The organism is Lacinutrix sp. MEBiC02404 (genome assembly GCF_053601575.1).
In genome coordinates this window covers 230,687-288,357 of the sequence record NZ_JBSHNV010000206.1, presented here as the reverse complement: position 1 = coordinate 288,357, position 57,671 = coordinate 230,687, and the positions used below count along the sequence as shown (strand labels likewise).

The 57,671-nt window shown below is 33.2% G+C and carries 47 protein-coding genes and 3 tRNA genes (2 of these 50 running past the window's edge); 34 read left to right on the top strand and 16 right to left on the bottom strand.

Going from position 1 to position 57,671, the window contains the following annotated elements; all coding sequences use genetic code 11:
- A protein-coding gene (gene hutH / locus ACVCXO_RS13545) for a histidine ammonia-lyase (RefSeq protein WP_452230122.1) crosses the window boundary here: on the top strand, positions 1–424 show its 3' portion. Its footprint begins 1,103 nt before the window's first position; the window shows 424 of its 1,527 coding nt (coding positions 1,104–1,527); the start codon falls outside the window, past its left edge; the stop codon is at positions 422–424.
- Between the two features lie 6 nt (positions 425–430).
- Here the strand turns inward: hutH and ACVCXO_RS13540 are convergent, their stop codons facing one another.
- On the bottom strand, positions 431–808 hold the full coding sequence (locus tag ACVCXO_RS13540) for a hypothetical protein (RefSeq protein ID WP_452230121.1): 378 nt from the start codon (positions 806–808) through the stop codon (positions 431–433).
- Between the two features lie 92 nt (positions 809–900).
- Entirely contained in the window at positions 901–3,447 is a 2,547-nt protein-coding gene (locus ACVCXO_RS13535) for an ATP-dependent Clp protease ATP-binding subunit (RefSeq protein WP_452230120.1), read from the bottom strand.
- A 262-nt stretch (positions 3,448–3,709) separates the two neighbouring features.
- Between ACVCXO_RS13535 and gyrA the strand changes: the two genes are divergently transcribed.
- Positions 3,710–6,265: a DNA gyrase subunit A gene (gene gyrA / locus ACVCXO_RS13530; RefSeq protein ID WP_452230119.1), complete on the top strand. Its 2,556-nt coding sequence runs from the start codon at positions 3,710–3,712 to the stop codon at positions 6,263–6,265.
- Positions 6,266–6,296: 31 nt separating this feature from the next.
- Positions 6,297–7,541: a tetratricopeptide repeat protein gene (locus ACVCXO_RS13525; RefSeq protein ID WP_452230118.1), complete on the top strand. Its 1,245-nt coding sequence runs from the start codon at positions 6,297–6,299 to the stop codon at positions 7,539–7,541.
- 83 nt (positions 7,542–7,624) lie between these two features.
- On the opposite strand, the gene ACVCXO_RS13520 is transcribed toward ACVCXO_RS13525, so the two are convergent.
- Together ACVCXO_RS13520 and ACVCXO_RS13515 are read right to left on the bottom strand one after the other, a co-directional pair.
- Positions 7,625–8,374: a C40 family peptidase gene (locus ACVCXO_RS13520; RefSeq protein WP_452230117.1), complete on the bottom strand. Its 750-nt coding sequence runs from the start codon at positions 8,372–8,374 to the stop codon at positions 7,625–7,627.
- 87 nt (positions 8,375–8,461) lie between these two features.
- Positions 8,462–9,640 carry an acetyl-CoA C-acyltransferase gene (locus ACVCXO_RS13515; RefSeq protein ID WP_452230116.1) on the bottom strand — a complete coding sequence of 393 codons (1,179 nt, stop codon included), beginning with the start codon at positions 9,638–9,640 and terminating at the stop codon, positions 8,462–8,464.
- A gap of 124 nt (positions 9,641–9,764) precedes the next feature.
- Between ACVCXO_RS13515 and ACVCXO_RS13510 the strand changes: the two genes are divergently transcribed.
- The 4 genes from ACVCXO_RS13510 to ACVCXO_RS13495 all read left to right on the top strand — a co-directional run bounded on the left by ACVCXO_RS13510 (position 9,765) and on the right by ACVCXO_RS13495 (position 12,213).
- Positions 9,765–11,813 carry an HD family phosphohydrolase gene (locus ACVCXO_RS13510; protein WP_452230115.1) on the top strand — a complete coding sequence of 683 codons (2,049 nt, stop codon included), beginning with the start codon at positions 9,765–9,767 and terminating at the stop codon, positions 11,811–11,813.
- 103 nt (positions 11,814–11,916) lie between these two features.
- Positions 11,917–12,005 (top strand) — tRNA-Ser (locus ACVCXO_RS13505).
- Between the two features lie 30 nt (positions 12,006–12,035).
- A tRNA-Pro gene (locus ACVCXO_RS13500) sits at positions 12,036–12,110 on the top strand.
- Between the two features lie 29 nt (positions 12,111–12,139).
- A tRNA-Arg gene (locus ACVCXO_RS13495) sits at positions 12,140–12,213 on the top strand.
- A gap of 335 nt (positions 12,214–12,548) precedes the next feature.
- Here ACVCXO_RS13495 and ACVCXO_RS13490 read toward each other — a convergent pair.
- Together ACVCXO_RS13490 and ACVCXO_RS13485 are read right to left on the bottom strand one after the other, a co-directional pair.
- Entirely contained in the window at positions 12,549–13,670 is a 1,122-nt protein-coding gene (locus ACVCXO_RS13490) for a GTP cyclohydrolase (RefSeq protein ID WP_452230114.1), read from the bottom strand.
- 15 nt (positions 13,671–13,685) lie between these two features.
- The gene (locus ACVCXO_RS13485; protein ID WP_452230113.1) at positions 13,686–14,690 is read right to left on the bottom strand and encodes a transporter; all 1,005 of its coding nucleotides are present in this window, start codon (positions 14,688–14,690) and stop codon (positions 13,686–13,688) included.
- A 106-nt stretch (positions 14,691–14,796) separates the two neighbouring features.
- On the opposite strand from ACVCXO_RS13485, the gene ACVCXO_RS13480 reads away from it, so the two are divergent.
- From ACVCXO_RS13480 to ACVCXO_RS13465, 4 genes are all read left to right on the top strand, one after another.
- Positions 14,797–15,072: a DUF4834 family protein gene (locus ACVCXO_RS13480; protein WP_452230112.1), complete on the top strand. Its 276-nt coding sequence runs from the start codon at positions 14,797–14,799 to the stop codon at positions 15,070–15,072.
- A 100-nt stretch (positions 15,073–15,172) separates the two neighbouring features.
- Positions 15,173–17,578 carry a YfhO family protein gene (locus ACVCXO_RS13475; protein ID WP_452230111.1) on the top strand — a complete coding sequence of 802 codons (2,406 nt, stop codon included), beginning with the start codon at positions 15,173–15,175 and terminating at the stop codon, positions 17,576–17,578.
- A gap of 76 nt (positions 17,579–17,654) precedes the next feature.
- Entirely contained in the window at positions 17,655–18,935 is a 1,281-nt protein-coding gene (locus ACVCXO_RS13470) for a glycosyltransferase (protein WP_452230110.1), read from the top strand.
- Positions 18,936–19,034: 99 nt separating this feature from the next.
- Positions 19,035–20,492 carry a lipopolysaccharide biosynthesis protein gene (locus ACVCXO_RS13465; RefSeq protein WP_452230109.1) on the top strand — a complete coding sequence of 486 codons (1,458 nt, stop codon included), beginning with the start codon at positions 19,035–19,037 and terminating at the stop codon, positions 20,490–20,492.
- Between the two features lie 233 nt (positions 20,493–20,725).
- On the opposite strand, the gene ACVCXO_RS13460 is transcribed toward ACVCXO_RS13465, so the two are convergent.
- Positions 20,726–21,868: a hypothetical protein gene (locus tag ACVCXO_RS13460; RefSeq protein WP_452230108.1), complete on the bottom strand. Its 1,143-nt coding sequence runs from the start codon at positions 21,866–21,868 to the stop codon at positions 20,726–20,728.
- A 236-nt stretch (positions 21,869–22,104) separates the two neighbouring features.
- On the opposite strand from ACVCXO_RS13460, the gene ACVCXO_RS13455 reads away from it, so the two are divergent.
- Entirely contained in the window at positions 22,105–23,574 is a 1,470-nt protein-coding gene (locus ACVCXO_RS13455; protein ID WP_452230107.1) for an alpha/beta hydrolase-fold protein, read from the top strand.
- A gap of 166 nt (positions 23,575–23,740) precedes the next feature.
- On the opposite strand, the gene ACVCXO_RS13450 is transcribed toward ACVCXO_RS13455, so the two are convergent.
- Together ACVCXO_RS13450 and ACVCXO_RS13445 are read right to left on the bottom strand one after the other, a co-directional pair.
- On the bottom strand, positions 23,741–24,121 hold the full coding sequence (locus ACVCXO_RS13450; protein WP_452230106.1) for a RidA family protein: 381 nt from the start codon (positions 24,119–24,121) through the stop codon (positions 23,741–23,743).
- 267 nt (positions 24,122–24,388) lie between these two features.
- Positions 24,389–27,070, bottom strand: a complete 2,682-nt coding sequence (locus ACVCXO_RS13445; RefSeq protein ID WP_452230105.1) for a putative LPS assembly protein LptD — start codon at positions 27,068–27,070, stop codon at positions 24,389–24,391.
- 172 nt (positions 27,071–27,242) lie between these two features.
- Here ACVCXO_RS13445 and ACVCXO_RS13440 point away from each other — a divergent pair, with 172 nt between their 5' ends.
- From ACVCXO_RS13440 to bshA, 13 genes are all read left to right on the top strand, one after another.
- Positions 27,243–28,364 (top strand): N-acetylmuramoyl-L-alanine amidase family protein, encoded by a 1,122-nt coding sequence (locus ACVCXO_RS13440; protein WP_452230104.1) that lies wholly within the window; start codon positions 27,243–27,245, stop codon positions 28,362–28,364.
- A gap of 55 nt (positions 28,365–28,419) precedes the next feature.
- Positions 28,420–29,367 (top strand): MlaD family protein, encoded by a 948-nt coding sequence (locus ACVCXO_RS13435; protein ID WP_452230103.1) that lies wholly within the window; start codon positions 28,420–28,422, stop codon positions 29,365–29,367.
- Positions 29,368–29,379: 12 nt separating this feature from the next.
- The gene (locus ACVCXO_RS13430) at positions 29,380–30,693 is read left to right on the top strand and encodes a 4Fe-4S dicluster domain-containing protein (protein WP_452230102.1); all 1,314 of its coding nucleotides are present in this window, start codon (positions 29,380–29,382) and stop codon (positions 30,691–30,693) included.
- A gap of 195 nt (positions 30,694–30,888) precedes the next feature.
- Positions 30,889–31,680, top strand: a complete 792-nt coding sequence (locus ACVCXO_RS13425; RefSeq protein ID WP_452230101.1) for a (Fe-S)-binding protein — start codon at positions 30,889–30,891, stop codon at positions 31,678–31,680.
- A gap of 16 nt (positions 31,681–31,696) precedes the next feature.
- On the top strand, positions 31,697–32,320 hold the full coding sequence (locus ACVCXO_RS13420; protein WP_452230100.1) for a hypothetical protein: 624 nt from the start codon (positions 31,697–31,699) through the stop codon (positions 32,318–32,320).
- Positions 32,321–32,803, top strand: a complete 483-nt coding sequence (locus ACVCXO_RS13415; protein WP_452230099.1) for an ABC transporter ATPase — start codon at positions 32,321–32,323, stop codon at positions 32,801–32,803.
- Between the two features lie 21 nt (positions 32,804–32,824).
- A complete protein-coding gene (serB, locus tag ACVCXO_RS13410) occupies positions 32,825–34,048 on the top strand; it encodes a phosphoserine phosphatase SerB (protein WP_452230098.1) in 1,224 nt (407 codons plus the stop codon).
- A gap of 92 nt (positions 34,049–34,140) precedes the next feature.
- Positions 34,141–34,572, top strand: a complete 432-nt coding sequence (locus ACVCXO_RS13405; protein ID WP_452230097.1) for a thioredoxin family protein — start codon at positions 34,141–34,143, stop codon at positions 34,570–34,572.
- Positions 34,569–35,558 carry an FAD:protein FMN transferase gene (locus ACVCXO_RS13400; protein ID WP_452230096.1) on the top strand — a complete coding sequence of 330 codons (990 nt, stop codon included), beginning with the start codon at positions 34,569–34,571 and terminating at the stop codon, positions 35,556–35,558. The genes ACVCXO_RS13405 and ACVCXO_RS13400 overlap by 4 nt, the downstream gene beginning before the upstream one ends.
- Positions 35,551–35,763, top strand: coding sequence for a DUF4266 domain-containing protein (locus ACVCXO_RS13395; protein WP_452230095.1), 213 nt, complete (start codon positions 35,551–35,553; stop codon positions 35,761–35,763). The genes ACVCXO_RS13400 and ACVCXO_RS13395 overlap by 8 nt, the downstream gene beginning before the upstream one ends.
- Before the next feature lie 84 nt (positions 35,764–35,847).
- Positions 35,848–37,221, top strand: a complete 1,374-nt coding sequence (locus ACVCXO_RS13390) for a DUF3570 domain-containing protein (protein WP_452230094.1) — start codon at positions 35,848–35,850, stop codon at positions 37,219–37,221.
- A 338-nt stretch (positions 37,222–37,559) separates the two neighbouring features.
- Entirely contained in the window at positions 37,560–40,517 is a 2,958-nt protein-coding gene (locus ACVCXO_RS13385) for a glycoside hydrolase family 3 N-terminal domain-containing protein (protein ID WP_452230093.1), read from the top strand.
- 253 nt (positions 40,518–40,770) lie between these two features.
- Complete coding sequence (bshA, locus tag ACVCXO_RS13380; RefSeq protein WP_452230092.1) at positions 40,771–41,910, top strand: N-acetyl-alpha-D-glucosaminyl L-malate synthase BshA; 1,140 nt, start codon at positions 40,771–40,773, stop codon at positions 41,908–41,910.
- A gap of 35 nt (positions 41,911–41,945) precedes the next feature.
- Here the strand turns inward: bshA and ACVCXO_RS13375 are convergent, their stop codons facing one another.
- Positions 41,946–42,521: a hypothetical protein gene (locus ACVCXO_RS13375; protein WP_452230091.1), complete on the bottom strand. Its 576-nt coding sequence runs from the start codon at positions 42,519–42,521 to the stop codon at positions 41,946–41,948.
- Between the two features lie 34 nt (positions 42,522–42,555).
- The gene (locus tag ACVCXO_RS13370) at positions 42,556–43,053 is read right to left on the bottom strand and encodes a hypothetical protein (RefSeq protein ID WP_452230090.1); all 498 of its coding nucleotides are present in this window, start codon (positions 43,051–43,053) and stop codon (positions 42,556–42,558) included.
- A gap of 114 nt (positions 43,054–43,167) precedes the next feature.
- On the opposite strand from ACVCXO_RS13370, the gene ACVCXO_RS13365 reads away from it, so the two are divergent.
- Complete coding sequence (locus tag ACVCXO_RS13365) at positions 43,168–46,095, top strand: FAD-binding and (Fe-S)-binding domain-containing protein (RefSeq protein WP_452230089.1); 2,928 nt, start codon at positions 43,168–43,170, stop codon at positions 46,093–46,095.
- On the opposite strand, the gene ACVCXO_RS13360 is transcribed toward ACVCXO_RS13365, so the two are convergent.
- Both ACVCXO_RS13360 and ACVCXO_RS13355 read right to left on the bottom strand, forming a co-directional pair.
- A complete protein-coding gene (locus ACVCXO_RS13360; RefSeq protein WP_452230088.1) occupies positions 46,087–46,935 on the bottom strand; it encodes a UDP-2,3-diacylglucosamine diphosphatase in 849 nt (282 codons plus the stop codon). The two genes, ACVCXO_RS13365 and ACVCXO_RS13360, sit on opposite strands and share 9 nt — an antisense overlap.
- A gap of 217 nt (positions 46,936–47,152) precedes the next feature.
- Positions 47,153–48,034, bottom strand: a complete 882-nt coding sequence (locus ACVCXO_RS13355) for a hypothetical protein (protein ID WP_452230087.1) — start codon at positions 48,032–48,034, stop codon at positions 47,153–47,155.
- Between the two features lie 169 nt (positions 48,035–48,203).
- Here ACVCXO_RS13355 and aroC point away from each other — a divergent pair, with 169 nt between their 5' ends.
- The 7 genes from aroC to ACVCXO_RS13320 all read left to right on the top strand — a co-directional run bounded on the left by aroC (position 48,204) and on the right by ACVCXO_RS13320 (position 53,816).
- Positions 48,204–49,262 (top strand): chorismate synthase, encoded by a 1,059-nt coding sequence (aroC, locus tag ACVCXO_RS13350; RefSeq protein ID WP_452230086.1) that lies wholly within the window; start codon positions 48,204–48,206, stop codon positions 49,260–49,262.
- Between the two features lie 49 nt (positions 49,263–49,311).
- Positions 49,312–49,881, top strand: coding sequence for a hypothetical protein (locus tag ACVCXO_RS13345; RefSeq protein ID WP_452230085.1), 570 nt, complete (start codon positions 49,312–49,314; stop codon positions 49,879–49,881).
- 37 nt (positions 49,882–49,918) lie between these two features.
- Positions 49,919–51,241 carry a dicarboxylate/amino acid:cation symporter gene (locus ACVCXO_RS13340; RefSeq protein ID WP_452230084.1) on the top strand — a complete coding sequence of 441 codons (1,323 nt, stop codon included), beginning with the start codon at positions 49,919–49,921 and terminating at the stop codon, positions 51,239–51,241.
- Positions 51,242–51,374: 133 nt separating this feature from the next.
- Entirely contained in the window at positions 51,375–51,644 is a 270-nt protein-coding gene (locus tag ACVCXO_RS13335) for a hypothetical protein (RefSeq protein WP_452230083.1), read from the top strand.
- A 6-nt stretch (positions 51,645–51,650) separates the two neighbouring features.
- Positions 51,651–52,814 carry a sulfurtransferase gene (locus ACVCXO_RS13330; RefSeq protein ID WP_452230082.1) on the top strand — a complete coding sequence of 388 codons (1,164 nt, stop codon included), beginning with the start codon at positions 51,651–51,653 and terminating at the stop codon, positions 52,812–52,814.
- A gap of 333 nt (positions 52,815–53,147) precedes the next feature.
- Complete coding sequence (locus ACVCXO_RS13325; RefSeq protein ID WP_452230081.1) at positions 53,148–53,414, top strand: hypothetical protein; 267 nt, start codon at positions 53,148–53,150, stop codon at positions 53,412–53,414.
- Positions 53,415–53,441: 27 nt separating this feature from the next.
- Entirely contained in the window at positions 53,442–53,816 is a 375-nt protein-coding gene (locus ACVCXO_RS13320; protein ID WP_452230080.1) for a hypothetical protein, read from the top strand.
- 4 nt (positions 53,817–53,820) lie between these two features.
- On the opposite strand, the gene ACVCXO_RS13315 is transcribed toward ACVCXO_RS13320, so the two are convergent.
- From ACVCXO_RS13315 to ACVCXO_RS13305, 3 genes are all read right to left on the bottom strand, one after another.
- Positions 53,821–54,237: a thiol-disulfide oxidoreductase DCC family protein gene (locus ACVCXO_RS13315; RefSeq protein WP_452230079.1), complete on the bottom strand. Its 417-nt coding sequence runs from the start codon at positions 54,235–54,237 to the stop codon at positions 53,821–53,823.
- Between the two features lie 118 nt (positions 54,238–54,355).
- On the bottom strand, positions 54,356–56,524 hold the full coding sequence (locus ACVCXO_RS13310) for an endonuclease MutS2 (protein ID WP_452230078.1): 2,169 nt from the start codon (positions 56,522–56,524) through the stop codon (positions 54,356–54,358).
- 119 nt (positions 56,525–56,643) lie between these two features.
- Positions 56,644–57,372 (bottom strand): hypothetical protein, encoded by a 729-nt coding sequence (locus tag ACVCXO_RS13305; RefSeq protein WP_452230077.1) that lies wholly within the window; start codon positions 57,370–57,372, stop codon positions 56,644–56,646.
- A 246-nt stretch (positions 57,373–57,618) separates the two neighbouring features.
- Between ACVCXO_RS13305 and ACVCXO_RS13300 the strand changes: the two genes are divergently transcribed.
- Positions 57,619–57,671: the 5' portion of a T9SS type A sorting domain-containing protein gene (locus ACVCXO_RS13300; protein ID WP_452230076.1), read on the top strand. It continues 1,060 nt past the right edge of the window; 53 of the gene's 1,113 nt are visible here — the first part of the coding sequence; the start codon lies at positions 57,619–57,621; its stop codon lies beyond the right edge, outside the window.

The window sequence follows — 57,671 nt, the reverse complement described above, 5'->3', positions numbered from 1 at the left end:
TTTTTTGGTAGACAATCCGGGCTTGAATTCTGGTTTTATGATTCCGCAATACACAGCAGCGAGTATTGTTAGTGCAAATAAACAATTAGCAACACCAGCAAGTGTAGATAGTATTGTTTCTAGTAACGGACAAGAAGATCACGTAAGTATGGGAGCAAATGCAGCAACGCAAGCTTATAGATTAATACGAAATGTAGAGCGTGTAATTGCTATAGAATTAATGAATGCTAGTCAGGCAATCGCGTTTAGAAATCCGTTAAAAACCTCTCCTTTTTTAGAATCCTTTTTAGAGCTATATAGAAAAGAGGTTTCCTTTGTTAAAAAGGATAGAGTTTTACATGATGATATTGAAGCATCTATTCAGTTTTTAAGTGATGTAGACGTAGAAATAGAGGAGTTATTTTTGAATAATTATGGCGTTTAATTTGGCTTACTTTTTTTTGCAAAGTTGATTTGCCCAAGAAATAGCTTCGTCTAGGTTTTTAAACATTTCGAAAGGTTTATCAAAAAAGAGTTTTTCAATTAACGCATTATTCATGTCTATTTCTTTTTCAGATACCACAGCAAAACCAATAAGGTTCTTTATTTTTTTGGTTTCAAAATAAACGGCAGGATTAACACCATACGAATTTTCACGATTTGTTATGTAAACAAATTCGTTGTCTTGATAAAAAGTTTCTACTAAATTTATTAGTATTTGATTCGATGCTACAGTAACCGTTTCTCCTTGGTTTATAACTACAATTAAGTAATTTTCGTTGATGCTAACAAAGCCAATACCTATGTCTATGTGTTTTGTTTCCGTCATTATTAGCTGGTTTTGATGTATCATGTTAAGATACAAAAAAAAAGAGGTTATCTAAAAAAATAGATAACCTCTTCTATCATAGAATATAAATATTAAGATTCCGCTGGTTTTTCAGCTTTCTCAATTTCAATTTTTAATTCATTAGATTCTTTATCTAAATCCATCATTATTTTATCTCCTTCTACTAATTGGGAAGTAATAATTTCTTCCGCTAAAGTATCTTCAACATACTTTTGAATAGCACGTTTTAATGGTCTAGCTCCATATTGTTTATCAAAACCTTTATCTGCAATATAATCTTTGGCTTCTTTACTTAATTTTAAAGTGTAACCAAGATCTTTAATTCGTAACAATAGTTTTTCTAATTCAATATCAATAATTTTATTAATGTCTTCTTTTTCTAAAGCATTAAAAACAACGACATCATCAATTCTATTTAAAAACTCTGGAGCAAATGCTTTTTTAAGTGCATTTTCAATAACGCTTCTAGCATTTTTATCCTCTTGCGATTTTTGAGAAGCAGTACCAAAACCAACGCCAGTACCAAAATCTTTTAATTTTCTAGAACCAATATTAGAAGTCATGATAATAATAGAATTTCTAAAATCTATTTTTCTACCAAGACTGTCTGTTAAATAACCATCATCTAAAACTTGAAGCATCATGTTAAATACATCTGGATGCGCTTTTTCAATTTCATCTAGTAAAATGACAGAGTACGGTTTGCGTCTTACTTTTTCTGTAAGTTGCCCACCTTCTTCGTAACCAACATATCCTGGAGGTGCACCTACAAGTCTAGAGATTGCAAATTTTTCCATGTATTCACTCATGTCAATTCTAATTAAAGAATCTTCAGAATCAAATAACTCTCTGGCTAAAACTTTAGCTAATTGTGTTTTACCAACACCTGTTTGTCCTAAAAATATAAAGGAGCCAATTGGCTTATTCGGATCTTTAAGTCCAGCACGATTACGTTGAATTGCTTTAACAACCTTGGCAACAGCTTCGTCTTGACCAATTACTTTTCCTTTTATAAGTTCTGGTAATTCAGCAAGCTTATTACTTTCTTTTTGCGCAATTCTGTTTACGGGGATTCCGGTCATCATGGAAACCACATCAGCAACATTATCTTCGGTAACAATTTCACGATGCAATTTGGTGTCTTCTTCCCATTTCTCTTGTGCGATTGCTAAGTCTTTTTCGATGCGTTTTTCATCATCACGTAGCTTTGCCGCCTCTTCGTATTTTTGCTTTTTAACTACAGAAGTTTTTGTTTTCTTCACTTCTTCTAGTTGTTTTTCAAGTTCTAGAATTTGTTTAGGCACTTCTATATTTGTGATGTGTACACGAGAACCAGCTTCATCTAAAGCATCAATAGCTTTGTCTGGTAAAAAGCGTTCTGTCATGTATCTACTAGTAAGCTTTACACAAGCTTCAATAGCTTCTGGTGTGTATTCTACATTGTGATGCTCTTCATATTTACTCTTAATATTATTAAGAATTTCTATGGTTTCAGCAACCGTTGTAGGCTCGACAATTACTTTTTGAAAACGACGTTCTAAAGCGCCATCTTTTTCAATGTATTGTCTATATTCATCTAAAGTAGTTGCGCCAACACATTGTATTTCTCCTCTTGCTAAAGCAGGTTTAAACATGTTAGAAGCATCTAAACTACCTGTTGCTCCACCAGCACCAACAATGGTGTGAATTTCGTCTATAAAAAGAATAATATCATCATTCTTTTCTAGTTCATTCATCACCGCTTTCATGCGCTCTTCAAACTGTCCTCTATATTTTGTTCCAGCAACTAGGCTAGCCAAATCTAGAGTTACAACACGTTTGTTAAAAAGGATACGAGATACTTTTTTGCTTACAATTCTATTTGCTAATCCTTCTGCAATTGCAGATTTACCAACTCCTGGTTCCCCAATTAAAAGCGGATTATTTTTCTTTCTTCTACTTAAAATTTGAGAAACTCTTTCTATTTCTTTCTCACGACCAACAACTGGGTCTAATTTTCCTTCTTCTGCCATAGCAGTTAAATCTCTTCCAAAATTATCTAAAACCGGAGTTTTTGATTTTTTGTTCGATTTTCCTCCTGTTGGAGCATTGAAAATATCTTTTGAAGACGCATCTTCAGAAGAAGTATCTTCATCTGGAAATTCTGCTTTTGGTTCTATATAATTATCATCGTTTGTAATCATAAATTTAAATTGTTCTTTAACATTATCGTAATCCACTTTGAGCTTATTTAAAAGCTTGGTAGTAGGATCGTTTTCATTTCTTAAAATACACAATAATAAATGTGCGGTATTAATCGACGTACTTTGAAAAAGTTTTGCTTCTAAAAAAGTAGTTTTTAAAGCACGTTCTGCTTGTCTAGTAAGATGTAGGTTTTTCTTTTCGTTAGAAGCCACTGCTACATTTGGGTTTGCAGGACTTAAAATTTCTACTTTACGCCTTAAATGATTTAAGTCAATATCTAACGCGTTTAATATGTTAATAGCTTTGCCGTTGCCATCTCTTAATAAACCAAGCATTAAGTGCTCTGTGCCAATAAAATCATGGCCTAAGCGTAGTGCTTCTTCTTTACTAAATGCAATTACATCTTTTACTCTTGGTGAAAAATTATCATCCATAAATTGTTCCTTTCTTCATTAAAAATACTAAAATCCTAATACTAAAATCAAAAACTATACCTTAAATAATAGGATATATGCTAATAGACGAAAAAAAGTTTATAAAATCAAAATAATTAACAGCATACTTATTAACTAATAAAGTATGTAAAATTGTTAATAAAAAGTCTCAAAAAAAACAATTGAAAGGCTTACTATGACTAATGAAAGTATTATATTAGCGTGTTTTGAAAATAACAGAATAATTTAATATTTTATATATATGGCAGAAGGAGAAAAACTCATTCCTATTAACATTGAAGATGAAATGAAATCGGCTTACATTGACTATTCAATGTCAGTCATTGTGTCACGTGCTTTACCAGACGTAAGAGATGGTTTAAAGCCAGTACATAGACGTGTACTTTATGGTATGCATGAACTAGGTGTTCGAGCAACTGGAGCGCACAAAAAATCTGCAAGAATAGTTGGTGAGGTTTTAGGTAAGTATCATCCGCATGGAGATACTTCTGTTTACGATGCAATGGTTCGTATGGCTCAAGAATGGAGTTTACGTTACATGTTAGTAGATGGTCAAGGTAACTTTGGTTCTGTGGATGGAGATAGTCCTGCAGCAATGCGTTATACAGAAGCGCGTATGCGTAAGATATCGGAGGACATGTTGGCAGATATTGACAAAGAAACAGTAGACCATAAATTAAATTTTGATGATACTTTAGAAGAACCAACCGTTTTACCAACACGTATTCCAGGACTTTTAGTGAATGGAGCTTCAGGTATTGCAGTAGGTATGGCAACGAATATGCCACCACACAACTTAACAGAAGTTGTAGATGGTATCATGGCTTATATTGACAATAAAGACATCGAAATTGATGAGTTAATGCAACACATTAAAGCACCAGATTTCCCTACAGGAGGAACCATTTATGGTTATGATGGTGTTAAAGAAGCTTTTCATACTGGTAGAGGACGTATTGTAATGCGTGCTAAAGCGAGAATTGAAGAGGTTCAAGGTAGAGAATGTGTTATTGTAACCGAAATTCCGTACCAAGTTAACAAAGCAGACATGATTAAAAAGACTGCGGATTTAGTTAACGATAAAAAACTAGAAGGTATCTCTACGATTAGAGATGAATCGGATAGAAACGGAATGCGAATTGTATACGTTTTAAAACGAGATGCAATACCAAATATTGTACTTAATAAATTATACAAGTATACTGCATTACAATCTTCGTTTAGTGTAAATAATATTGCACTAGTAAACGGAAGACCTCAAATGCTAAATTTAAAAGAGTTAATTCATTATTTTGTAGAGCATAGACATGATGTGGTTGTAAGAAGAACTACGTATGAGTTACGCAAAGCGGAAGAAAGAGCACATATTTTAGAAGGTTTAATTATTGCTTCCGATAATATTGATGAAGTTATTAAAATTATAAGAGCATCCTCTAATGGAGATGAAGCACGAACTAATTTAATAGCGCGTTTTGAACTTTCAGAAATACAAGCAAAGGCGATTGTAGAAATGCGCCTTCGTCAATTAACCGGACTAGAGCAAGATAAGCTTAGAGCGGAGTATGAAGAAATCATGAAAACGATTATCGACTTAAAAGATATCCTAGACAAAAAAGAACGTCGTATGGAAATCATTAAAGAAGAATTAGCCGTAGTTAAAGAAAAATATGGAGATGAGCGTCGTTCTGTAATTGAATATGCAGGAGGAGATTTAAGTATTGAAGATATGATTCCGGATGCAAAAGTAGTAATTACTATTTCGCATGCTGGTTATATTAAACGTACTTCCCTTAGTGAATACAAAACACAAAATAGAGGAGGCGTTGGACAAAAAGCTTCCACAACTAGAAATGAAGACTTCTTAGAACATTTATTTGTGGGTACAAATCACCAATACATGCTATTCTTTACACAAAAAGGAAAATGTTTCTGGATGCGTGTTTACGAAATACCAGAAGGAAGTAAAACCTCTAAAGGTAGAGCAATTCAGAACCTTATAAACATCGAGCAAGATGATAAGGTAATGGCATTTATTTGCACACAAGATTTAAAAGACGAAGAGTACATAAATAGTAATTATGTAATTATGGCGACTAAAAAAGGACAAGTTAAAAAGACTTCTTTAGAGCAATATTCTCGTCCGAGAACAAACGGTATTAATGCGATTACTATTAAGGAAGGGGATGAGTTGCTAGAAGCAAAGCTTACTACAGGTGAAAGCCAAGTGATGTTAGCGCTTAAATCTGGTAAAGCAATTCGTTTTGAAGAAGCGAAAACTCGTCCGATGGGAAGAAACGCTTCTGGTGTTCGTGGTATTCGATTACAAGATGAAAAAACAGATGAAGTTATTGGTATGATTGCGGTAGATGATATGGAAAGCAATATCCTTGTCGTTTCTGAAAATGGTTATGGTAAACGTTCTAGTTTAGAGGATTATAGAATTACCAATCGTGGAGGAAAAGGTGTAAAAACGATTTCTATTACAGAAAAAACAGGTAACTTAGTAGCAATCAAGAATGTAACAGATACAGATGATCTAATGATTATTAATAAATCGGGTATTGCTATTAGAATGGCGGTAAAAGATTTAAGAGTAATGGGTAGAGCTACGCAAGGAGTAAAACTTATTAATTTAAAAGGAAAAGACTCTATTGCAGCAGTAGCAAAAGTAATGCAAGATGAAGATGAAGTAGAATTAGATGAAGATGGAAATGTAATAATTCCGGAAGCTACCGAAACTATTGGTGATGATGAAGATGGCACAACTCTTGATATTAGTGAAGAAGAAGAAGAATAAACAATACCATTAATTAAAACAAACTTAAAAAATGAAAAAACAAGTAATTATAGCTTTAGCACTATCTGTTAGTGTATTTTCTTTTGGACAGAAAAAAGAGCTTAAAACTGCAGAGAAAGCAATCAAAAACAATGATTTTTCTGTAGCAAATTCTATTTTAGATCAAGCAGAATCAATGCTTGCTGATATGGATGACAAATCTAAAGATAAATTTTATTACCTTAAAGGTAAAGCACTTTATGCTAATGGAGCAGGAAGTGATGCAGATTTAGATTTGGCAATTGAAAATTTTGACAAGGTAAAGAATGCATATAAAGTAGAAATTGGAGATGTAAAACAAAATTTAATAAATACACTTTTAACAAATTCTAATAACCAATATCAGGCTGCTCAATATTTAGATGCAGTAAAAGGATTTGAAAAATTGTATAAACTGATTCCTTCAGATACTACGTATTTATATTATGCTGCTTCTAGTGCAATTACTGGTAAGGATTTCGATTCTGCAGCTAAAAATTATGAAACGTTACTAGAATTAGGGTATACAGGAATTGAAAAACAATATGTTGCAACTAATGTAGAAACAGGTGAAGTAGAGCCATTTCCTAAAGCACAAAGAGATTTATTTGTAAAAGCAGGATCTCACATTAAACCAATGGAAAAAATATCGGAATCTAAAAGAGGAGAAATAGTTAAGAATCTTGCTTTTATTTACTTAAATAATGGAGAGTCAGAAAAGGCGCTTTCAGCGGTTCAAGCAGCAAGAAAAATGGATCCTACAGATTCTAATTTAATCTTATCTGAAGCTAATTTACATTATAAAAATGGGGATAAAGAAACCTATAAAAAACTAATTGAAGAAGCTATTCAGTTAGATCCAGACAATACAGATTTAATATTTAACTTAGGAGTAGTTGCTTCTGATAATGGCGATTTTGTTAAAGCAAAAGAGTATTATACTAAAGTAATTAGTTTAGAACCTAACAATGTAAATGCACAAACTAATATGGCTGCATTAATATTAGGAGAAGAAAATGCTTTGATTGAAGAGATGAACGGTTTAGGTACTTCTAATAAAGATAATATCCGTTATGACGAATTAAAAGCAAAACGTACTGGGATTTATAATAGTGCTATACCTTATTTAGAAGCTGTTTTAAAAGTGCAACCAAAAAATATTGAAGTAGCTAAAACGCTATTAAATATTTACGGTGCTATTGGTGACACAACTAAAGAAAAAGGAATTAAAACTTTAATTAACTCTTTAGCAAACTAAATATTAGTTTCTTTAGAGTACTAAAAAATGCCACTTCATTGAAGTGGCATTTTTTTTATAATAATTTTAAATGGAAAAGAGTATTATATAATCTTTTTGATTACTCTTAGTTTGTGGGTATGCATCCGCTTGTCGGCATTATATATTCCAGAATGATCTAATCTGTCTATTCTTACTTTTCCATGCGCATGAATAATATAATTATCTTCCATGATAATACCAACATGAATAATCACTCCTTCGCTATTATCAAAAAAGGCTAAATCACCTGGTTCACTTTCTTCAATAAAACTTAAAGCTTCTCCTTGTGAAGCTTGTTGCGAAGCATCCCGTAATAATTTATAACCATTAAGCTTGTACACCATTTGTGTAAAACCAGAACAATCAATCCCTAAAGGTGTTTTTCCTCCCCAAAGATACGGCGCATTTAAAAATGAAAAAGCGGTACTTATTATATGTTCTTTTGGATTAATGCTACTAGTAGTTGTACCATCAAAGGTATGTTCTAAAAGTTGTAACCCGTTTAAGGAAGCTCCCAATGTAACAGGATATAGATGTTGGTCTTTATCTTGAACAAATTCAATTAAATCATTTACAAGAATTGGAGCCTCTTGATTTAGTGTATAATATTGGTCTTCCGTTATTTCAGCATATTGTTTATTATCAATCCAGCCTTCGTATTTATCAAAGGCTAACCGAATTTTGCTCCAAGATTTACGTTGCTCCAAAACTTTAAAATAATCGCCATACAAAACTTGCGAAACGAGTTCGGTTTTGTCGGATGGCTCAAATCTTAAAGGAACAATGCTTAAGTTACAAATTCCGTATTGCATTAATAAATTTGGTTGTTAGGTCTAAATTAAAAATTTATTCATTTTGAGTGAGCAACTGCGCACCGCAACTGAATACTGCTTACTATATTATTCGCGTTCAATTACAATAGCAGAAGCACCTCCACCACCATTACAAATAGATGCAGCACCAATTTTAGCGTTATTTTGTTCTAAAACGTTTAATAGTGTTATTATAATTCTAACGCCAGAACATCCTAAAGGGTGACCTAAAGAAACAGCGCCACCGTTTACATTTATATTGCTATCGTTTAAACCTAAAATTTTCATGTTTGCTAAACCAACAATGGAAAAAGCTTCGTTAAACTCAAAATAATCTACATCACTAATAGAGATACCAGCTTTGTCTAGTGCTTTTGGTAACGCTTTTGAAGGAGAGGTTGTAAACTTATTAGGTTCTTGTGCCGCATCGGCGTAACTTTTAATCGTTGCTAAAACTTTTAATCCTAATTCATTTGCTTTTTCTCTGCTCATTAAAACCATTGCACCAGCGCCATCATTTATAGTAGAAGCATTTGCTGCAGTTACAGTTCCGTCTTTAGTGAAAGCAGGACGTAAAGCTGGAATTTTATCCATTCTTACATTGGTAAATTCTTCATCTTTATTTACTATAACAGGTTCTCCTCGTCTTTGTGGTACTTCCACAGGAACAACTTCATTATCAAATTTCCCAGCTTCCCAAGCAGCAGCAGAACGAGTGTAAGACTGTATAGCATACGCGTCTTGATCCTCTCTAGAAAAACCATATTCTGTAGCACAAGCATCAGCACAAACTCCCATTGCATTCTGGTCGTAAGCATCTACTAATCCATCACGTTGCATACCATCTTCCATTTTAGCAGGACCAAATTTTGTAGCCGTTCTTGCATGAAAATAATGCGGAATTAAACTCATGTTCTCCATACCTCCAGCAACAACAATTTCAGCATCACCTAAAGCAATAGCTTGAGCAGCTTGCATCACTGTTTTCATACCAGAAGCACAAACTTTATTAATAGTAGTACAAGGTACAGTATTTGGAATACCAGCATAAATAGCCGCTTGTCTTGCTGGAGCTTGACCTGTTCCTGCTTGAACAACATTTCCCATTAAAACTTCATCTACCATTTCTGGCTTCAAATTAATCTTATCTAAAGCTCCTTTTATTGCAATTGCTCCTAATTTAGGTGCAGGAATTGTAGATAATGCGCCTAAAAAACTACCAATTGGTGTTCTTGCTGCAGATACTATTACTACTTCTTTACTCATAATTATGTGCTTTTAATTTTAATTGATGCGAAATTAATCAATTTTTGGCATAAATTAATACGATTAACATTTTATAACTATTTAAAAAGTATATTTTATTACATTTGAAAATAGTATTATCCCTATGAAAGACTTTATAAACAATTTATATAAAAATCACGCATTAATATACAAGGTGTTACTCTTTATAAGTGCCACGGTATTGATAGTGTATTTGTTTCCGAAACAAGGAAAGTTTAAATATAATTTTGAGCAAGGCAAACCTTGGCAATCTGAAAATCTATATGCTCCTTTTGATTTTGCAATTAAAAAGACTTCGGAAGAAATTAATCAAGAAAAACGGCTTATCGAAAAGCAAGCTAGTTTGTATTTTAATATAGATGATAAAGTAGAAGACCAAGTAAGAATACATTACAAGACAGGGTTTTATGAGATTTTCCCAGATTCTCTTTCTCAGGTAAAACTAAATGAATTATTTAAAACAGGTGAACTTGTTATAGATAGGTTATACAATAACGGTGTTTTAAATGAAAATTATGCATTTTCCGAAGACAAAAAAAGTGTACTTCTTAATGGGCAAACAACCATTAAGCAAACGCAGTTTTCCGATTTGGTACAGCAAAAGGATGTAACTTCGATAGTTAATAAAGTGTTATTAGATAGTAATCAAGATTTTTATAAAACACAATTTCTTGCTTTATTTTTTGATGTTGTAGAACCCAATCTGGCGTATAATAAATCGTTAACCGATGGTGCTTTATTGGAAGATTTAAATAGAATAGCATATACTAGAGGAAGTATTAAAAAAGAAACCTTAATTATTTCTAAAGGAGAAGTAGTGGAAGGAGAGAAGTACCAAACTTTAGAGTCTTTAAAAAATGAATATAAGTCGCAAGTATGGACGGCATCCAATTATAACTGGGTTATTTTTGCTTATACATTATTAGTCGCATTGGCATTATTGATGCTATTACTTTTTCTAAGAAAATATAGATTAGATGTTTTTAATAATAATACCAAAGTAACCTTTATTTTCTTCAATGTTATTTTAATGGTATTGCTAACCACGTTGGTAATTAGTTATAATTCAAAATATTTATATGTAGTACCAATTTGTATTTTGCCTTTGGTATTAAAAGCTTTTTTTGATGCTAGATTAGGTTTGTTTACGCATGTTATAACTGTTGTTTTATTGGGATTAATTGTTCCAAATAGTTATGAATATATGTTCTTGCAAATTATAGCAGGAATTGTAACCATTCTAACCGTTTCTGAGCTATATAAGAGAGCTAATTTATTTATTTCGGTCGGACAAATAACACTTATTTATATCATTGCTTATTTTGCTTTTTTTGTAATTCACGAAGGAAGTGTAGACGCGATACATTGGGAAACTTTTGGTTTATTTGTTTTATGTGGGTTAGCAACCTTATTTGTGCAACCACTTATATATGCGTATGAAAAATTATTCGGATTAGTTTCTGATGTATCTCTCTTAGAATTGTCGGATACGAATTCGAAACTATTAAAAGAATTATCTAACAAAGCACCAGGAACATTTCATCATTCTTTAAACGTCGCGAATTTAGCGGAAGCAGCAGCGAATGAAATAGGAGCAAACGCCATGTTAATTAGAGTAGGAGCATTGTATCACGATATTGGTAAAATGAAGAACCCAACGTTTTTTACCGAAAATCAATCTACCGGAATCAATCCGCATGACGAATTATCCTCTAATGAGAGTGCAAGCATTATAATTGATCATGTTTTAGATGGTATTGAAATTGCAAGAAAAAATAACCTTCCAGATCGTGTTATTGATTTTATTAGGACACATCACGGAACAAGTGTGGTTTATTACTTTTATAAAAAAGAGAAAGCTATAAATGAAGATTTAGACATACAGGAATTCATGTATCCTGGTCCTAAGCCATTTAGTAAAGAAACGGCCATATTAATGATGTGTGATAGTGTAGAGGCTGCTTCTAAGAGTTTGAAAGAGCCAACATCCACAAAAATTGATAAATTTGTAGAAAACATTATAAATAAGCAAATGGAAGGGGAACAATTCTTAAATGCGAATATAACTTTTAAAGAAATTCAATCGATAAAAAAAGTGCTAAAACACAAGCTTGCAAACATTTATCACTTGCGGATAGAATATCCCGAATAATTTTTTAAAAAAAGTAAAAAAAATGCTTGTAATGTTTAAGATGATATCTTACATTTGCATCCGCGTTGAAATACAAACGCAATAGTTCTTAAATAAAATTACCGGAGAGGTGCCTGAGTGGCCGAAAGGAACGGTTTGCTAAATCGTCGTAGGTGGCAACACTTACCCAGGGTTCGAATCCCTGTCTCTCCGCAATATTTTTTTTATATTTTGATAATCATTCGGGGTGTAGCGTAGCCCGGTTATCGCGCCACGTTTGGGACGTGGAGGCCGCAGGTTCGAATCCTGCCACCCCGACACTGTTTTCGTAGAAACATAAAATCTACGGGCTCTTAGCTCAGCTGGATAGAGCACCTCCCTTCTAAGGAGGCGGTCTCAGGTTCGAATCCTGAAGGGCTCACTTAAAGCTTCACAGAAATGTGAGGCTTTTTTGTTTTATAAGGTTTTGTAATACTTCACAAAGGTTTTCTCTTAAAACTAAAACTTCAGAAGAATCGAGTATGTAATGGATTTATGCTTTTTAAGGCACACTTTTCGGTACACTATTTTTACTTCAGGCGTACGGTTTTTTGAATCTAAATAATCCAATTAATTTTTAATCTGAAATCATCTATTAAAAATCTTCCATACATGGCAATAAAAAAAGCTTTACATTTCTGCAAAGCTTTTACTGTAGTTTTTAAATAGGAGAGTAGCAAAGAATCAAATTGCTTCGCTACTATATTATTATCCGTTTTATTCAATCTCCTTCCTATACGTTTTTCTACGTTTTATAATTTCGGGATCAAAGTGTTTCCAGATTTGTTGAATAGCAATATTATCTGCTAATTCTGGAGTTCTAATACAGTTTTCAATACCTTTATCTTTAAGGGTATCGTAGCACTCATTAAATATGATAGCGGTGATCCCTTTGTTTTGGTATTCTGGAGCAATTCCTATTAAATAGAAAATAATATCCTTGCTCTCTTTTTTAGCTTTTAACATTTTTAAAAAACCGAAAGGGAAAAGTTTCCCTTCAATTTCTTGCAATACTTTAGCAAATGAAGGCATAAGAATAGCAAAAGCAATCATTTTATCGTCTTTATCAAAAACAAATTTTATGTATTCTGGATTTATAAAGCTGATAAACTTCTTTTTAAAATATGCTTTTTGAATGTCGGTAATCTCCACAAAAGAAGCTAACGAGGAATAAGAAGTGTTAAATAAATCAAACATTTCATCTGCATAAGGCATGACATCTTTAGTTTGCGTAAAGTTTCGAACACTTACTTGATAACGCTTTTTAATTAAGGTATTCGCTTTTGTAAAAGAATTGGGGTCAATGTTGCTAAAAGGGAATCTACTTTCTATCCATTCTTTTTCCGGACGATAATTAAGATTTTCTAAATGATTTACGTAGTACGGATGATTGTACCAAGTAATCATAGTACCAATTACATCAAAGCCTTCGGTTAAAACACCAACTTTATCTAAATTAGAAAATCCTACAGGACCTTCCACATATTCCAAATTATGTGCTTTACCTATTTCAGTCACTTTATCCAAAAGCGCTTTTGATACTTCAAAATCATCTATATAATCGAACCAGCCAAAACGCATTTTCTTTTCGCCTTGGTTTTTAACTTCTAACCAATTAATAATAGCAGCAACACGACCTACAATTTCTTCGCCTTTATAGGCTAGAAAAAAATACGCGTCTGCATCGTTAAAAACAGGGTTTTCGTTTTTGTCGAACGTTTTTATTTCTTGCGAAATTATTGGTGGAACCCAATATTTAGAATCTTTATAAAGCTGGAATGGAAATTTAACAAATGCTTTAAACTCTTTCTTTGTATGTACTTGTTTTATGGTAATCATAAAATCAATAGTGCTTTATTCTTCATCAAAATTCTGTTCTTGCTTTTGTCTGTTGTTCTTTTTAGATTTTCTAGACTTTTTATCTTCTTTACTTTTTTTCTTCTTTTTTGCCTTAGAGCCATCACCAAGTTCTCCGCCATTATCAATCTCTTTATCTTGATGAAAATCTAATCGGTAAGAAGCACCAATAGTTACTCCGAAAACAGACGGTGTATCTTTAGTATTTAGCGTTAAAGCGGTATCTAACTGAAAGTTTCTGCTCCAAAGATAAGCACCACCAAAACGGATTAAGTTATCGGCGTAAAAATCACTACTTATTCCTTGTGCTTCTCCAAATACCACCCATTCGGAGTTGATAGACTTGGTAAGTGTTAATATATATGAAAAATCAGATTGGTCTGTTCCAATTCTATCTTTTACAAAGTTCATTACATATACCCAACCGCCGGCAAAGTTATTTTGTGTGGCAATCATTACTTTCGGACTAAAACCTTCCACGCCATAGGCAGTGAACGGATTGTCTTTAGCATCATAATTCGCGCCAGCATAAACTGCTACAGCAGGAATTAAAGATTTCCATTTAAATTTATGGTTTGCATTCCAGCTATAGATGTTCGGTTTTTCTTCTCCTGCTTTTTTGTAAGGATCATAAACCAAATATTTTGCTCCTATAGTTAATGTTTTAAAATTGCTAAATTTGTCTTCATTAGCAACCGTATTTGTAAAAGTTCTTTTTGTGGACTGGTAGGTTCCTTCAATATTAAGTTCTAATTGTTCCCAAAGAAGGCCATATCTCGCAGTGAAATCTACTCCTAAACTTTTATCGTCACGGTTTAAACGCGAATGATTTTCGTTTAACATATATGGACCAGCTTCAAATTGTATCACATTTGTGCCTACAGAAAAGGCGCTTTTAGATACTCCAGGTCTATTAGAGTTTATTACTTCCGTGTATTGCGAGTAACTGGTTAACGAAACAGAAAAAGCGAAAATTGCTAAGTAGAATTTTAAGAACTTCATGTTTGTGAATTTGTTTGAGTTCAAATATATATATTTTATACTTTTTTTAAGAATTTATACCATAAATTAAGACATAAGAATTGTATTTTTGTTAAAAAAGGATTTTATGTTGCAATTAGCGTCTGTTACTGGAGTTGTAAAAGTTATCTTAATCATACTTTTAATTTATTATGGTGTGAAGATTTTATCTAGATTATTTGCTCCTATATTATTAAAGTTTATCACTAAAAAAGCGGAACAGCGGTTTGGCGAACAGTTTGGTGGTTTTAGAAATCCACAACAAGCTAAAAATGAAGGCGAGATTACTATCGATAAAATGCCGGATAATAAATCTTCCAATAAAAATGTTGGCGAGTATGTAGATTACGAAGAAGTAGAATAAACTTTAATCTATACTTTCTAAAAATAATTAGCTTCCCTAAAATTGGTTAAGTTTAAAAAATTATGATTATTTTTCAGACTTATTGTTATATATACATTTCATGCAATTTTCTATAAAAAAAGTACTTCCTCATTTTCTTGTTTTTATTGGTTTTATACTACTTTCACTTGCTTATTTTAGTCCTGTTTTAAAAGGTAAACAGATTTATCAAAGTGATATTAAGCAGTATATTGGTATGTCTAAACAACAAACCGATTTTAAAACAAATACAGGGGAAGAAACCTATTGGACCAATAGTGCTTTTGGTGGTATGCCAACCTATCAACTCGGTGCAAAATATCCGCATAACTACATAAAAAAGCTAGATTTAGCTTTACGTTTCTTACCGAGGCCAGCAGATTATCTATTTCTATATTTTATAGGTTTTTACATACTTTTACTCGTTTTAAAAGTAGATTATAAACTTGCAGCACTTGGTGCATTAGCCTTTGGTTTTTCTACATATCTCATTATAATTTTAGGCGTTGGTCATAATAGTAAAGCGCATGCTATTGGGTATATGCCATTAGTTTTAAGCGGAATTATTCTCACATTTAGACGAAAATATATCCTCGGTTTTTTACTAACAACGGTTGCAATGGCGTTACAGTTAGTTGCTAATCACCCGCAAATGACCTACTATTTAATGCTATTGGTCATTGTTTTAGGAATTGCCTATTTAGTCGATGCTTATAACAAAAAACTGGTACCTCATTATTTTAAATCTGTTGGATTATTAGTGCTTGCTGTAATGCTAGCTTTAGGATTAAATGCCACAAGTATAATGGCTACCAAAGAGTATGCGAATCAAAGTACACGAAGTAAAAGTGAATTAACTATTAATGCGGATGGTTCACCAAAAGAAGCTAGTTCCGGACTTACCAAAGAATATATAACGGAATACAGTTACGGATTTCTAGAATCTTTTAATCTGTATATTTCACGAATAGTAGGAGGAGGAAACCACGAAGATGTTGGCAAAGATTCTGCATCGTATGACTTTTTTATAGGGCAAGGTGTTTCTCCTTTACAAGCTAAAGAATATGTAAAACAAACACCAACATATTGGGGAAGTCAGCCAATAGTAGAAGCACCAGCATATGTAGGTGCAGTTGTAATATTCTTATTTGTTTTTGCGCTTTTCTTAGTAAAAGGAAGATTAAAATGGTGGCTTGTAGGAGGAACAATACTGTCTTTATTGCTTTCCTACGGAAAAAATCTAGGTTTCCTTACAAACTTCTTTATAGATTATATACCATTATATGACAAGTTTAGAGCGGTAAGTTCTATTCAAGTGATTTTAGAATTATGTATTCCTATTTTGGCAATATTTGGTTTATCGCGTTTGTTTAATAGTTTTGAAAAAGACGAAGAAAAACTGAAAGCCTTAAAATATACCGTCGGTATTACTGCAGGAATTGCTGTTTTATTCCTTGTATCTAAATCTGCTTTTAATTTTGCAGGTGCAAATGATGGCTATTACAAACAAAATTATGGTCAGATGTTTATGGATGCTTTGCGGGATGACAGAAAAATGTTATTTACGCAAGACATATTAAGAACGTTAGTGCTAGTATTGCTTTCGGCGGGAACTATATTTATGTTCTTAAAGAAAAAACTTTCCGAAACACTTGTAATTGTTGCTTTCGCAGTTTTAATTCTTTTCGATTTGGTTTCTGTAGATAGACGTTACGTGAATAACGATAATTTTGTTTCCGCTTTGCAAGTAAAAAAACCATATCAAGCGAATAAAGCAGATGTAGAGATACTTAAAGATACTACGCATTTTAGAGTTTTCGATATAACAGACGGTACAGCAAGAGCTTCGTATTTTCATAATTCTTTAGGTGGTTATCATGCTGCAAAGCTGAAACGTTATAATGAGCTTTTCGACTTTCATATTGCTAGAAATAATATGAACGTTTTAAATATGCTGAACACCAAGTATATTATTGCCGAAGAGGAAGGTGAAATATTTCCATTTACCAATACAGATGCTAATGGAAATGCATGGTTTGTGGAAGAATTAGAAGAAATGCAAACTGCAAACCAAGAAATTAAAGCTTTAGATAGTTTGAATACCAGTAGAAAAGCGGTGTATCTTAAAACGGAAGCTATTAAAGCAAACAAAGGTTTTAAAGTAGATTCTTTAGCCAATATTACTTTAAAGGAATACAAACCAAACTATATTAAATACCAGTCTAATAATACAAATCCTGGTTTTGCTGTGTTTTCTGAAGTTTATTATGGTAAAGGATGGAATGCCTATATTAATGGAAACTTAGAAGATCACTACCAAGTAGATTATGTATTGCGTGGCATGGAAGTTCCTGCGGGAAAAAACACCATTGAATTTAAATTTGAACCGCAAGTAATACAAACGGGAAGTAGCATAGCATTTGCGAGTTCTATTCTTTTTGGATTGATACTTCTGGGTGGATTGTTTTTTAAGTTTAAGAAGGAGTAAATATCATTCCTGCAAAAGCAGGAATCTAAAGCATAGTTTCAATTTTTAAGATTCCTGCCTTCGCTGGAATAACAAAATGAATAAAAAAAAGGTACTTATTATTAGTTATTATTGGCCACCAGCTGGAGGTCCAGGAGTACAACGTTGGCTAAAATTTATAAAATATTTACCAGATTTTAATGTAGAACCTATTGTTTATATTCCAGCAAATCCAAGTTATCCATTAGTAGATGAAAGTTTAATTAGTGAGGTTTCCAAAGACCTTATCATTATTAAACAACCTATAAGCGAACCTTATAAACTAGCTGGATTTCTTTCTAAAAAGAATACCAAATCTATTAGTAAAGGTCTAATTCCAGAAGTGAAAAAACAAACTTTAATGGAACGTTTGTTATTACTTATTAGAGGGAACTTCTTTATTCCAGATGCAAGAAAAAATTGGGTTAAACCTTCGGTAAGATATCTCTCTACGTACATAAGAGATTTTAAAATAGATACGGTAATAACTACTGGTCCGCCACATAGTATGCATCTTATAGGTAAGCAACTTAAAGAAAGACTAGGAGTGAAGTGGATTGCAGATTTTAGAGATCCTTGGACAACCATTGGCTACCACAAAGAATTAAAGCTAACTAAAATAGCGAAGCAAAAACACATTGCTTTAGAGCAAAAGGTTTTACAAACTGCAGATCAAATTATAGTTACCAGTAAAGTTACAAAACAAGAGTTTCGAGAAAAAACAGAGCAACCAATTACAGTAATTACCAATGGTTATGATGTAGAGAAAACCGAAGTGATTTCTTTAGATAAAAAGTTTACTTTAGCACATATTGGTTCTTTACTGGCCAAAAGAAATCCAGAAATTTTATGGAAAGTACTGCAAGAGTTAACACGTGAAAACGGAGATTTCGGAAAACATTTTCAGTTAAAACTTGTTGGAGCGGTTAGCGAAAATGTTCTGAAAAGCATTAAGCTTAATAATTTAAGTTCCTATTTATGTGAGGTAGGTTATGTTTCTCATAATAAAGCAATTAAATTACAAAAGAAATCTCAGTTATTGTTGTTAATTGAAATCGATTCTGAAGAAACAAAATGCATTATTCCTGGGAAATTATTTGAGTATATGGTTTCTAATAGACCTATAGTTGCAATAGGTCCAAAGGGGTCAGATGTCGAAAAAATTATTATTGAAACCAACACAGGAAACTATTTTGATTATTCGGATTATGAAAACTTAAAAAGTGTAATTTTAGCACACTTTAATGCATTTCAAGAAAATACATTACAATCGCATGCAATAGGATTGCAAAAATATAGTAGGAGAGAACTAACCAGTAAATTGGCCACGCTGATTTAGTTTAAAAATTCTGGATAGTTAATAGATTTTATTATGTTTGTTTAATTCCAAGGCGACCTTTTAGAATTTGTTATTTAGTATTTTATTTATTAAAAATTTATGGGAATAGTTGCTTCACAATCTATTAAAAACACCATCATTACCTATTTAGGTTTTGGTGTTGGAGCAATTAATACCTTATTTTTATATACCGCATTTTTATCTGCAGACTATTTTGGTTTAGTGGTTTTTGTGCTTTCGACAGCAAATTTAATGATGCCAATCCTTATTTTTGGAGTAAACAACACATTAATAAAATTTTACTCATCGTACAAAACAAGAAGGCTTCAGAATAACTTTTTAACCTTCATGTTATTTTTACCTCTATTGGTTATTATTCCTGCAGGTATTTTAGGTTCTCTTTTTTACGAAACGATTGCTAGTTGGTTAGCAAAAGAAAATCAGATTATTAAAGACTATACGTGGTTAATGTTTGTATTAGCCGTAGCCTTTGCTTATTTCGAAATCTTTTTCTCGTGGAGTAAAATTCACTTTAAATCTGTGTTTGGTAATTTTATGCGAGAAGCATTCCATAGGTTAGGTACCATGGCTTTGTTGTTCGCGGTATACTTTAAACAGCTAACTGTAGATGAGTTTATTTACGCAGCAACCATCGTATATATTATACGTATGCTTATCATGATGGTTTATGCTTTTAGTATTCGCTTTCCTAAGTTAAGTTTTACTAAATCTTTTGATTATGTAACCGTTATAAAATACAGTTTCCTCATTATTATAGCAGGTTCTGTTTCTATGGTTTTACTCGATTTAGATAAGTTTATGATTGGCGAATTAATAGAAATAGAAAACATTGCATATTATAGTGTTGCTATTTTTATTGCCACTGTAATTGCGGTTCCTGCTAGAGCAATGCAACAAATTATAAACCCTTTAACCGCATCGTATTTAAACAATAAAAACCATTGGGATTTAGAGCAACTCTATAAAAAGAGTTCTATAAATTTATTTATAATTGGTGGTTTTATTTTTGTGCTAATTATAGTAAATATCAACCAGTTATATGCGCTTTTAAAACCAGAATACGGTCAAGGTTTATTTATTGTTTTTGTGATTTCTATGGTGAAATTAATAGATAACCTTTTAGGAAATAATAGTGCGATTATTTTTAATTCCGATTATTACAGAGTCATTTTAACCTTCGGTTTTTGTATTGTAGTACTTGCTGTAGGTTTAAATTATGTACTTATACCTAAGTATGGAATAGATGGAGCCGCTATTGCAAGTCTAATGGCTTTTACTATTTACGATGGTTTAAAACTTTGGTATGTTAGTTTAAAATTCAAAATCCACCCATTTACTAAAAAAACGGGATACACATTAGTGCTTATTATTGCACTTTGTTTAGGTTTTTATTTCTGGGAGTTCCCTTTTCATCCTATTATAAATATAGTAGTAAAAAGTACAATAGTAGCTTTGTTGTACGCATTTGTAATGCTTAAATTTTCTTTATCTGAAGACATTACAGCACTCGTAAAAAAACTATTAAAAATTAAATAATTTTTCCCGTTTTAGTTTATAGATTTTGAAGTTAGCACGTCATTATCTATTTCTCTATTTTTATTTTCCAGCATCGAATGATTCCTTTAAAATATTAAAACTTTAAGTGCAACCGAAAAATTCCGGTTACAAACAACTTGATAGTCCTTAAAAGGTATCCCATAAAGAAAAACCCTATCCCATTGCTTTGGGGCAAACGGTGATAGGGTTTTCAACTAACCAAATTCAATATTTTATCTTCCTCTTCTAGTGCTTGATGTAGCCCTTTTAGATGTTGAAGTTCTTGTGTTGCTGGCAACTTTTCTATTGGATCTAGAAGAAGTACTAGTTACCTTTCTGTTATATCTTGGAGCATTTGTAGATGCAGTAGATCTTTTTCTAGGTGTACTTGTTACTCTAGGAGTAGATTTTGTTCTAGGCTTTGTAGAGACCGTAGATCTAGGTCTAGGCGTATTAGTCGTTGTCGTTGTTCTAGGTCTAGTAGTATTAGAAGATGTTGTAGCTCTCTTACTACCAGTGCTTCTAGGTTTTGTTGTGTTTGTTTTTACTCTCGGACTAGAATTATTCGATCTAGGCGTATTGGTTGTAACTCTAGGTCTTGATGTTGTGCTTCTAGGTGATGAAGTAGTTACGCCACTTCTAGGTCTGGTGGTATTTGCACGCACTTTATTTCTAGGTCTATCGTTTCCTCTAGTAGCCAAATCACTTCTTCTGTTAATCGTGTTTCCACGTCTGCTAGCAACTGCAGATCTACGTCTGTAGTTATCTGTAAAAGGTCTAGTGTATTGGTATCTTATTGGTCTGTAATTTTGTCTGTAAGGTCTGTTGAATACAACACAATGGTTGAATTGTGGAATTCTAAAATATGCATGCCAAGGTCTATACACATAAAAACGGTTGTACACATTTATAAAACCAGAGTGATGTGAAAAACGATTATGTCTATTATAATGTATGTATAAACCACCAACTTGTGTAACATAACCAAAGTTGTTATAGTTTACAAATACGTTACCAATTTGATTTACACGACCATAGTAATCGTAAAAAACAGGAACGTGTTCTATTTGTACTATTGCTCCAAACTCATCATATTGCACATAAGCGTTGTAATCATAACCAGAGTTAAAGCTAATGCTTGTATTACCATGATTTACGTTAATATTTACGTTTGGTCCATAATTACGCATGTAAAAATCGAACTGTCCATCAGGAAAGATGGAAAATTCTACACCTTGCTCTTCAAATATGAAAGAATTGCCGTAACCTCTCGAAGCTGTATTGGTGTTAATATCATCTCGTGTGGTGGTTGGGTTTGCGTTTGCAGTAAATCCTGAAAAAAGGAGTGCTGTAAAAATTGCTAATATCTGTTTCATAATTGTAAGTTTTAATGTTGAACTTATCAAGTGAATTACAAGCATCGTGCCAAAAAAGGTTACACCTCTTTAAGGTGTTGATTTACAGTTGTTTTCCGATTTTTTATTTTTTTTTAAATGGATTATTAAATTTGATTATGAAAGATTAAACGGTTAGCTTTGTTTAGCTATCCATCTTAAATAAATAAATAAATAGGAATAATTAGAGTTCCTACTCCTTGAAAAAAACTACACTTATGAAAAAATTATGCGTTTTTAATTTACTGTTTTTAATTATTGGACTCCATTTGAATGCGCAAGTATTTGAAGTTAGTTTCGCTTCAGAGGAAATAAAAGGAGATTTTTCTGGTAATGTACTATTATATCTTTCCAAAGAAAAAAAAGCACCAAAGAATATTTTTGTCGGATTGGAATTAACGCCTGTCTACAGAGTGCATGCAAAGAATTTAAAAGCAAAGGAAACCGTAACTTTTAATGACGACGCTATTTCGTATCCTGTAGAATTATCCAATATAGAAAGAGGTACCTATTATATTCAAGCCGTTTTCGACTTAAATCTTGGCGATGCTAATATTGGCACAAGTACAGGCAATATCTATTCCGAACCCATTCGCATAGATTTAGATAAGAACTTTAAAACGGTTTTTAAAATAGAAGCGAATCAAGTGGTAGCACCTACATTATTTAATGAAACACCTCTTTTAAAAGAATTGCGCGTAAAATCTAAGTTGCTAAGTGATTTTCATAAGAAGGATATGTTTGTAAGTGCAGCCGTAAGTCTGCCAGAAGGCTATTATGAAAATCCGGAAGCTACATATCCCGTTGTATATACCATTTCCGGATTTGGTGGTAATTATAAATATTATAGTGGTAAAGGAAAATCACATATAGGCAATCTAGGAGAACAACCTACAATTGTGGTTTATTTAGATGGAAGTTGCTCTGAAGGTCATTCTACATACGCCAATAGTGATGTGAATGGTCCTTGGGGAGATGCCTTTGTACAAGAGTTAATTCCTGCGGTAAACCAGAAGTACCAAACCAATACCGCTAATTTATTACATGGACATAGTAGTGGTGGTTGGACCAGTTTATGGTTGCAAATTAACTATCCAAAGGTTTTTGCAGGTACATGGTCTAGTGCGCCAGATCAGGTAGATTTTAGAAATTATCAGAATAAAAACATCTATGAAACCGATAATATGTTTTATGACGCAGCAGGTAATTTATTAGCAGATGTTACTATAGCAGGAAGATTTCCAGTGATTAGTGCGAAAGATTTTTACAGAACCGAAAACGTGATTTATAGAGGTTCGCAATTGCGTTCTTTTGATGCGGTTTTTGGAGGTTATGATGCGGAAGGAAATAGAATTCGATTGATCAATAATAGTTCTGATGGAACTATTAATAAAAAAGCACTACCCCTTTGGAAAAGATATGACTTGTCGCTTTTACTTCAAGAAAACTGGAAGGATTTAAAAAAAGACCTTAGCGGAAAAATTAGGATTTCGGTGGGTACAAGTGATAACTTTCATTTACATCATGCCGTAAAACTGTTGGAAGAAGAAATGAAGAAAATAGATGCTAAAATAGAATTCACTTATTATCCAGGAGATCATTTTACGCTTTTCACGGAGGACTACAAGAAAGATGGTGTTGCGTTTTTAGAGGCTTGTTATGCAAATTGGTTAGTTGAAAATAAATAAGCACTTTTGATTTAGTAGAATAAGACAACACATTAAAAAGCTTACGGTGGAATAAAATATGTAGTAGGCAGAGATTTATAAATCTTTAACAAAAAAAGCACTTACAAATTTGTAAGTGCTTTTTTTGTTAAAACATATTGATTTAGTATTAAGTAAATTTATAAATCTACAAAACAGCAATACAACTAATCTCTACATTCACAAACTTAGGCAGATTAGCAACTTCTACAGTTTCTCTAGCAGGAGCAGAGTCGTTGTCAAAATACTGACCATACACTTCGTTTATTTGTGCAAAGTTGTGCATATCACTAATAAAGATGGAGGTTTTAATAACGTTCTCAAAAGTCATGTTTGCAGCAGCAAGAACCGCTTTCATGTTTTCCATAACTTGTTTGGTTTCCGTTTTAATATCGTCCATTACCAATTCTCCAGTTTCTGGATGTAATGCAATTTGTCCAGAAGTATATAAGGTGTTTCCAGAAAGAACTGCTTGGTTGTATGGTCCAATAGGAGCAGGAGCGTTTGGTGTAGTAATTATTTTTTTCATATTTAGTACCTGGGAAAGCTGGTATCTCTTTTAATTAAACTTTTATTTATATGGATTCTGAATCCTGTTCAGAATGACAATTGTTTTATAGATTCTTCAACAAGCTCAGAATGATAGTACTAAAGTATTACATTTTACGCAATACAAGTCAAGTATTAGGTTCTTAATCCAGTTCAGAATGACAAATATTTTATAGATCATATGACAAGTTCAGAATGATAAACGAAAATATTCTTCTTCAACTAACAACTAACAACTAACAACTAATTACAACTGATCGTCCGAGTCTTTACGTTTTTCGTATTTGATATCTTTTAATATACTAGATTTAATACCAATAAAGAAATTCCAAGAACTTCGTGTGCTAAAAGGAACCCAAGAAAGATTCATTCGCCAGCTTAATAAATCACGTTCAAATCGCAATTGCGTATAGGTGAAACCTTGATTTTGTAAATCATAACCAGAAGACGCACCAACAGTCCAACGTGGTGCAAACTCAATATCTCCAGAAAACATTAAAGAATGCGATGATATTTCGTTTTGCCTGGCAGCATTAGAGTAATTAACAGCGTAGGCAAGACGCAAGCTCCATGGGATTTTATAATTATAAAACTCGCTTGGTTCTTTATCTTCTTGTTTGTTATTGTTTAATTGTTGATTTGCAAAATCTTCAGTAACACCAAAAAGATCATCTGCTCGTCCACCACTTTTTAACGTTTCTTCTCGACTACTAGTTCTGCTTTCATCTTCTTTGCCATTAAAGGACGAACTATTTAGTGTATAGTTCATGGTCAGATTTGCGCTTGTTAGTCTAAATAAACTTCCTCCGTTATTTATGTTATAGGTATCTACTTTAGCATTATTGTTATCTAAAGCATAAGGATCTAGAACAGCACCAAAATTTATAGACATTTTATCGTTAAGAATCTGTGTACCTCCACTAACTCGCATTGGGCTCCATTGTAACGAGTCTCCTGCAAAATTATAAGAAGTAGAAAAGTTTAAGTTATTCAGTAAAATGATTTTTCTAGCTTCGGTTGCTGTGCTATCTTTATCTCTTACTTTGGCTTCAAAATTATTGGAAAGACTTAAACCCATGGAACTCGAGAAATTTTGATTTGGCGCGCCATAGAGGCTTTCTTCAAAACGAGAAAATTCTACTTCTTCAGCAACATCACCGTCGGCATTTACCACTTCGTATGAATCCCAATATCTATCAAAAGAAGGATTTATATTATAACTTACGGAAGGTCGCATCACATGCCTTATCGCTTTTATTTTTTTATCTTCCCCTTCTTTTTCAAAATTAAACATACCATAAATCGTGGTTCCTAAACTGGTACTAAAATTATAGGTTCTAAAGGAATCAAAACCACTCTTCTCTGTCGTTATTTCTTCTTCTAAATCTGTGTCATAATACTTATTGACGGTTTTAAAAGTCCAATTTTCTTCGTAGTTAGTACTAGCACTTAAACTAAAGTATTTAAAAAGTTTAAAGTTGGTAGATAAAGGAATACTATGTTGAACACCACTTATTGCTTCATCCCACATTTCCTTTTTAAAGAAAAGCGAATCTGTTGTGGTAATTCTGTTTTCTGCACTTAAATTATATTGAAAGTTTATATTTTCAATAATGCCATTTTTGCTTCCTGTTTTGCTTGCAAATGGATAAATTCTACTAACACTTGTTTGTATTGTAGGAAGCGTCATGCTTATGCTTTCTGTATTCGTGTTTTGCGAGTGTGTTGCTGTCGCACTAAAATTTACTTGTGGTTCTCCTTGAAATGTTTTCGAATACGAAATAGAAGAAGATAAAGTGTTATTTAAAAAGTTAGCAACGTTTACTTGGTTGATCGAGTTTTGGTAATATTGACTACTTCCTAAGTTTACAGAGGCGGAGAAACGGGAGTTCGGACTAGCTTTAGTGTCTTGATTGTGTGACCATTGTAAATTGTAAATAGTGGTTTTTGCGTAATCATCAAAGCCACGTTCACTAGTAATTAGGTTTTCGTACCTAAAACCAAGACTACCATTAAATTTATAACGGACTTTATATTTGCTTTGTAAACGCATTCCGTAACTACCATTAGTATAGTAATCACCAAGAACTGCTAAATCTACATAATCACTAAGCGCAAAATAATAACCTCCATTTTGTAAAAAGTAACCTCGAGAGTTTTGTTCCCCAAAACTAGGAAATATAACACCGGAAGTTTGTTTTTTGGTTAACGGAAAATAGGCAAAAGGCAATCCAATAGGAGTAGGTACACCGTAAATAAACATATTCGTTAGGCCGGTTGCTACTTTTTCGTCTGGTACTACTTTTGCTTTACGCAGTAAAAAGTAATATTCTGGATCTTCTCTGTTTTCTGAAGTCGTATATTTTGCGTTTTGTACAAAATAAACGGAATCGTTTTCCTTTTTAGAAATTTCACTGTCAAAAAATCCACCAGCTTGCTCCGTTCTAGAATTAAATATTAATGCTTTTTCCGTTTCTATATTAAAACGGATAGAATCTGGTTCTACTACTTGTGTGCCTTGCTTAAAAACAGGATGCTGTGAGTAAACACCTGCCGAATCTTTAACTCTTCCTGCGTATACTTCGTTTTTACTGTAATCGATAACGATAACACCTGCTTTAATTTCCATGTCTCCATAGATAATTTCTGCTTCATTATATAAGTATAGCTTTTGTTCCTTTTTATTAAAAGAAGTGTAATCTTTAGCTTTGTAGGTTACAATATCGGTAAGAAACTCCGCTTTAGGTTTTACAGAGTCTTTTTTAGTAGAGTCTTGGCCCTTTTCGGTGAGTTCTAGTGTACCATCTTTTGCGTTTGGTTGTAAAACTTGGTTTACATGAACAGCAATGGTATCGCTCTTTTTTACGGGTTCAATCTCTCCTCCAGATTTTGGTCTGTCTTGAGCGAAGCCACACATGTTAATAAGCATGGTAAAACTTAGAGTAAAAAGTATATGAAATTTATTTGTACGCAACGCTTTTAATGTATTTTTGTAAAAGTATGGCTCGGTTTTTGAATTGCCAAAATTACATATATTTTTTATGATTAATTTAATATTAAGCAATTTAAAATAATTCAAGCCTTAAATAGTTATTATCTGTATGCAAACGAATAGATTATTACATTTCTTATCTTTTATAATAGTATTAACAACATTTGTTAATGCAACCGCTGCTTTTGCACAACAAACAGAACCGTTTGTTGTCGTATTAGATGCTGGTCACGGTGGGCATGATCCCGGAAGACCAACAAAAAATGGCTATACAGAAAAAGAGATTGCCTTAAAAGTTGTTCTGCAAGTTGGTAAAAATTTAGCAAACAATAAAAATATAAAAGTTATTTATACTAGAAAGACAGATGTTTTTGTAACACTGCGTGGTAGAGCAAAAATTGCGAATGATGCAGATGCAGATTTATTTGTGTCTATACATTGTAATGCGCACCATACGCAAGCTTCTGGTACAGAAACGTATGTTTTAGGTGTTGGTAATACAGCACGTAACTTTAATGTTGCTAAAGCAGAAAACGAAGTGATCTTTTTAGAGGATAACTACGAAAAACATTACGAAGGTTTTGATCCTAATGCGCCAGAATCCATGATAGGATTAACACTAATGCAAGAAGAATATGTAGACCAAAGTATCATGCTTGCAGATTTGGTAGAGAAAAGTTTTCAAAACAAATTAAAAAGAAAAAGTAGAGGTGTAAAGCAAATTAGCCTTTGGGTTTTGCATAATACCTATATGCCAAGTGTGCTTATTGAAACAGGGTTTATCACTAACACAAGCGAAGGAAAATATTTAAACTCTGCAAAAGGACAACAAGAAATTTCTAAATCTATTAGTGATGCTGTCTTAGATTACAAAGCTACTTTAGATCAAAATATAGGAGCATTTGTTTTTGCGCCTCAAGAAGATTTTCCTAGCGTAACTAATAAGGAGCATGAACAAATCTATGAAAATGTGGTTTTTAGAGTACAAATCGCAGCTAGCTCCAGAAAATTAGCACTAAAAGCATATAATTTTAAAGGTTTATCTGATCTCTCTAGAGAAAAAGAAGGGAATCTTTATAAATATTTTCATGGCTATACATCAGACTATAACAAAGCTAAGCAATTGCAAGTCAGTGCAAAAAACAAAGGATATACGTCCTGCTATATAGTAGCTTTTAAAGACGGAAAAAAAATAGCTCTCGACCAAGCCTTAAAAACAAGTGCTAATTAGAGTCGTTCTTTGTAAATTTATTTCTAATTTTGTTTCATAACCAATCCAATAAACGTTGAAGTTATCTAGAGAAGTTAAAACTGCCATACTTGTTATATCCGGAGTAGTATTCCTTATAATAGGTATTAATTATTTGAAAGGAATAAACATCTTTCAACCTAAAAATGAATTCTACACAGAGTTTGATTACAATGCACTTACAGCATCATCTCCTGTTACTATTAAAGGAAATAATGTAGGAAAGATTAATAGCATTAAATACGACTTTGAATCTGGTAAAACAAGAGTCGCTTTTACCATAGATAAAGGATTGAAATTTTCTAAAGAAAGCAAAATGCGTCTTTATGAATTAGGATTAATGGGAGGAAATGCAATGGCTATCATTCCTGTTGAAGGAGGAACTCCTGCAAAAAGTGGTGATTTCTTAGCTTCAGAAGTAGAAGAAGGCCTAGTGAAAAGCTTAACTTCTAATTTTTCTGGCTTAAGCTCTGGTTTAGATGGGACGTTGCAATCTGCAGATTCCCTTTTGATTAGCTTAAATAAAATAGTAGAAGACGATTCCGATAAAGGATTGAAAAGTGCTATTGGCGAATTAAACGAAACTATAAAATCATTCAAGAATTTATCCTATTCTTTCAACTCTTTAATCGCCAAAAACGATGCGAGTTTAACAGCAGTACTTTCTAACTTTAAAAAAGTAAGTGAAGATTTAGCACTGCTTTCTACCGACTTAAAAGATGTAGAATTATCGAAAACCGTGAAAACTTTAGATCAAACATTACTAAATGTAAATGGCCTTTTAGCAGGTTTAGATAAAGGAGAAGGTACGCTTGGTAAATTGTTAACCGATGATGAGTTGTATACTAATCTAGAGGTGGCATCACAACAACTACAAGAATTATTACAAGACTTTAAATTAAATCCAAGTAGATATATTAAAGTGTCCGTTTTCGGGAAAAACAATAAAGAAGGATACATTAAACCGGAAAGCGAAAGACAATAAACCGACCTATACATGAATTACTTACCAAATATTATTTTTGCCATTGCACTTATTGTAGGCTTTGGTTACTTTGCTAGAAATGTAAAAAAACTTGTTCGTAATATAAAATTAGGGCAAGATGTAGATGTTAGTGATAAAAGATCATTACGCTGGAAAAACATGATAAACATCGCTTTAGGACAAAGCAAAATGGTGAAACGTCCGGTTTCCGGATTTATGCATGTGGTGGTTTATGTAGGTTTTGTTATTATAAATATTGAAGTTTTAGAAATTATAATCGATGGCCTTTTTGGTACGCATCGTATTTTTTCTAGCGTTTTACCAGAAGCTGTATATGGTTTCTTAATTGGTACTTTCGAGGTTTTAGCTGTTTTAGTATTTATAGCTGTCGTTATTTTCTGGATACGAAGAAATGTAATAAAAATAGCGCGTTTCTGGAAAGATGAAATGAAAGGTTGGCCAAAAAGTGACGGGAATATCATTCTGTATTTCGAAATGGTACTAATGACCTTATTTTTAGTAATGAATGCTACCGATCTTCATTTTCAAGAAATGAATTCTGGAAATATAATTAGCCAATATATAACGCCGTTATTCTCCGGAATGTCAGAAGGTTCTATCCATGTAATAGAAAGAGCGGCTTGGTGGTTGCACATTGTTGGGATCTTAATATTCTTAAATTACCTATACTTTTCGAAACATTTACATATTCTTTTAGCATTTCCAAATACCTTTTACGGACGCGTAAATAATAAAGGAGAGCTAAACAACTTAGCATCGGTTACTGCAGAAGTAAAAATGATGATGGATCCAGATGCAGATCCATTTGCAGCAGCGCCAGAAGGAGCAGAAGACGAAGTGCCAGCAAAATTCGGTGCTAGTGATGTGCAAGATTTATCTTGGGTACAATTACTAAACGCATACACATGTACAGAATGCGGAAGATGTACCAGCGAATGTCCTGCAAACCTTACCGGCAAAAAGCTTTCTCCTAGAAAAATTATGATGGATACCAGAGATCGTCTAGAAGAAGTTGGTAAAAATATAGACGCAAACAATGGGGAATTTAAAGACGATGGTAAGCAATTGCTTGGTGACTATATTACCAACGAAGAAATTTGGGCATGTACTAGCTGTAATGCTTGTGTAGAAGCTTGTCCCGTGAGTATCGATCCATTATCGATCATTATAGAAATGCGTCGTTATTTGGTAATGGAAAAAAGTGACGCACCAACAGAGTTGAACAATATGATGACCAATATTGAGAACAACGGAGCGCCTTGGCCATACAACCAACAAGATAGATTAAACTGGAAAAACGAGTAATATAATTTGGGCGTTACCACAAGGGTCGCGCTTTCGGCAGTCGCTTTTTTTGAGAAAAACAAAAAAGAGCTTCAACAAATGCCTCAATCCCTAACGCAGTTTCTCATAGAGAAGACGGTCTCGTAAAGAGCAAAGGTATAAGTATAAAAAAATATAGAAAAAGTTTCACATGCTAAAGGCTAAAAACCTAAAATTATGAGCGAACAACTTAACGTGCCAACGATGGCAGAACTTATGGCAGAAGGCAAAACACCTGATATTTTATTCTGGGTTGGTTCTGCAGGAAGTTATGATGATAGAGCAAAGAAAATTACCAAAGCATTTGTTAAAATATTAAACAAAGCAGGCGTGAATTTCGCCGTTTTAGGAGTCGAAGAAAGTGCAACAGGTGATTTAGCGAAAAGAGCAGGAAACGAATTTTTGTTTCAAATGCAAGCCATGATGAATATCGAATTGCTAAATGAATACCAAGTAAAACGAATAGTAACTTGTGATCCACATTCTTTTAACTGTTTAAAAAACGAATATCCTGGTTTAGGTGGCGTTTATGAAGTGGTGCATCACACACAATTTATAAAGCAATTAATAGATTCTAATAAATTAGATATTAAAGAAAGTGATTATAAAGGAAAGCAAATAACCTTTCATGATCCTTGTTACCTAGGTCGCGCAAACTCAGAATATGATGCGCCAAGAGATGTTTTAAGTACACTAAACGCCAATTTAGTGGAAATGAAACGTAGCAAAGCAACCGCTTTATGTTGTGGTGCAGGTGGCGCACAAATGTTTAAAGAACCAGAAAAAGGAGATAAAGATATTAATGAGCTTCGTACAGAAGATGCATTAAAAACCAATCCAGATATTATTGCAACTGCTTGTCCGTATTGTATGACTATGATGTCCGACGGTGTTAAGGTTAAAGAAAAAGAAGCGCAAATAAAAGTGATGGATATTGCAGAGTTAATTGCAGATTCTCAAGGGTTATAATTCTTAAAAAAAATCTATGTTAAGAAAAACTATTTTATTCCTTTCTCTTTTTTGTGCCTTGCAATTTGCAAATGCACAAACAGAAGAAAAAGATGCATTACTAAATCAAATCTCCTTAGAAACTTGTGAATGTGTAGAAGACAAAGGCTTAGACTACACTTCTAATAATACCACTAAACTAGAATTAGAATTTGGTTTGTGTATCATGGAAAGCTATGGAAGACATAAAAAAAAGGCAGAAAAACTTTTAAATGTTTCCTTAAATGATGAAGCTTCACTAGAGCAATTTGGGGAAGATATTGCTTTTAAAATGATAGATAATTGTCCAGATGTTATTATGGCGCTTGCAGGTAATTATGCAGCAGAAGAGTTTGAAGAAGTTAAAGATGATTTAACTTTAGAAGGAGAATTCGTAAGTATAGAATCTCTACAATTCAATATGGTAGAGATTAAAGGGGATAATAATAGAACGCAAAAACTAATATGGTTGCAATACTTTGAAGGGGAAGAACTTCTAAATAATACCAAGAAATTAAAAGGAAAAAATCTAGAAGTTATTTATCTTCAAAAAGAACTTTATGATCCTAAGATTAATGAATACCGCAATTTTAAAGTAATCAAAAAAATATCCATTTTATAAATGTTAGTAGACTTTAATACATTACCAGATGAATCTCGCGTTTGGATTTACCAAGCGAATCGCTCTTTTTCAGAAAATGAAATAGAAGAGATTTCTAATAAACTAAATATTTTTGTTGAAAATTGGGCTGCGCATGGTGCGGACTTACAGGCTGGTTATGATGTTGTTTATAAGCGATTTATCGTGATTGGTTTAAATCAAAACATGAATAATGCAACAGGTTGTTCTATAGATGCTTCTGTTAATTTTATTCAGCAATTAGAAAAAGATTACAACGTAGATTTAATGGACAAAATGAATGTTTCTTATAAGCAAGGAGAATTCATTGCATACAAAACATTGATCGATTTCAAAAAAATGGCTAAGGACAAAGCAGTGTCTAAAAACACTATTGTTTTTAATAATTTAGTAAATACAGTAGCCGAATTTAAAGAAAACTGGGAAGTCCCTGCGAGCGAAAGTTGGCATAGTAGATTTTTATAATGTTAAAAGTAGAAAGGAACAATGGCTAATGAAATTTTTTTATTAAACATCTCTGGAACAGATAAACCAGGTTTAACGTCAAGTTTAACAGGTGTTTTAGCAGATTACGGCGCTAAAATTTTAGATATCGGTCAAGCAAATATTCATGACACACTTTCTTTAGGATTTCTATTTGAAATTGGGACTAAAAAAAAATCAGCAGCAGTTTTAAAAGATTTACTTTTTAAAGCATACGAACTTGGTGTAAAAGCGAAATTTACACCTATATCTCTCGACGATTACGAGAAATGGGTTTCTCTTCAAGGTAAAGATCGCTACATTGTGACCGTTTTAGGAGAAAAACTAGTAGCAGAACAGATTTCTGAAGTTACTAAAGTCATTTCCGAACAAAACTTAAATATTGATGCCATTAAAAGACTTACTGGTCGTACTTCTCTAGTGAAAACAGAAGAGTATCCTAGAGCATCTATCCAATTGTCTATTCGTGGAAGAATAGAAAACAAAGCGGAATTGACCGCTAAATTCATGCAAATCTCTCATGACCTGGATGTAGATATTGCTTTTCAAGAAGACAATATTTATAGACGTAACAGACGTCTAGTTTGTTTTGATATGGATTCGACGCTTATTCAAACCGAAGTTATTGATGAGCTTGCAGATTTAGCAGGAGTAGGAGAACAGGTGAGAGCGATTACAGAATCTGCAATGCAAGGCGAAATAGACTTCAACGAAAGCTTTATAAAACGCATGAAGCTTTTAAAAGGGTTAAAAGAAGAAGTGTTACAAGAGGTTGCAGTGAACTTACCAATAACTAAAGGAGCCAAAAGACTTATTGATACTTTAAAAAAATACGGATTTAAAACAGCCATTCTTTCTGGTGGTTTTACTTATTTTGGACATTACCTGCAAAAAGAACTGGGGATAGATTACGTATATGCCAACCAATTAGAAATTAAAGATGGTGCTTTAACAGGTGGTTATCTTGGTGAAATTGTAGATGGAAACAAGAAAGCAGAATACCTTAAGGAGATTGCAATAAAAGAAGGTATTGATATTAGCCAAACTATTGCAGTTGGTGATGGAGCAAACGATTTACCAATGCTAAATTTAGCAGGATTAGGTATTGCTTTTCATGCCAAACCAACAGTTAAAGACAATGCACAAAGTTCTATATCCAGTATTGGTTTAGATGGTGTTTTATATCTTTTAGGGTATCACGATAGACATATTGATTTAATAGAGTAAAGAGTAAGGGATCTTCTTTTTTTCGACTGTGTAACCATTGTTACAAAATATATTCAAGGCATTTCCGTTATTTACATATTAAAATCTACTAAATGAAAAAGATAATCGTTTTAGCGTTTTTGCTTTTCCTTTCTGGAAATAGTTTTGCGCAAGAATGGATAACAAATTTTGAAGAATCGAAAACGTTAGCTGCTCAGAACAATCAAAAAATAGTTTTAGTTTTTCAAGGTTCCGATTGGTGTGGACCTTGCATAAAATTAGATAAAGAAGTTTGGAGCACAGAAGCATTTCAAACATTAGCAAAAAATAAGTTTGTCATGTTGCAAGCAGATTTTCCTAAACGAAAAGGAAATAGGTTATCTCCAGAACTACAAGAACACAATAATAAGTTAGCAGAAAAGTATAATCCAAATGGCTACTTTCCTTTTGTAGTCGTTTTAAATGCGGAAGGAAAAACTTTGGGAACTGCAGGTTACGAAAAATCTACTCCAGAAAAATACTTTAACAAACTAAATAACTTTTGAAAAATATCCTTTTAATAGTTGCTTGTTTAGTCGTTTATAATGCTTTTTCGCAAGAAGTTTATAGTAAAACAATCAAGCTTATGGGAAGTCGTTTTGATATTTCCGTTGTAGCAAATTCTAAGGAAGAAGGAGAAGCGTTTATAAATATTGCGGTAGAAGAAATTACAAGAATAGAACAACTAATTTCCTCTTGGGATGAGAATTCACAAACGTCATTAATAAATAATCAAGCAGGAATAAAGCCTATAAAAGTAGCTTCCGAATTGTTTCAATTAATAGAACGTGCTTTAAAAATCTCCAAATTAACGAATGGTGCTTTTGATATTAGTTATGCATCTATGGATAAAATTTGGAAGTTTGACGGTTCTATGACAGCTATGCCTTCCGAAGATATAATAAAGCAATCGGTGGATAAAGTGGGATATCAAAATATCCTCTTAAACCACCAAGAGCAAACCGTTTTTTTAAAGCGTAAAGGAATGAAAATTGGCTTTGGTGCAATTGGTAAAGGGTATGCAGCCGATAAAGCAAAGGTTATATTGCAAAGCAAAGGAGTTAAAGCTGGAATAATTAATGCATCTGGTGATTTGAATGCTTGGGGAAAACAGCCTAATAAAAAAGATTGGATGGTTGCTATTGTGAATCCGTTAAATAAGGATAAAGTATTTTCGTGGTTACCAGTTAATAATCAGGCAGTAGTAACTTCTGGGAATTATGAAAAATATGTCCGCCTTAATGGGGAATTATACTCGCATATCATAGATCCTAGAACGGGTTACCCGAGTAAAGGAATTTTAAGTGTTTCTATTTTTACTAAATCTGCAGAATTAGCAGATGCTTTAGCAACTTCGGTTTTTGTAATGGGAGTAGAAGTAGGTCTAGATTTTATAAACCAACTAAAAGGCGTAGAATGTATTATTGTAGATGGTAATAATCAAATTATTACTTCCAATAATATAGCGTTAAAACAAGATAAAGATGATTAAAAAGAGCATATTATTTTTGGGGATAATAGCAACATGTAGTTCATGTGTTGCTGTTAAAGAGTACGAAAAAGTGTATATAAACGATCCGGATATGAATTTATCCCAGAAGAAAGTAGATCGTTTTGAAACCAATTTTCAAGTATATCGTGAAGCTGCTTCTGGCGCAAATGGTGGAAAATCTGGTGGTGGTTGTGGTTGTAATTAAGTGAAACAAGTTTTTGTTTTATAAAAACGTGTAAGTGGAACTTATCCCATTGTAAAATGGGATCTCATTATTTTAAAAATAGTTATGAAAAAAATAATATTAATAGTAATCCTTTTTTCTTTTGGAAGTCTTATTGCACAAGACGCCACAACGGTATATAAAAAGCGAGTTTTAGAAACTACAGAAGTAGATTTTCTTGCTAGTTATTATTCCCAAGATGGAGATAATGCTTCGGTTACAGGAGGAATTGGTACCGAAGAGTTGACCGATTTTACACCAACCATAATTATTAGTTTGCCATTAAGTGCAGATGAAGTTTTAACCATCGACGCAGGAATTTCTACATATAGTTCTGCTTCTTCCAGTAATTTAGATCCATTTGATGGGGCTAGCGAAGGAAGTCCGTGGGTTGCTTCTTCAGGCGCTTCACAGCAAGATACTTGGGCAAATATTAACGTTGGCTATTCGCATAGTTCTGAGGATAGAAATAATATTTGGAGTGCAAATGTTTCCTTTGCTAATGAATTTGATTACACTTCTATTGGTTTTGGTGGTGGATTTGCAAAACTCTTTAACGAGAAAAATACAGAAGTAGGAGTAAAAGCTAACGTATATTTAGATACATGGAAGCCTGTGTATCCCATTGAATTGGATATTTATAAACAAACAAATGGCAATTTAAATCAAGGTATTTTTCAAGGAGTAGATATATTAGATCAAAATGGGGATGTAAGTTCTGCTTGGAGTCCAGTAGCTGGTTTTGATTACATAAAGGATAAGTCTAGAAATTCGTATTCCTTGTCTTTTAGCTTTTCACAAATTTTAAGTAAAAAAGCGCAAATATCGTTGTTTTTCGATGTAGTGAAACAAGATGGCTGGTTAGGAAACCCAATGCAACGTGTGTATTTTGGGGATGTAGATAATTATTATGTTGGTAATGCAGCAAGTATTGATAATTATACTTCTTCTAGTAATAGAGATGTGTTTCAGTTAGCTGATGCTATAGAAAAATTACCAAATAGTAGATTTAAAATTCCGCTAGGAATGCGTTTAAATTATTACATAAATGAAACAATTTCCTTAAGGACCTATTATCGCTATTACTTTGATGATTGGGGAATTAACTCACATACCGCCAATGTAGAATTGCCAATAAAGATTACTTCTAAATTTACAGTATATCCTTCGTATCGTTTTTATAATCAAACTGCTGCAGATTATTTTGCTCCTTTTGAAGAAAACCTATCTACGAGTGCGTTTTATACTTCCGATTACGATTTGTCAAAATTTTCTGCCAATCAATATGGTTTCGGAGTTTCATATACCGATATTTTTACCAAATTTAATATCTGGAAATTCGGATTAAAGAATGTCGACTTTAAATACAATAGCTATAAGCGAAATACAGGATTGTCTGCAAATATTTTTGCAATTGGTTTTAAGTTTGTTTTAAATTAATCTATAGGTTTCTTAGAAAAGCATTCCTAAAAGCTGCTTAACTTGTTGTTTTTAACTATGGAAGTATTATTTTAACCAACACTTTATTTCCTGAAATAATTTTAAAAGAATGGATATAAATGAATGTATGTTAATGTGGATCTGTTTTTAAATGAGTAACAACCTAGTCTATATGCTTGGTTCTAAAAGCAAAGCGATCTGGTGTCTTTTGTTGCACTATAATGATTATTTATAAAGCGGTTAATAATTCTTCTAAAATCTATCATAAAGTCTGTAAAACTTCGTTTTAAAAATGTTATTTTGGCATAGTTTTTATGCTATATTTATTAAACAATTTTATGCGTCGCCACTATACCTTACTTTCCATATTATTTTTCACCATTTTTAGCCATGCACAAGAGAATAATCCGCTGTTGAAAGGAGATGGTATCTCCCAAAACAAATGGGTTGACAGCTTATATAATAGCATGACACTTAAAGAGAAAATCGGACAACTTTTTATGGTTCAGGTTTTTTCTAATCAAGAGGATGCGAACAAATCCAAAGTCGTTTCCCTTATAAAAAATCAAAAAATTGGAGGTATTATTTACTCCAATGGCGGTCCAGTTAGGCAAGCAAAACTAAATAATGAATTGCAAGCGGCTTCTAAAGTGCCATTATTAGTTGGTATGGATGCCGAATGGGGTTTGAGTATGCGTTTAGATTCTACCTATGCTTTTCCTTGGAATATGACCCTTGGTGCTATTAAAGACAATAGATTAGTAGAGCAAGCAGGAAGACAAATAGGAGAGCATTGCAAACGTTTAGGGGTTCATTTTAATTTTGCTCCTGTTGTAGATATTAATACCAATCCTAAAAATCCAATTATTGGAAATCGTTCTTTTGGGGAAGACAGAGATAATGTAACCGAAAAAGCGTTGGCTTTTATGAAAGGGATGCAAAGTGCTGGCGTTTTAGCAAATGCAAAACATTTTCCAGGTCATGGTGATACCGAAAGCGATTCCCATAAAACTTTACCATCTGTGCTTTTTGATGAGAAAAGAATAGATTCTGTAGAATTATATCCGTACCGTAAATTAATTACAGAAGGATTATCTAGTGTAATGGTTGCACATTTAAATGTACCTAGTTTAGAAGCACGAGAAGATTTTCCTTCGTCTTTATCTAAACATATAGTTACAGATATTTTAAAAGAACGTTTAGGTTTTAAAGGGTTGATATTTACCGATGCTTTAACCATGAAAGGTGCTGCTGATTATATTGAAAAATCTTTAGACGGAAACAGTACAAAGGTATTAGAAACAGGAGGCGAAATAGATTTAATGTCCTTTTTAGCAGGAAATGATGTCATGCTAATGTCTGAAGATCCCGAAAAAGGAGTAGCTAAATTTATGGATGCTTTTTATAAAGGACAAATTACGGAAGAACGCTTAGCGCATTCCGTTAAAAAAATATTGCAAGCAAAGTATAAAGTAGGCTTAAATGATTATTCGCCAATAGGAACGATGCATTTAGTTGCGGACTTGAATAGAATTAAAGACGATGCGTTATATGAGGAGCTTTTAGAAAATGCAATAACAGTTGCCGAAAATAAAGCGGGTGTTTTACCATTGCAACAACTAGAAACGAAGAGTATTGCGTATGTGAAATTTGGGGATGACGATGGTTCGGTGTTTTTAAAAGAGCTTCAAAAATATACCCAAGTGCATGAAGTGAAAGCAGATAACTTAGAGGAGCTTTTAGGGAAATTAAAATCCTATAATACCGTTATAATTGGTTTGCATAGATCTAATGATAATCCTTGGAAAAGCTACAAATTTACTAAAGAAGAGCTTACCTGGTTGTCTGAAATCTCTAGAAATAATACCGTAATACTAGACATTTTTGTAAAACCGTATGCCCTTTTAGATGTAGATCCAATTAACAATATTAAAAGTGTTGTGGTTAGTTATCAAAATAGTGATATAGCACAGCAAAAGTCGGCACAAATTATATTTGGAGCATTACCAGCAAAAGGAACTTTGCCTGTTTCAGCGGGTGTAGATTTTAGCGTTGGGCAAGGAGATTTGTATAATGAAATTAGCCGTTTGTCATACACGATTCCAGAACGTGTTGGTATGAGTTCATATCGATTAAAAAAAATAGATTCTATTGCAAACTATGCTGTAAATGGCGGAATGACTCCAGGGATTCAGTTGGTGATTGCTAGGAAAGGAAAAGTGATTTATAATAAAAACTTCGGAAAGCATACCTATGATAAAGATGCGGAAGAAGTGAAATTTAATGACATTTATGACGTTGCTTCCTTGACAAAAATTCTTGCAACCTTACCGTTGTTAATGGAAATGGAAGAACAAGGAATCGTTTCCTTAGAAAGTAAACTGTCTGAAATGCTTCCAGAATATAAGACTTCTAATAAAAAGAATGTGACAATTAAAAGGATGCTTTCGCATTATGCCAGATTAAAACCTTGGATTCCTTTTTATTATGCAACCTTAGACTCGGTAACAAAGCATCCAGATCCTAAATATTATAGAAAGCATTTCGACCCAGAATTTAGTGTGAAAGTTGCGGACGAATTGTACATGCGTAAGGACTATCAAGACTCCATTCAAAAAATAATTAAAGACACAGATCTACTAACTAGACAGCGTTATCGCTATAGTGATTTACCATATTACATTTTAAAGAAATTTATTGAGAAACATTACGACAAACCTTTAGATGAATTGGCTAGAGATCACTTTTATGAGTCGTTAGGTGCAAATCATACCATGTATAATCCGAATAATAAAGTGAGTAATAAGAATATTGTTCCTACGGAGGAAGACGATTATTATAGATTTCAGAAAATTCAAGGATACGTGCATGATATGGGAGCGGCAATGCAAGGCGGTGTTGGCGGGCATGCGGGTGTTTTTAGTAATGCCAATGATGTCGCTAAAATCATGCAAATGTATTTGCAAAAAGGATATTATGGCGGAAAACGTTACTTAAAACCAGAAACGATAGATAAATTTAATACTTGTTATTATTGTGATGATAATAACCGAAGAGGAATAGGTTTCGATAAACCGCAATTAGGAGATGCGGGTCCTACATGTGGTTGTATTTCTATGACGAGCTTTGGGCATTCTGGATTTACAGGAACCTATGCTTGGGCAGATCCAGAAGAAGAAATTGTATATGTATTTTTAGCGAATAGAACCTATCCGCAAGCAGGGAAGAATCTATTGTTAAGAGAGGATATTAGAACCAATATTCAAGCAGCTATTTACGAAGCTATTATAGATTAAGTGAAAGTTCTTCGTGTTGAAAAGTTATAAGTACTTATATTTATAGGTGTTTATAGTTGCAAAGTTAAAACGTATCGTAAGATTTTTAGTTTTAAATAAAAAGTTTAAAACTATTCATAAAAGTTAATTACGCATTGCTCTCCTCTTTTTTTTTAGAGGAGAATGAATTTTGATTTTTCCCAAGGAAGATTAAAAGAAAGAGGAGTTCAATAAAAGTTTAATTAAAAAGATACCTGCTTTTGCAGGCGTAATAATGAAAATAGGAATTGTTTGTTATCCAACATTTGGAGGAAGCGGAGTAGTAGCCACAGAATTAGGTATACAACTATCTAAACGTGGTCATGAAATCCATTTTATAACCTATAACCAACCAGTTCGATTAGAATTGCTTGGTAACAATGTGCATTACCATGAAGTAAATGTACCCGAATATCCTTTGTTTCATTACCAACCTTATGAGTTAGCATTATCTAGTAAATTAGTAGATATGGTGAAGCTTCATAAAATTGAAGTATTGCACGTGCATTATGCGATTCCGCATGCCTATGCTGCATATATGGCGCAAAAAATGTTACGAGAAGAAAATATTTATGTGCCAATAGTTACTACGCTTCATGGTACCGATATTACCTTGGTTGGTTCACATCCTTTTTATAAACCAGCAGTAACTTTTAGTATCAATAAATCGGATGCAGTAACCGCGGTTTCTCAAAGTTTAAAAGATGACACTTTGCGTTTATTTGATATTAATAATGAAATTGATGTAGTTACCAATTTTATAGATATTAGTAAGTATAATCATGGTTTTACAGATTGTCAACGAGGCATGATGGCGAACGAAGATGAAAAAATAATTACGCATATTAGTAATTTTCGTCCGGTAAAAAGGATTGAAGATATCGTGAATATCTTTTATAATATCCAAAAGGAAATTCCTGCAAAACTAATGATGGTTGGCGAAGGTCCTGAGAAAGAAAAAGGAGAGCTACTTTGTGAAAAATTAGGTATTTCGGATAAGGTTGTGTTTTTCGGACAAAGTAATGAGATCGATAAAATTCTTTGTTTTAGTGATTTATTCCTATTGCCAAGTGAAACCGAAAGTTTTGGTCTAGCAGCTTTAGAAGCAATGGCTTCCGGAGTTCCTGTGATTTCTAGTAATACAGGAGGAATACCAGAAGTAAATAAACAAGGAGTTACTGGCTTTTTAAGTGATGTTGGCGATATAGAAGAAATGGCTAAAAATGCAATCTATGTTTTAAGCGATGAAAATCGTTTAAATACCTTTAAACAAAATGCAAAAATAGAAGCCGCAAAGTTTGATATCCATAATATCGTGCCGCAATACGAAGCTATTTATGAAAGAACTTTAAGTCGATGTCTTATTAAAGATTAAATATCTTTTTATAAAAAAAAAATCTTAACAGTACTTTAATTTCTACTTTTAAATTCTCTTGTAGGTCTTTTTGCGTCCATACTAGAATCATTTATATATGCTTTATATGCTTCTGCATATTCCGGATCACTTCCGTAATATAAATCTACGAGCTGGTCATTTGTTATAAAGTATAAGGCAGTAGCTATGATTCCTATAAATAGAAACCTAATATAATTCAGTTTTAGAAATATATTTCTGTTTTTTACAAAGTATAAAACCAGAATAATAACAACTAAAAAAGCAAACAGTTTTAAGCCGATTTCCAATCCTATATGGCCATAAGGCCAAAACATTAATTTGAATAAACAATAAATAGTAAGTATTGAAAAAACGAAACCTGTAGCAATAGCTCCATTAATTCTTAATTTAGAAATGCCTGTATAAGGTTCTGGTTTTAAAATATTTATTAACCTTATGTTATTAAAAAGTGCAAAACCAAAGCCCAAATAAAGTAAAGATAAAAAAACAGTGCCAAGCGCAATTATTTCTGAATTATAGGGCCAATGCATTAATTTAAAAATAAAGACCAATAGTATGAAGCCTGCCAGAAGCATTTCTGTTTTCTTCATATTTTAATGGGTCTATATTGGTGGTTTTTTAGAACTAAAATGTATAACGCGCACTAACACCTACATCTAAATCTAGATCGTTATTATTATAAGCGCCATCTCCAAAACCTAGTTCTGGTCTAAGATCTAAAGATAGAAGCAAAGGAAAATCAAATGTATATTCTACGCCAATATCTCCAGATGCAAAAACATAAGCATCTTTATAGTCATTATCTCTATATCTGTAACCATCAAAAGTATAAGACGAAAAACCTGCTCCTGCGCCAAAATACCAATTAAAATCTCCTTGAATCGGTTTTACCCATTGAAATAATCCTACTGCTTTAACGCCGTGATAATCCTTTCCGTTACTCCATCCAAAATCTACTTCTAAACGGTTGTTATCTAAAATAGCACGTTGGTAAGAGATGCTTGCACCTAAACCGTTTGCGTCTCCTAAACGTAAACCAATAGCATTTTCTGCGATTTCCTGGGCTGTTGTGGTTATCGCAAATCCAAATAAAGCAATTCCAATTAAAAATTTAGTTTTCATGTTTCTGTATTTTTATTCTTGGTAAATAATAACGTATTAGTTTTATAATTATTGGCAAACTAACCGTAAATTTAAACCTTAAATACATATCCTTTTACTTTCTGAAATTATTAAATGAACAACCCTATTAACAATGCTTTAAAAAATCTACAAACCCAATTACTTGGCGAATTGTTTGTCGATGATTTAATGCGGTCTATTTACGCAACAGATGCTTCTATTTATAGAAAGTTGCCTTTGGCTGTGGCGTATCCAAAAGATGCGAAGGATATAAAGTTACTCATCGCTTTTGCGAAAGAAAATAACACATCACTAATTCCTAGAACGGCAGGGACATCTCTAGCGGGACAATGTGTTGGAGAAGGCATTGTGGTCGATGTTTCTAAATATTTTACGAAGATTATAAGTGTAAACGAAAAGGAGCAAACCGTTACCGTGCAACCAGGAGTGGTTCGGGATACTTTAAATAATTATTTAAAACCTTTTGGTTTGTTTTTCGGACCAAATACGTCCACGTCAAATCGCTGTATGATTGGCGGCATGGTAGGAAATAACTCTTCGGGAACTACCTCTATTCAGTATGGAGTTACCAGAGATAAAGTGGTAGAATTGCATACTATTTTGAGTGATGGTAGTGCTGTTGTCTTTACGGAATTGTCTTCGGAAGCATTTAAAGATAAAACAAAACTAGATACTTTAGAGGGTGAAATTTATAAAACCATATATTCTGAATTAGCTTCAGAAGCAGTGCAACTTCAAATAAAAAATGAATTTCCAAATCCAGAAATACACCGAAGAAATACCGGTTATGCAATAGATGAATTGATAAAAGCTTCTGTTTTTTCAACTTCGAGTTCGAATTTCAACATGTGTAAATTGCTATCCGGAAGCGAAGGTACATTGGCGTTTACAACACAAATCACTTTAAAATTAGATGTGCTTCCGCCAACCGAAAGTATTATGGTTGCTGCGCATTTTAATAGTATTACAGATTGTCTTAAAAGTGTAGAAACAGTGATACAACATAATTTGCATACCTGTGAAATGATGGATAAAACCATTTTAGATTTAACAAAACATAACAAAACGCAGGAGGAAAATAGACAGTTTATACAAGGAGATCCAGAAGCTATCTTAATGTGTGAAGTAAAAGGAAGTACTATAAGCGATGCAAAAAACCAAGCAAAAAGCCTTATAGAAGCCATTGTACAACAGGGTTTAAGTTACGCAAATCCAATGTTGCTAGGTGAAGATATTGATAAAGCTGTGGAATTGCGAAAAGCAGGTTTAGGTTTGTTGGGTAATATGATTGGTGACAAAAAAACGGTGGCATGTATTGAAGATACGGCAGTTGCACTACCGGATTTATCAAATTATATTGAAGATTTTACTGCGCTCATGAAAACCTATAACCAAAAAGCAGTGTATTATGCACATGCTGGTGCTGGAGAGTTGCATTTAAGACCCATTTTAAATCTAAAGGAGAAAGAAGATGTGGTGCTGTTTAGAAAGATAACAACAGATGTAGCCAAGCTAGTTAAAAAGTATCATGGTTCTATGAGTGGTGAGCATGGCGATGGTATTGTTCGTGCAGAATTTATTCCTTTAATGATTGGCGCTGCGAATTATCAAATTTTAAAACGAATTAAGGCTGCTTTCGATATCGATAATATCTTTAATCCTGGTAAAATTGTAGATGCTTATGCCATGGATGAGGATTTGCGTTATGCTCGGGATAGAGAAGAACCGCAGATTGAAACACTTTTAGATTTTTCAAAATCGCAAGGCATTCTTCGGGAAGCAGAGAAATGTAATGGTTCTGGAGATTGCAGAAAGCTTCCGGAATTTGGAGGAACGATGTGTCCCAGTTTTAGAGCAACCAGAAATGAACAAGATACCACACGAGCAAGAGCAAATGCGTTACGTGAATTTTTAACCAATTCAGAGAAATCTAATAAATTTAATCATAAAGAATTAAAGCAGGTTTTCGATTTATGCCTGAGTTGTAAAGCTTGCGCAAGTGAATGTCCGAGTAGCGTAGATGTTGCTAGTTTAAAAGCCGAGTTTCAGTACCAATATCAAAAAGAAAATGGCGTCTCTTTACGTACCAAATTATTTGCTTACAACAACCAATTAAACCATCTTGGAAGCCATTTTCCAAAGCTTACAAATTTTGTGTTTTCTAATCGTTTTACGTCTTCCGTATTAAAAAAATCTTTCGGAATTGCAGAAAAAAGAAACCTGCCTTTAATTTCAAATAAAAGTTTAAGTAAGGTGTTTCAGTTGATTGATAATCAAAATATTAATAGTAATTTTGTTAAAACAGTTTATTTGTTTAACGACGAGTTTACTAACTTTTTAGACACACCAATTGGTATAGACGCTATTGAGGTTTTACAGCAGCTTAATTACAAAGTAAAGCTTATAAAACACGAAGAATCTGGTCGCACTTTTTTATCCAAAGGATTGTTGCAACAAGCCAAAAATGTGGCGAATAAAAACGTGGCAATTTTTAAGGATTTAATCACAGAAGAAACACCATTAATTGGTATTGAACCTTCTGCAATTCTTTCTTTTAAAGATGAATATATAAAGCTTGTGGACGATAAAGTTTCCGCAGAAAAAATAGCAAAAAACACCTTTCTAATCGAAGAGTTTATTCAGCAAGAAATAAAACTAGGAAATATAACAGCTTCGCAATTTACTAAAGAAGTAAAAACGATTAAGTTTCATGGGCATTGCCATCAAAAAGCACAAAGCAATCAGCTCTCTAGTTTTGCCGTTTTAAATCTTCCAGAAAACTATAAAGTAACCATTATACCAAGTGGTTGTTGTGGTATGGCAGGCAGTTTTGGATATGAAAAAGAGCATTATGACGTGAGTATGCAAATTGGGGAACAAACGCTATTTCCAGCAGTGCGAAAAGCAAGTAAGGAAACCATTATCGCAGCAAACGGGACGAGTTGTAGGCATCAAATAAAAGATGGCACGCAACGTCAGGCATTGCATCCTATCACTATTTTAAAAGAAGCGCTAATCTGATTTCTTTTTGTTTTGATCTACAATAGTTATTGCGGCAATTAAATCTTTCATTTCCATTTCTTTAATGTCTTCATCTGCAAAAAAAGGGGAGAGTTTATCTTTGTTATAGTGGTAGATTTTCCAACGTTTAAATTGATATTCCAGTGCGGTGAAGTTTTCCACCCAATCTCCAGAATTCAAATACATAGTCTGACCATTCTTATTGGCTTTAATGATCATTTTTGGTTGGTGTATATGTCCGCAAATAACATAATCATAACCATTTTCAATAGCAAGGTCTGTAGCAACTTCTTCAAAATCACTAATATATTTAATGGCTCCTTTTACGCTGTTTTTTATCTTTTTGGAAAGGGAATAACGTTCTCTTCCTAAACGTACTAAACACCAATTTACAAAGCGGTTTATAACAATTAGAAGATCGTAACCATAACCACCAAGTTTCGCTAGCCATTTAGCATTTTGTATAGAAACATCAAAAACATCGCCATGAAAAAACCATGCTTTTTTGCCATCTAATTCGGTTACATATTTATCTACAATAGAAATTTTACCAATTTGCGCATCGCTAAATTTTCGTAGCATTTCATCATGGTTTCCAGTAATGTAAATAACTTCGGTACCATTAGAAGCCATGGTAATTATTTTCTTAATTACTTTTAAATGTGCGGGAGGAAAGTAGCGTTTACTAAATTGCCAGATATCTATAATATCTCCATTTAGAATTAATCTTTTAGGTTCAATGCTATTTAGATAGGTTAATAATTGCTTGGCATGACAACCAAAAGTGCCCAAATGTACATCGGATATTACAGCAATTTCTACTTTTCTTTTCGTTTTCAAACTAGTACCGTTTTCGTTTAATTAATGGTACAAATAACACACTTGTATGTTATTTGAATATTACCTGTTAATTATATAATTACTAGTTAATTGTAAATTTTATGTTACGCGTTTTTAAGAAGACAAGACATCTTGCGTTTCGAAAAATAGGAGCCATTAGAAAATATAAAAGCCTCGAATAACGAGGCTTTTAAAGTAAAAATTATGTTTTGTTTGCTTAGTTTATTTGTGCAGTACCACTAATAAGTGCATTTATATTGGTTGTAATGCTTAATACATTCGAGTTAATCCCTTCAGTACCACTGATTGGTTTTAAGAAAAATGGCGTAGTTGCATCTGCTGAAAGATCTGGTTCAATAGAAATAACAACAGGTAAGCCATTAATGTTTCCATCTACACCAGCAGGTAAGTTAGATAAAAAATCTTCACCTGGAAATAAAGGAGCAGGCTCGTTTCCACTATATGGAGAAGCGCTATCTACACCAGAAGCCATGGTGAATTTTCCTGTAGTAACCGGAGTTGCTCCAGTATTAAACACTACCCAACCTTCATATTTCCATCCAGTTGCTAAGGTTGGTAAATTAATTAAACCCGCAGTTGTTGGGTTTTGAATAAACCAAATACCAAAGTCGTTATTACCATTATCAATTCCTCCCGTATTATCTGTAGGAGTCGCTTTTACAAAAGATCCAGAAAAAGGATTTGCAGAATCTACAAAATTACCAACCATAGAAGTAATGCTTAATGTTGCTGCATTAGCAACAAAATTACCGCTCAATATTTTAGTATTTGAAGGCGCTGGATCATCATTTTGAGTTGGCTCAATAGATAGAATAAAAGCAGTTGCTATGTCTAAATCTGCAGTTGCTATTCTAAAACTTTTAGAGGTAGATGCAGAGGTTGTGTTAAACCTTCCTGTAGAAACAGGTAATCCGTCTACCATAATCCAACCTTCATATGTTAAATCGCCATCTAGTGGTTGTATACCATTAAGATTTACTGTTAAAGTAGACTTTGGAGTTGAAGGTGAATCGTCACTACTGCAAGCTGCCATAAGTAAAACAGAAGCAAATAATAAAAGTGTTTTTACATTTTTCATATTAATCAATTTTTTTAAGCGACAAAAATAAGCTTAAATTATTTTAGTCCAAACTAATATTTAGATAATATTTTGAATCTTAAGGCATTAAAAATATTGGTAGAATTAATTTTTTTATTTCTCTAATAATAGATTTACATTAGCACAAATAACTATTAGCAATATAATAATGGCTGGAAATTCTTTTGGAAATGTATTTAAAGTAACCACTTTTGGTGAATCACACGGAATTGCAATTGGTGGTGTAATTGATGGTTGCCCTTCGGGATTGCAATTAGATTTGGAAGCTATTCAGAACGAATTAAACCGAAGAAAACCAGGGCAGTCCGAGATTGTAACACAACGTAAAGAACCAGATACGGTAGAGTTTCTTTCAGGTATTTTTGAAGGACAAACCACAGGAACGCCAATTGGTTTTATCATAAAAAATGCCAATCAGAAATCGAAAGATTATACCCATATTAAAGATGTGTACCGTCCTAGTCATGCCGATTATACCTACGATCAAAAGTATGGCGTTCGGGATTATAGAGGTGGCGGACGCAGTTCTGCAAGGGAAACCGCTTGTAGAGTAGTTGCAGGAGCAATTGCAAAACAAGTGCTAAGTAATGTTAAAATTAATGCATTTACCTCTTCGGTTGGAGAGATTTTTATAGATAAACCATATCAAGATTTAGATTTTTCTAAAACGGAAAGCAATATAGTACGTTGTCCAGATGAAGCAATTGCAGAGAAAATGATTGCTAGAATTAAAGAAATAAGAAAAGAAGGAGACACTATTGGCGGAACCGTAACTTGCGTTTTACAAAATGTTCCTGTAGGTTTAGGCGAACCTGTTTTTGATAGATTACATGCAGAACTTGGTAAAGCGATGCTTTCTATAAATGCGGTAAAAGGCTTTGAATATGGAAGTGGATTCTGTGGTGCTAAAATGAAAGGTAGCGAACACAATGATTCTTTTAATCCAGATGGAAGTACGAAAACAAACCTTTCTGGAGGTATTCAAGGCGGAATAAGTAACGGAATGGATATTTATTTTCGTGTGGCTTTTAAACCTGTTGCCACTATTATGCAAAAACAAGAAACCATAAATAACAAAGGAGAAACGGTAGAGATGCAAGGAAAAGGAAGACATGATCCTTGTGTGGTACCTCGTGCTATTCCTATTGTGGAAGCAATGGCAGCATTAGTCTTAGCAGATTATTATTTGCTGAATAAAATGTACTAACAAATTCCTACGAAAGTAGGAATCTCATAAATTTATTATTTGTATTCCGATGAAATCTGAAATTTACTATACTGCCCTAAAAACGTATGATTCAGATAATACCGATGGATTTAGCTGGAAAGAATATATCGATTGGACCGAATTATTTCATGTCAAAGAATTGGTTTCTTTGGATGGTAATTTGAATCGGTTAGCATTTGTATTGGATTTGGATGCTCCCGAAGTATGGGATTTTATTATATCTCATAACGGAATGCTCATGTTCTATTTTAATTCCTTAGATTATGTGTTGAATAATGTGAAAGATATTCCCTTTTTTAATTTGCTAGCTATAATTAAAGAACCGGAAAAAGAAAAAGCAGATTTAAGTGCAACCTATGATTTTATAGGGTATGATTTAATCGAAATAGGAGGAGACACAAGTGCTTTGACTAATAGTGGTGGTTTTGATGAAACGTTTCTGCCAAACGATTTAAATGCGTACGGACTAATTTCTGAATATGATAAAGTGAAAAGAATACAGAAAGAGTTACCCATTAATAATCCAGAAGAACAGCATGCAGGTTGTTATCTTTATGAGGTTTGGAGACATAAAACAATAGGAAGAAAAACGAACTAACGAAGTTTCCGCCTAACGGAAATGAAAAACAAATAACATGAAATTAGCACTACACTGGAAAATAATAATAGGAATGATATTGGGTATCATTTTCGGATTCATAATGAATATGTATGATGGTAAAGATTTTGTTTCCGATTGGATTGCACCTTTTGGTAAAATCTTTATTAACCTTTTAAAGCTAATTGCTGTTCCGTTAATTCTAGCTTCGTTAATTAAAGGGATTTCCGATTTAAAAGATATTTCTAAAATTAAATCGATGGGATTACGAACCATTGCTATTTATATTGGTACCACGCTAATTGCTATCATTATAGGATTAACGATTGTAAATACCGTGAAACCGGGAGCGGGAATGTCTCAAGATACAATTGCTAAAATTAAAATGAAATATGAAAATGATGCTGGTGTTACCGATAAATTAGCCAAAGCAACAGCGCAAAATGATGCTGGTCCATTACAATCTTTAGTAGATATTTTTCCAAGTAATATATTCGTTTCTTTAGGAGAAGCAAAAATGCTTCAAGTTATTTTCTTTGCTTTGTTTGTTGGTATTTGCTTATTACTAATCGCAGAGGAGAAAGCAAAACCGTTAATAAATTTCTTCGACTCGCTCAATGAAGTCGTAATGAAAATGGTCGATTTAATTATGTTATTTGCGCCATATGCCGTATTCGCATTAATGGCAAATGTAATTATAGCCTTTGATGATACCGAAATCCTTATAAAACTATTAAACTATGCCGGATGTGTAGTGTTAGGTTTAGCCTTAATGATTGGTTTCTATTTAGTGCTCATAAAGTTTGTGGTAAAGAAATCGCCACTATGGTTTTTAAAAGAAATTTCTCCTGCGCAATTATTAGCATTTTCTACCAGTTCGAGTGCTGCTACTTTACCAGTAACTATGGAACGTGTCGAAGAGCATTTAGGTGTAGATAAAGAAGTTTCTGGTTTTGTATTGCCCGTTGGAGCGACGGTAAATATGGATGGAACGAGTTTATATCAAGGAATTGCTGCGGTATTTATTATGCAGGTAATTTGGCCAGAAGGATTAACATTTACCAACCAATTAGTAATTATTGCAACGGCATTATTAGCTTCTATTGGAAGTGCTGCTGTACCAAGTGCAGGAATGGTAATGTTAGTTATCGTTCTAGAATCTATAGGTTTCCCAGCGGAATTATTACCTATTGGATTGGCCTTAATTTTTGCAGTAGACAGACCTTTAGATATGTGTAGAACCGTTGTTAATGTAACTGGAGATGCTACGGTTTCCATGATTGTTGCTAAATCTTTAGGAAAGCTTCATGACCATCCGAAACCAAAAGAATGGGATGATAATTATGATGCTGTTAAGTAAGCAGAGAACACATTTTTTTATTTAAAAAAAATGTTGTGAATCGCTTATCCTGAGGAACGAAGGATCTCTTGCTATTTATGAGATCATCAAAGTAAGTGAAGGGTCTCCTGCTATTTTGGAGAGCGTCAAGAGCATGAAAGGATCTCTTGCTATTTATGAGATCATTAAAGTAAGTGAAGGATCTCTTGCTATTTATGAGATCATCAAAGTAAGTGAAGGATCTCCTGCTATTTTGGAGAGCGTCAAGAGCATGGAAGGATCTCCTGTTATTTTGGAGAGCGTCAAGAGCATGAAAGGATCTCCTGCTATTTTGGAGAGCGTCAAGAGCATGGAAGATCTCCTGCTATTTAAAAGAACATCAAAGAAGAAGCTTTATAAATTTGAATTTATTTTTAGTATTTAAATAATTATGGTGCATATTTCTATTTCAAAACCTGTAGTTTCCGTAGGCTGGTTATATAAAAACCGAGCTGCAACTAATCTTGTCATTTTAAATGCTACCATTCCAAAAAGTGTGGATGGTGTTTCTGTTTTTCCGGAGGAAGTACAAATACCAAATACGCGATTTTTCGATATAAAAAAGAAGTTTAGTAATGTAGAAGATGCTTTTCCTAGCGCATTTCCTTCCGAAGCACAATTTACAGCTTCCGCGCAAGCATTAGGTATTAACAAAGATGCAGCAATTGTTGTTTACGACGAAAAAGGAATTTACTCTAGCGCCAGAGTTTGGTGGTTATTTAAAGCTTTTGGTTATGAAAATGTAGCGGTTTTAAATGGCGGATTTCCAGAATGGAAGGCAAACGAATTACCAATAGAAACAAAACAAGTACACGAAGTAGTGCCAGGGAATTTTGAAGCAAAACGACAATCTGGTTATATGTTATTTTTTGAAGACATCTTAAAAATTCAAGAAGACGAAAACTATACTATTTTAGACGCAAGATCTGCAGGAAGGTTTAATGGGAGCATTGCCGAACCTAGAGAAGGACTGCGAAGTGGAACGATACCAAACTCCATAAATCTTCCGTTTCAGGATGTACTAGAAAATAAGAAGCTAGTATCCAAAGAAGAATTACAAGCGGTTTTTAATCAAGCTACCAACAAAAAGGAAAACGTTGTTTTTTCTTGTGGTTCTGGTATTACGGCTTGTGTTTTAGCACTTGGAGCAGATATACTTGGCTATAAAAATATTGCTGTTTATGATGGTTCATGGACAGAATACGGATCCTTAATTACAAAAGAAAATACCATGCATTGGACTAAAAACGAACTCGTTGCTTACACTTTATTATACGCTGCAAATTCTAATTTTGAGGAAGATAATAAAGAACGAAACCTAATCATTGAAAAAGTGGATATGCAGACTTTTCAGAAAATTCATGATGAGTTTGATGCAGATAACGACTATCAAAGTATTGAGAAAATACAAGCAGGTTTAAAAGAACATCATTTCACAGGAGAAGCTATAGATACGTTGTTAGCAGAAATTAAAAGAATGTTTTTTGCCGATGGTGAGTTTGATGTTTACGAACGTACCATGTACAGAAGTTTAAGCAAACTATTACATGTTTAGCGATGTGAAAACTTTCGGTAGCACCAATAATTTCTAATAGTATAGGAAAGCTTTTGCTAACCATAAAAATCGCTTTGTCCTATTTAAATTCTATAGAATCTCTAACAAATAAAGCCTTTTGCGTATCTGTAAAACATAGCGCAGATTCGTGTATGGCCAATAGAAACACGAATAAAACCATCGTTTTTATTTTAAGTAGCTTGAAATAAGCTTGTTGTTTATCGATACTTTTTACATAATTTTTTTACTTATCTAATTTACTCGTTCTATACCGAGTATATTTTAGCATACTAAATACTAGGAGTATATTTATAGTATTAAATTAAAGGTCTCATGAAACTAGTAACTTCCCTCTTTTTATTTTCATTATCTATTTTTGCTGCATCTGCACAAGAATTAGAAATTGTAAATGAATTACATATAACTCCGCTAACTATAGAAAGTATTTCTGTACCATCGATTAATGAAACAGAATTATTCTTTACGGTAGATAAGAATACCATTACTAGAAAAAAATCGTACAAGTACATTATTGAAAATACACTTTCTGGTAGAAAACACTTAATTTTTAAAACGAAGCGAGGTATTAAAACTTGCTAATACGAGATATATCTATAAGTTATTAAAATGAAAAGCACCATAAAATTAAGTTTCGTTATACTGTTAACTATTGTTTCTACCTTATTTTCTTGTAGTAGTGATGCAGACGATAGCCAAGATGAAACCAATGCCTTAATTGGGGAATGGAAGCGTGCGGATTCTAATAGTAGTTTTGCAAATGGCTTTGTTTTTCTTGCGGATAATACTGGAGTTAAATTTACTTCGGAAAACCATGATGATGGAACCGCTATTTCTAATGCAGTATCTTTAGAGTGGAATTCTTCTGCTACCAATTTACAATTAATGATGTACGAAGAGATAAACACACCGTTTTCTTTTAATGAAGAAGGACAACTTATTTTAAGCGCCATTTCAGAAATCCCTTTTAATAGAACCGACTAAGCCATTAGCTTAAAAACTTACCTTTCAATTCCGGAGTAGGAATCATACAAGCATCCTTTTTGCCATACCATTTATACCTGTTTTTGGCAATATAATTATATACGCCATTTCTTATAAAGGTTGGCACAATCAAAAACACAGTCATTATATTATTCGGAAAACCTAGATGCTTTGCAATATACAATGCAGCAGTAGATTTTGCTTTTAATCCATTTTCATTGGAATAGAGTAGAATAGAGTCTGTTTTCTCGGTATCGATATTGTATTTAGTTATGATTGTTTGACCAATATCACTTTGTAAGGCAGCAAACCGAAACACATCGTTTTTATCGTGTTTTATCACATATTGTACTGTGCTGTTGCATAGATTGCAAACACCATCAAATAGGATTAGTTGTTTGTGTTTTGGTAATTGGTTCATATTTCTTTCCTGCGTAGGCAGGAATCTTTTGTTAGTTATTCTTTCTTTTTTTGAGATTGCCACGTCGTAAACTCCTCGCAATGACATAGCTATTGTTCATTTTGCCAACAGCCAACAGCTACTTCTTCACCGCTTCCACAAGTTCCAACATGCTCACACTAACATTAGTCGTAAAAATACCGTAATTCACAACTGCTTTATTTTTTTCTATTTTATCAATAGTTCCAACGGCACGACCATCTTCCATGCGCACGCGATCGCCAACTTTTAAAATGGCTTTCGGTTTGTCGGGAACGATTGCTTTTTTCTTCGCCTCCTTTTTCTTTTCGCGAATGACTTCTACTTTCTTTTCTACTTCTTGTTTGACCTGTGTCTCTTTATGTTTAATCGCTTTTTTCTGCTTGACTGTAACTTTCTTACGTTTCGAATTTTCAATCTGAACCAGTTTAAACAATTCAGCCATTAATTGCTTTTTCTGTTTGTTATCGAAAAACTTTTCAGCCAAGTCATTCACCTTGGTTCCTAGATACACCAAACGCTGATTACTATCGTATAACTCTTGATAGTTTTCTAGTTTTTTCTGCACCTTCGCATTAATCTCTTCTAACTTATCTGCTTCGGCAAGTTTCTTCTTTTCGTTTTCCTTTAAAGACTGTCCGGTTTTTTCTAGTTTACTTCTTTCTTTTTGAAGCTTTGCAATCGTAGCATCAAAACGTACTTTACCACGTTCTATTTTCTTTTTAGAACGGTTGATTAAACTAAAAGGAATGCCGTTTTTCTGTGCTACTTCAAAAGTAAACGAGCTTCCTGCATTACCAATAATCAGTTTGTAAATAGGCTCTAAACTTTTTTCGTCAAAAAGCATATTTGCATTCTCCATAAAAGGTAGCTCATTGGCTAAAAGCTTTAAGTTGGAGTAGTGTGTGGTGATAATTCCGAAGGCTTCCCGATGGTAAAACTCTTCCAAAAAAGTTTCGGCTAAAGCACCACCAAGTTCTGGATCGGAACCGGTTCCAAATTCATCAATTAAGAAAAGCGTGTTTTTATTACACTTCTTCAAAAAATAATTCATTTGTTTTAGTCGGTAACTGTACGTACTTAAATGATTCTCTATGGATTGGTTATCGCCAATATCACTTAAGATTCTATCAAATAAACACACAGAACTGCGTTCATGCACCGGAATTAGCATCCCGCTTTGCAACATGACTTGCAGTAAACCAACGGTTTTTAGCGTAATACTTTTTCCTCCAGCATTAGGACCAGAAATTACTATAATTCTGCTGTCTTGTTTTAATTCTATAGTCTGCGGAAAGGTTTTTTCTTTCTTAGCCTTATTATTTAAAAGCAATAATGGATGGTATGCATCGCGTATAAAAAGCGTTCTGTTTTCGTTAATTTCCGGAAGAATGGCATCCATAGAACGTGCATATTTTGCTTTTGCAGCAATCACATCAATGGCAATTAAAAACTCCTGGTACTTTTCTAATAAAGGTAAAAACGGACGAATAAAACCAGTAAGTTCTTTTAAGATTCTTACAATTTCTTCGGCTTCTTCAAACTCTAAATTATTAAGTTCTCTGGTATGTCTTAAGGTTGCTTCTGGTTCAATATAAACAATACTTCCTGTTTTGCTACTTCCCATAATAGCACCTTTAACCTTACGTCTGTACATGGCTTTTACCGCAAGTACACGCTTGTTTTCTACTACCGATTCGCGAATATCATCTAAATACTCTAATTGGTGGTATTGGTTTAATGCCGAAGAAAAGCTACCGTTAATTTTACCTTTTAGCTTATTGATGCTTTGTCTAATTTCATAAAGTAGGGCAGAAGCATCATCTTTAATATCGCCAAAACGATCTACATTGGCATCTACCTTTTCAATAATTTCGGTAGTCACTTCAATATAAAAAGCAAAATCATGTAGTTTGGGATAGTACTCTTGAAACTTTTTAAGGAATTTTACAATTTCATTACAGGTTAAAGAAATAGAAACTATTTTTTTAAGACTATGAATTTCTAAAAAGGTATTTTCAATTCTTAAAAGCTTCAGTTCTTTGGTAATGGTATCAAAACCATGATTTGGTATGCGGTTATCATTGTGAAAAGACGACAGATATTCGTCTACCAATTGCAAGGCTAATTGTAATTCTTCTTTAGATTTAAAAGGTGTGATTTCTAATGCTCTTGCATTTCCTAAAGGTGTAACACAAAGCTCGCTGACTTGTTGTAAAACGGTAGAAAACTCTAAATCTTGTAATGTTTTTTCTGGAATGTTTATCATGTAATTTCTTTTCCGTGAAGACGGAAAATCCTCAATTCTTTTATTAATCTTTTTTATAGCATAACAAAGTTACGGAATTGCCATGAGACTTCGAATTTTAGTTACCGCTTTACCGGTTTCTAAAAAATACGTGCTAAGGCATCTTTTTCGACTTCTATAATCAGGTCGATTAGGTTTTGCTGGTCTGCTAAAGACAAACGGTTAAAAAGCGCATCGCCCTCGGTAAGCATTTCTAGTCCAATTTCTAGTCCGTTAATTTGACTAGGCGTATAGATATTTTCCTTTTTGCGCATCATTTGGATAAGATATGCAATAATCCCTTTTATTTTTTTAATAAGCACTTTATCATGCAAGACTTCAAATAAAGATTCGGAAGTATGAATAAATTTCTCTATTTCTTCTCGTGATAATAATTTTATCAGCGCATTTATTTTTTCTGGATTATAAGGTCCGTCGATCTTGTTTTTAATCGCTTCATCCACCAGATTATTTTCAAAATTATCTGCAGCTTTAAAAGATTGCATGGCTTTTAATCCGGTATTTAATATTTTAGGAAGATGTCTTCCGTATTTAAAAATTAGTTTGGTAGCATCTAATGCTATACCGACTAATTTTTTAGGATGCTTGGTAAATTCTTCCAGACTATTAAAAGCGCTATTTAACTCTTGTCGTTTCGAAAATTCGGGATACATATACTTCAGAAAATATTCCCGAAGCTGGTCTACGGTTTCGGCATCAATAGATTCTGGAAGTTGGTAATTGTCTTTAATGTTTTCATATTGATAACGTTCCGCAATGGTATTTCTATACCCTGCAATGATTGCTTCCAAAACTTTTTTCCTTATCATTTACTTGTGTTTTTTATGCTTTTTTGAGACAACAAATTTACGGAATTGGGTTGGGAATAGGAATGTTAAGAGATAAATTGATTTGTCATTTTTATTAAAAGGATTAGATCGTTAGGAGTATTTGTAAATAGGTAAAAACCTAGAAATAGAGGTTGCATTTTGTAGGTAATAATTATCACATGACTTATATCATATTAATTACTAATGGTTTAGGTTAAATTTAACCAATAATTTATTTCTTATATTATGAAAAAAATTCCTTTCTTTATTTTTCTTATCTCCATATTTGGGTATTCGCA

Bases quoted from the DNA above. Each gene is read 5' to 3' on its own strand.
- ACVCXO_RS13540 (WP_452230121.1), bottom strand. From the start codon at position 808: ATGACGGAAACAAAACACATAGACATAGGTATTGGCTTTGTTAGCATC.
- ACVCXO_RS13535 (WP_452230120.1), bottom strand. From the start codon at position 3,447: ATGGATGATAATTTTTCACCAAGAGTAAAAGATGTAATTGCATTTAGT.
- gyrA (WP_452230119.1), top strand. From the start codon at position 3,710: ATGGCAGAAGGAGAAAAACTCATTCCTATTAACATTGAAGATGAAATG.
- ACVCXO_RS13525 (WP_452230118.1), top strand. From the start codon at position 6,297: ATGAAAAAACAAGTAATTATAGCTTTAGCACTATCTGTTAGTGTATTT.
- ACVCXO_RS13520 (WP_452230117.1), bottom strand. From the start codon at position 8,374: ATGCAATACGGAATTTGTAACTTAAGCATTGTTCCTTTAAGATTTGAG.
- ACVCXO_RS13515 (WP_452230116.1), bottom strand. From the start codon at position 9,640: ATGAGTAAAGAAGTAGTAATAGTATCTGCAGCAAGAACACCAATTGGT.
- ACVCXO_RS13510 (WP_452230115.1), top strand. From the start codon at position 9,765: ATGAAAGACTTTATAAACAATTTATATAAAAATCACGCATTAATATAC.
- ACVCXO_RS13490 (WP_452230114.1), bottom strand. From the start codon at position 13,670: ATGATTACCATAAAACAAGTACATACAAAGAAAGAGTTTAAAGCATTT.
- ACVCXO_RS13485 (WP_452230113.1), bottom strand. From the start codon at position 14,690: ATGAAGTTCTTAAAATTCTACTTAGCAATTTTCGCTTTTTCTGTTTCG.
- ACVCXO_RS13480 (WP_452230112.1), top strand. From the start codon at position 14,797: ATGTTGCAATTAGCGTCTGTTACTGGAGTTGTAAAAGTTATCTTAATC.
- ACVCXO_RS13475 (WP_452230111.1), top strand. From the start codon at position 15,173: ATGCAATTTTCTATAAAAAAAGTACTTCCTCATTTTCTTGTTTTTATT.
- ACVCXO_RS13470 (WP_452230110.1), top strand. From the start codon at position 17,655: ATGAATAAAAAAAAGGTACTTATTATTAGTTATTATTGGCCACCAGCT.
- ACVCXO_RS13465 (WP_452230109.1), top strand. From the start codon at position 19,035: ATGGGAATAGTTGCTTCACAATCTATTAAAAACACCATCATTACCTAT.
- ACVCXO_RS13460 (WP_452230108.1), bottom strand. From the start codon at position 21,868: ATGAAACAGATATTAGCAATTTTTACAGCACTCCTTTTTTCAGGATTT.
- ACVCXO_RS13455 (WP_452230107.1), top strand. From the start codon at position 22,105: ATGAAAAAATTATGCGTTTTTAATTTACTGTTTTTAATTATTGGACTC.
- ACVCXO_RS13450 (WP_452230106.1), bottom strand. From the start codon at position 24,121: ATGAAAAAAATAATTACTACACCAAACGCTCCTGCTCCTATTGGACCA.
- ACVCXO_RS13445 (WP_452230105.1), bottom strand. From the start codon at position 27,070: ATGCTTATTAACATGTGTGGCTTCGCTCAAGACAGACCAAAATCTGGA.
- ACVCXO_RS13440 (WP_452230104.1), top strand. From the start codon at position 27,243: ATGCAAACGAATAGATTATTACATTTCTTATCTTTTATAATAGTATTA.
- ACVCXO_RS13430 (WP_452230102.1), top strand. From the start codon at position 29,380: ATGAATTACTTACCAAATATTATTTTTGCCATTGCACTTATTGTAGGC.
- ACVCXO_RS13425 (WP_452230101.1), top strand. From the start codon at position 30,889: ATGAGCGAACAACTTAACGTGCCAACGATGGCAGAACTTATGGCAGAA.
- ACVCXO_RS13420 (WP_452230100.1), top strand. From the start codon at position 31,697: ATGTTAAGAAAAACTATTTTATTCCTTTCTCTTTTTTGTGCCTTGCAA.
- ACVCXO_RS13415 (WP_452230099.1), top strand. From the start codon at position 32,321: ATGTTAGTAGACTTTAATACATTACCAGATGAATCTCGCGTTTGGATT.
- serB (WP_452230098.1), top strand. From the start codon at position 32,825: ATGGCTAATGAAATTTTTTTATTAAACATCTCTGGAACAGATAAACCA.
- ACVCXO_RS13405 (WP_452230097.1), top strand. From the start codon at position 34,141: ATGAAAAAGATAATCGTTTTAGCGTTTTTGCTTTTCCTTTCTGGAAAT.
- ACVCXO_RS13395 (WP_452230095.1), top strand. From the start codon at position 35,551: ATGATTAAAAAGAGCATATTATTTTTGGGGATAATAGCAACATGTAGT.
- ACVCXO_RS13390 (WP_452230094.1), top strand. From the start codon at position 35,848: ATGAAAAAAATAATATTAATAGTAATCCTTTTTTCTTTTGGAAGTCTT.
- ACVCXO_RS13385 (WP_452230093.1), top strand. From the start codon at position 37,560: ATGCGTCGCCACTATACCTTACTTTCCATATTATTTTTCACCATTTTT.
- bshA (WP_452230092.1), top strand. From the start codon at position 40,771: ATGAAAATAGGAATTGTTTGTTATCCAACATTTGGAGGAAGCGGAGTA.
- ACVCXO_RS13375 (WP_452230091.1), bottom strand. From the start codon at position 42,521: ATGAAGAAAACAGAAATGCTTCTGGCAGGCTTCATACTATTGGTCTTT.
- ACVCXO_RS13370 (WP_452230090.1), bottom strand. From the start codon at position 43,053: ATGAAAACTAAATTTTTAATTGGAATTGCTTTATTTGGATTTGCGATA.
- ACVCXO_RS13365 (WP_452230089.1), top strand. From the start codon at position 43,168: ATGAACAACCCTATTAACAATGCTTTAAAAAATCTACAAACCCAATTA.
- ACVCXO_RS13355 (WP_452230087.1), bottom strand. From the start codon at position 48,034: ATGAAAAATGTAAAAACACTTTTATTATTTGCTTCTGTTTTACTTATG.
- aroC (WP_452230086.1), top strand. From the start codon at position 48,204: ATGGCTGGAAATTCTTTTGGAAATGTATTTAAAGTAACCACTTTTGGT.
- ACVCXO_RS13345 (WP_452230085.1), top strand. From the start codon at position 49,312: ATGAAATCTGAAATTTACTATACTGCCCTAAAAACGTATGATTCAGAT.
- ACVCXO_RS13340 (WP_452230084.1), top strand. From the start codon at position 49,919: ATGAAATTAGCACTACACTGGAAAATAATAATAGGAATGATATTGGGT.
- ACVCXO_RS13335 (WP_452230083.1), top strand. From the start codon at position 51,375: ATGAAAGGATCTCTTGCTATTTATGAGATCATTAAAGTAAGTGAAGGA.
- ACVCXO_RS13330 (WP_452230082.1), top strand. From the start codon at position 51,651: ATGGTGCATATTTCTATTTCAAAACCTGTAGTTTCCGTAGGCTGGTTA.
- ACVCXO_RS13325 (WP_452230081.1), top strand. From the start codon at position 53,148: ATGAAACTAGTAACTTCCCTCTTTTTATTTTCATTATCTATTTTTGCT.
- ACVCXO_RS13320 (WP_452230080.1), top strand. From the start codon at position 53,442: ATGAAAAGCACCATAAAATTAAGTTTCGTTATACTGTTAACTATTGTT.
- ACVCXO_RS13315 (WP_452230079.1), bottom strand. From the start codon at position 54,237: ATGAACCAATTACCAAAACACAAACAACTAATCCTATTTGATGGTGTT.
- ACVCXO_RS13310 (WP_452230078.1), bottom strand. From the start codon at position 56,524: ATGATAAACATTCCAGAAAAAACATTACAAGATTTAGAGTTTTCTACC.
- ACVCXO_RS13305 (WP_452230077.1), bottom strand. From the start codon at position 57,372: ATGATAAGGAAAAAAGTTTTGGAAGCAATCATTGCAGGGTATAGAAAT.